This window comes from Streptomyces sp. D2-8 (assembly GCF_023184515.1).
Classification (GTDB): domain Bacteria; phylum Actinomycetota; class Actinomycetes; order Streptomycetales; family Streptomycetaceae; genus Streptomyces.
Map to the genome: position 1 here is coordinate 172,119 of NZ_JAAHBP010000018.1, position 53,503 is coordinate 225,621.

The following is a 53,503-nucleotide window of genomic DNA, read 5'->3' on the forward strand; positions in this document are numbered from 1 at the left end:
CACGTGCGCCGCTACACCCGCGACGAACTCCTCGCCTTGGGCTACAACGCGGGCGAACGCAACATGCGAGCCTTCGCCCGAGGGGTCCCGCCGGGCCCTATGGCACGGTCGTACCTGCGCCGTTTCCGTGCATACCGGAGCCGGGCCGCCGAGGTCCTGGCGGACTGCGGCAGACCGGGCGATGCCAGGGCTGGTTGAGCCGCCGTCGCGGACGCGATGGATCACTCACGAGTGCGGTGTGAGTGGTATCAGGCACTTGACCGGTCCGAAGTTGGTTCATGATGATGCTGCGTCAGTCCCCGAGGCGGCGGTCGGTGGGTGATGGTCGGCCGCCGACGTCGCACCGGGAGGGGCGCCGGTCGTGGTGGGACGCCGTACGACGAGGATGCTTACCTCGTACGACATCTCTGTCGTTTCCGGCTGAGGCGCGGGGTGGTAACGCCCGGCGCATACCGAGAGGTTGACAATGAGGTAGGCGTACCAGCCCCGGCCCACGCCTCGTCCGTCCGCGAAGACCCGCCTGCCGTTCAGCCACCATTCCACCGAGCGGGTGCCGAACACGGTGCGCAGGTCCACCCGTGCGTTCGGTCGGACTGCCTCGTCGTGGTGGTAACGGTTCGTGCCGCGTACGTGGTTGGTAAATTCGAGCAGGTCCGGGTTGTCCGGGTGGTACTCGAAGATGTCGATTTCCTGGTCACCGTCCCGCCAGGTCCAGATCGCAGGCCAAGCGCCGATCTCGCTCGGTAGCCGTACTCGGGCTTCCAGTACGTCCCCGGGGCGGACGGTGAATCCTTCCTGGCTTCCCTCGGTGGTGAGCAGTCCGGTGTTCCAGCGTCCGTCCTGTCGTCGCCTGGCCCGGAAGACGCCCGACCGGCTGTACTCGGCGTCGGTCACCAAGTAATCCAGTTTGTCATCGCGCGGATTGACCGGGCCCCCGCCGGGATAGGCCCACGAGCGGCCCGCGACCCATTGGGTGGTGGAGGTGAAGTCGGCAGTGAAGACAACCGGGGCGGAGAACGGACGACCGGAGCTCGGAAGCGAGCCGACCGGTAAGGGTTCGGTCATGCCGAATTTCTTTCCGGCTGGTGTCCGCCTATGCGCCCGATTTCATCCGCACGGCACTTTTGACCCTTTCAAGTGAACAACGCAGGATGGCTTGTCATGAGCCGGGACAGGGGAGGTGATCTCACTTGTTCATCACGTGTTTGCCGGAGGCGTTGTCGAATGTGTTCCCGCCTCATCCGTCACGGGGAAGCATCGGCCGTCAGTCGTCGAGGTCCCGCCAGGCGCCCTCGCCGCCGACGTGCACGCGCACACGGGTGGAACGCAGGCCGGAGGGTCGCCGCACAGATGCGCGCGGAGCCAGGCGAGGCTCTCGGCGAAGACCTCGGGCCAGCCCTGCTGCAGTGCGGAGGTATGGGTCCAGGAACCGACGAGCAGGGCGGTCTCGCTTCCGGCCCGACGCAGTCGCGCGTACTGAGCGGCATAGCCGTGGGGAGCCCGCGGTGTGCCCCGTGCTAGCTTTGACTGTTTGCAGCGTCGCCGGTTCGGTGCTCCGTTCGGTGTCCCTGGCTGGTGACCGCATCCCCGCCGCGCCTTCCTCGGTACGGTTTCTTCGGAGGAAGGCTTTCAGTGAGCGAATCAACGCGTGGCGATGCCCGGCGGCAGGACGATGTGTCCGAGGTGTCGGGCGCCACGTCGAAGCTGCCCACGGCGGCGTCCTTCGCACAGCTGGGACTGCCGGCCGAGGTGCTGCGGGCCCTCGACGAGCACGGCGTGACGGTGCCCTCTCCCATCCAGGCGGCGGCGCTGCCGAACGCCCTCGCGGGACGGGACGTCCTGGGCCGTGGCCGCACAGGATCCGGCAAGACGCTCGCCTTCGGCCTGGGGATGCTCGTTCGGACGGCAGGGCAGCGCGCGCAGCCGAAGGAGCCGCTGGCGCTCGTTCTGGTGCCCACCAGGGAGCTGGCGCAGCAGGTCGGTGAGGCGCTCACCCCGTACGCCGAGGCGCTGCGGCTGCGGCTCGCGACCGTTGTGGGTGGAGTGTCCATCGGACGGCAGACCGCCGTGCTGCGGGACGGCGCCGAGATCGTCGTCGCCACGCCCGGCCGGCTGCACGACCTCATCGAGCGCAAGGGCTGCCGACTGGGACGGGTGCGCATCGCGGTCCTGGACGAGGCCGACCAGATGTGTGACATGGGGTTCCTGCCGCAGGTCACCGAGATCCTGGACCAGGTGCGTTCGGACGGGCAGAGGATGCTCTTCTCCGCCACCCTCGACCGCGACGTCGACCAGCTGGTGCAGCGCTACCTGCGCGACCCCGCCGTCCACTCCGTGGACCCCTCGTCCAGCGCGGTATCCGCGATCGAGCACCACGTCTTCGTCGTGCACGGCCCGGACCGGTACGCCGTGACCACGGAGATCGCCGCCCGGGACGGCCGCGTCCTGCTGTTCCTGGACACCAAGCACGGCGTCGACCAGCTCACGCGGCATCTGCGGGCCAGCGGCGTGGCCGCCGCCGCCCTGCACAGCGGGAAGCCCCAGCCACAGCGCACCCGGACCCTGGCCCAGTTCAAGAACGGGCAGGTCACCGCGCTGGTGGCGACGAACGTCGCCGCGCGCGGCCTGCACGTCGACGACCTCGACCTCGTGGTCAACGTCGACCCGGCCACCGACCCGAAGGACTATCTGCACCGCGCGGGCCGCACGGCTCGGGCCGGCCGCTCCGGCACCGTCGTGACCCTCGCCCTGTCGGGACAGCGCCGCGAGACGAGCCAGGTCATGGCGGCCGCCGACGTCGCTCCCAAGGTCACCAAAGTGCGATCCGGCGAGGCGGAGCTGAGCCGGATCACCGGCGCCAAGGCCCCCTCCGGAGAGCCTCTCGACGGCGCGTCGGCCGCATCGCGCCCCAAGAACCACAACGCCCCGTTCCGTGGCCTGGGCAGCGTCAAGGACGCGAAGAGCGGCTCCGGTGGCAAGTCGTCCCGCAAGAGCAGCGAAGCCCGCAAGCTCGCGGAGGCCCGCAAGGCGGCCCGGGTGCGTCGCGGCGGCTGAGCCCCGCCTTCCCGGACACGCGGGTCAGCGGTTACGGGATCAAGAACTCCAGCTCGGGCCGGTCCCAGGCCACCGCGGGCGGGTTCGCGCGAGCGGTCCCGGTAGGCAGCGCGCCCACGCTGCGGTAAAAACCCTCGGCCGGGGGATGCGACACCACGCGGACACGGTCCAGCCCTGCCGCGCGCGCCTCGGACTTCATGTGCTCGACGAGCAACCGCCCGACACCGCGGCCCTGCGTCCCGTCCTCGACGAAAAGCAGGTCCAGCTCTGGCGGCTCGAGGACCAGCGAGTAGAAACCGAGCACCCGGCCCGCGGAATCACCGGTGTCGACGGCCGCGAAGACCCGATGCGTTTCGATGTAGTCGGACCCGACGCGGTAGTCCGCGACCATTGCCGCGTAGTGGCCCTCGTAGGCACGCGAGCCGCGCACGAGTCGCGTAAGCCGCTTGGCGTCCCGGGCGACAGCCCGTCGTATGACGGTCTCGCCAGGATAGGGCGTAATACTCGACTTCATTTGGAGCATCTTACGCAACGCCATGTCATGGTGGGTGGCCTGCGGTACCGGATGCGGCTCAGGGCGTCTTCTTCGCGGGCTGCTTGGTGTTCTTGGTCTTGCTGGTGCCTGTAGTGCTGCGTCTTGTCTTGGACGGCGCGCTCTTTCGCGGTGTGGCCTTCTCTGTGTCCGTGGCCTTCCGTGACGGTGGTGTCCGGGTCGGTGCGGTCGGCCACGTGAGCTCGATCTCCAGCTCGATCTCCCCTTCGCCGATCTCGACCTCCATCTCGCTGTGAAGGTCGTCGGGAATACGCAGGCTCAGCGTTCCGGGGCTGAGTTCCAGTTCGGTTTCACCGCCCTTTCTGAGCGCGGCTGCGAGTGCGGTGAGCTGGTCAGCCGCTTCAAGGCGTGACAGCGTGCGGTTTTGCTGGAACTTGAGATCTTTCACGGGTGTCTCCGATCCGGAGGCGGGCCCAGATCACGAAGGCGTTGATCGCGATCATGGCCACGCCGGCCAGCCCCACGCCGACGATCCTGGCTGGGGGTCGGGCTACTACCAATCACGTCCTGTGGGGTGGGCCGCGCACCTCGGTGTGCCTGACCGGCCGCTCTCGATGAGTTGTCCCGAGGTATCAGTGCAGGCCGGGGCTGTGTCGGCACGGTTGGGGGGCGAGGGGCGCAGGGGATCACCCACCCCGTCGTTTCGTATGCCGGTCCCGGCGCCGGCGCACACTCAAGGCGCAGGCGAGCATGCCGAGGCCCCAGGCGATCAGAAGGGCACCCCATAGCGGCATGGTCACCTTGGGGATGAGAAGGCGGATCTCGGTACTCGCGCGGTTCTCGAAGATGAAGACCAGCGCGATCGCGGTGATCAGAACGAACGGTATGAGGCGGCGGACACCGGGGCGGGACAGAAAGGGCGTGTGCCGCTTATGGTCTGGGTGGTCTGTGCTGGTTCGAGGCATGAGATGTCGCTCCATCACGTTGCCCCCTTCATCCAGCGTCCTCTTTCAGTCGGCGACTCGCTACCGAGGGGAGCCGCGGCCCCGAGTACGTCCGGGGCCGGCGGCGGTGCTCTGAAGAACTCACGGGATGTCGCACTGAGGCGCTTGAGTCTCCAGCGGCTGGAGGGTCCAGGATCTCGCCCATGGACGACGAACGCCCCGACGTGCTCACCATCGGCCAGCTCGCGCACCGCACCGGACTTCCGGTGCGTACCCTGCGCTTCTGGTCGGACGAGGGGGCCGTGCCGCCTGTGACCCGCTCCGCCGGCGGCTACCGGCTGTACGACGCCGAGTCCGTGGCCCGCGTCGAACTGGTCCGCACCCTGCGGGAGCTGGGCCTCGGGCTCGACGACGTGTGCCGCGTCCTGAGCGGCCGCACCACGGTCGCCGAGGTCGCCGACGCTCATGTGGCCGCGCTTGACGCGCAGATCCGCTCACTCAAGGTGAGCCGGGCCGTCCTGTACACCGTGGCGAGACGGGGTTCGACCGCTGAGGAGACAGCACTGATGAACCGGTTGGCGCGGCTTTCCGCCGCCGAACGCGAGCAGATCATCGACGAGTTCAAGGAGGAGGTGTTCGGCGGTCTCGACGTCGACCCGCACCTGCGCGACCGCCTACGCACCTTCAGCGTCGAACTGCCCGACGATCCCACACCCGAGCAGGTCGACGCCTGGATCGAACTGGCCGAACTGGTGCGGGACGCCGGCTTTCGCGCCCGGTTGCGCACTTGGATGGAGCTCAACACGCCCGTACCGGGGCAGGGCCGTCCCCCCGGGGCGTCCCTCTGGTGGGCCAGGCAGGTCGTGCGGACCGTCGCGGAGGTCAGAAAGCGCGGGGTCGCTCCCGAGGGACCGGCTGCGGCCGAGGTGCTGTCCGAGCTGCTCGGTGACGCCGATCGGGTTGCCGTGCTGCGCAGCCTCGAGGCCGGCATCGAGGCAGAGGCTGAGCGCTACCGCAGACTCGTCGCCCGTGTGCGCGGGCAGGAGTCGTCGCCCGACGCGACCGAGGAGCTGGAGTGGTTGGCGCGGGCCCTGCGCGCCGCAGATCAGGCCGGACCGGCCGCATTGTGATCGCTCGACACCCACGAGGTGCTGCTGTCCGTCGAGCACGTCCACCGTTCAACAGGCTCCAGCCTGCGGACTCCCCGCCGTATCGGAGGGTGCGTGCGGGGGAGCAGGCCCGAACTGTCGGGCTCGGCACGAGAGGTGAGCCGCGCCCGGATCGGAACACAACCGGCACATGGCTTCCGGCCTGTCCGTGAGATACGGAGGACCGCACCCCGTTTGTTCGGGGTGCGGTCCTCGAGGGGCGCTGCGGGGCAGGTGTCCGCTAGCTCCCGGACGGGGCGCCGGAGGTGCGGGAGCCGGAGCTGCCCGGCTTCGGCGGGGCCCAAGTGGGTTTGGCCGTGGCCTCGGCCGGGTCGGGCTCGGCGAGGGTGAGTCCCCAGGAGTCGTCCTCGTCGATGCGGGCCTCGATCTCCTTGATCTGGCCGCTCTTGGCGAAGTAGAGGACCACGACCTGCCGCACGGAACCCTCGTCGTAGAAGTCCGCCGTCACGTCTGCCTTGGCGGCGGCGCCGAAGGCCTTCACCCAGTTGCGGGCCGTGGCATCGGCGTGCGTGTCGTCGACGGCGAGCGCGGCCAGCCCGTCGGTGTCACCGTCGGCGAGCCGCCACACGGCCTTCTGCACCGTCTCAAGGCTTCCCATGGAGGGGTAGCCGACGACCTTCAGGGGCCGGTGATTGCTGTAGTCCGTCTGATAGGTCAGGGACCCGTCGTCCGAGGTGCAGCCCGTCAGCAGTCCCCCCGCGACGACGGCGGCCAGGGCGAAGCGGGTGGGCCTTGTCTTGCGTGCCATGGTCAGGACCTCGCCTTCGGGCGGAGGATGGTGACCCGCTCGATGTAGTTGGGCTTGCCGCGGTACCGCAGGATGGCAGCCGCGAGGCTGGTCCTGTTGGAGCTGCCGTGCTGGATCAGCTGGAGCCCGTGCCGCTTGCGCTCGACGATGGCCACGTGGTTGTAGCCTCGTTCCCGCTTCCACTTGAACAGCACGAGATCTCCCGGCTTGGCGGAGTGGGCCGTGACGTACTTGGCCCCGCGGTAGCGGATCATGTGCCGGCGGAAGTTCTCGGCGGCGGCCCACGTGTAGCTCTTGTTCTTGATCTTGCCGAAGAGGCAGTACTGCTGCCACCAGGCGCGGTCGTGCTTGCGCCCGCCGTGGCGGGTCTTCATCCTGCCACCGTGGTACAGCGCCTTCGACACGAAGTTGGTGCAGTCCTGGCCGTATTCCCAGCGGGTGTTGACATTCCGGGAGGCCCACTTGACCGTTCCGGAGCCGGACACCTGTGCGGCGGTGCGCTTGACGCGCAGTGCCGACTGCTGTGCGGCCGGAGCGGCTTCCTCGGCCGGCAGGCCGTCCGCGTCGAGCGCGATCGGCTCGTCGGGCACCTCGCTGATGGGACCCAGCGAGTCGTCGGTGGTCTCCAGGCCGTTGGCGGCCGAGGCCGACGCCGAGAGCACGGTTTCCACCGCAGGGGCGTCCGCCTCGACGTGGAGGATCGGGGCGCCACTGTTGGTGCTGAAGGTGAAGCGCTGCTCCCGCTGTCCTTCCTCCGGTTCACCGCCCGAGTCGCCGGGGTCCGCCGGGTTACCGCCCGTCAGTACGGCCGAGTCCTCGAGGACCGATCGCAGGAACACCGTGCCGTTGTCGTCGACACCGACCAGGACGTCGGACAACTTCGTCGTCATCTCGGTGTAGTGCTGACCGCGCCGGGCCAGTACGTCCCTGGCCTCCGCGAGATCCGCGGCCTGGGCGCCGAGCAGGTCCTGGAACGCGGCCCCGCGCGAGCTCCCGGCGAGGGCCGCCGCGGCGGTCGGATGCTTGCCGCCGAGGATGGCGCTACGGGCATCGACGTACTGCTGCACGATCTCCCGGTAGGCGGCCACGCCATCCGGAACGGCCACGGGGGTGAGTGCTTCCGACGCCGTGCCGGGACCGGTGCCGTGCGGGGTACGCGCCGTCACGGTCACCCGATGGGCGGTGCCGTTCTTCAGCCCGTCCACGACGAGGTGCGCGTCGCGGGTGGTGGCCCTGGCGGCCTCGCCGCCGTCGGGCTTCGTGACGACGACGGTGTACTCCGCGCCGTCCGTCGACGAACCGAGGTCCAGCGGCGGGTTCCAGGTCGCCAGGAGCCCGCCGTCACCGGCGGTCACGCGCAGTTCCTGCGGGGCTCCGGGCGCGGTCGGTGCCACGTAGGTGATGACGAGCCGCGGCCGCTTCGCCGGGTCCGTGCTGCGGCTTGAGTGATAGGCGACGGTCGACGCGGTGTCGGTGGCGGGGAGCCGCACCGCGACCCCCTCGCCCGCCTGTTCGTCGATCCAGGACTGCACCAGTGTCGCGAGGTCCTGGGTGTCGGCGAGCGCGGTCTCGGTGAACGGGGCGTCGTCCAGCACGTCCAGCAGGCCGGTTCCGGTGCGCGGGGTGGCCCAGGGTTCGTGCAGCTGGTACATCTCGACCGGCCGCTGCGCGCAGGTGCCGGTGCCGCATTCGGCCGGAGTCAGCACGAGCCGGGCCCGGGTCACCCTGGCGCCTTCCGGCACCTTGCCGAGGTCCGGCTTGAGCCAGGCGGCCCGCTCACCGTCGGTGCCACCGCCCAGCGTCAGCCGGCCATCGGTGACGGCGGGGCAGCCACCGTCCCCACAGGCCTCGGTGCCGACCGGCACCGTGGCGTCATCGAGGGAGGGGCCGGTGAGGGTGACGGACGTGGTGTCGGGTGCCTTCGGGTCGCCTGCGTCGGTAGCGGTGAACTCCTGCTCGTAGGACCAGGCCGAGCAGCCCCGGTCGGTGCAGGCACGGATCGCCCAGAGGTACGTCGTGCCCGCGCGCAGTACGCCATCGGGGACGCGTGCCGCAGCGCGCTGGCCGCTGTCCACCCAGGCCTGAGGGACGCTCACCCCGGGGAACTGCTTTCCGTCGGCGTCGCGCAGGACGAACTCCGCTCGTACGCGGCCCTGTTCGGGGCTGGACACCAGCCCGGACAGCAGGGGGGTGAGGGACTGCGTGGCTCCGGACTCCAGTGCCTGCGGCATGTCCGGCAGACCGCCGGGACGGCGCCCGGTGCCGACCGTGAAGGTGGCCCAGTCGGACCAGGCGAGATTGTAGTGCGTGCCGTCATAGGGGCTGGTGCGGAACCGGTAGGTCGCACCGTCCTTGAGTGTGCCGTCCGGGACGGTCACGGCCGCCGCGCGTCCGGAGTCGACTCGCGGCGAGACGAGGTAGTCTCCCACCCGCTTGCCGGTCGCAGCATCGACGATCTCGAAGGTGCCGGTGACGCGGTCGCCGTCCTTGTCGGAGAACGTGTCCCGCAGCGTCGGCGTCGTGGTGTTGACCTGCCAGGTGGCCGAGGCGTCCTGAGTGAAGGGCGGGCCGGCCTGGCGGTTGTTGCCCGACCGCGGACGGAAGTTGTAGGTGACCGTCAGCTTGGGCGGATTGCTGGTGGCGTTGGCGGAGTTGACCCGCTTCCACTGCCCGACGACGGACTCGTCGGCGGCCCGCAGGCCCATGCTGGACTGCGGCGCCTTGGAGGACGCCCACGTCTGTACGAGTGAGGTCACATCGGCGTTGATCCCAGCCGCCCGGGCCGCACTTCGGATTGCCCTTGGTCTCGGTAGACGTCGCGTGCTGGGTGTGCAGGGTGGGCTGGGACGTCCAGCGGCTCGAGACCGAGGCCTTGTCGGCCGACCAGACCGCCCAGGACTGGGCCTTGCAGTCGGTGTGGCCCGATCGGTGTCGACGGTGACCCAGCTGCCGTTCCGGTCGAACCGTACGGGGCCGGCGGTGAGTTCGGTCGTCAGGGAGCTGTCCTGGTTGACCCAGGTGGTGGATGTCTCGGTGCGCTCGGACAGCGCCTTCACCCGCTTGCCGGAACGTTTCGCCTCGGCGAGGGCGGACGGCACGTCGGGAGCGGAGAGCTTCCCGGCCGGCCCGTCCACGGCGGGTGTCGCCGCGACGGCCGGCCGGGGCGTCGTCAGGACCGCCCCACTCGGCAGAGTCAGGGAGAGGGTGAGCAAGACAGTGGTGCGGGGCAGGCGTCTGAGCACGCGCAAAGTGCCTCGTTCCCCCGGAACGGGCGGTGGTATGTGCATGGTGTGCATTCGACCCTTGGTCAGATGGTCAGAGAGCGATGAAGAAGTCGAAAAGCTAATGCCTGGCTGGTGTGCACACATCGCCGAGCGGGCTTTTTGCCCCATGATGACCATGGATGGGGTGCGGTGGGCTTTGTCACGGAGAGGTGAGGGAACCTCAGGCCCCCTTTGCCGTCCGGCCGTGCTCTCGTCGCCCTCGGGGTCGTCGTCGACGGCTGTCTCCGTCAATGCGCATGGCCTGCACGGGCGCTGCCTGCGACGACTCCGGCGTAGCCGCCCGCCTCTTCCAAATCCTGCGGGGATCCGAGGAAGACCTTGCGGGACGTACAGAGGACGAGCGCGCTGTCGCAGCAGGCGTGCACGTCCTCCATGAGGTGGGTGGCCAGGACCACGGTCGTGGTGGCGCTCAACTGCCGGAGCAGGGCGTGGAAGCGGTCCCGCTCGGCCGGGTCGAGGCCGGTGGTGGGTTCGTCGAGCAGAAGCAGCTGAGGGTTGTTCACCAGGGCTTGGGCGATGCCGACGCGGCGCCGCATTCCGCCGGAGAGGGTGCGGTACTTCGCGTCCAGCCGTGTGGTCAGGCCGACTTGGTCCACGGCGCGTTCCACCGCGTCGAGGGCACCACGGTTCGGCATGTCCTTCAGCCAGGCGGCATAGCTGACGCACTCCCGTACCGTGAAGCCTCGGAACATGCCGAATGTCTGTGGTAGGTAGCCGAGTCGGCGGCGGATCTCCAGGCGTTCGGCGGGACGCCGCGGATCGCGCCCCAGCAGCTTCAGTTCTCCTTCCACCGCTGCCGCGGCCGTGGCCAGGACGCGCAACAGGGAGCTCTTACCGGCTCCGTTGGGGCCGAGCAGGGCGTGGACACCGTGCCCCAGGTCCAGATCGAGGCTGTCCACAGCGGTGGTGCGGCGGTGTCGAACGGTCAATCGGGTGGCGCTGATCACCAGGACCTCAGATCGTTGAAGGAGTGCCGCCGAAGGACGAGAAGGGCACCCAGCACGCCGGACGCGACTCCCCAGACGAACTGGGCGCCGCCGTCCAGCAGGTTCTTGAGCACATTGAGCAGGACGGTCCCGTGGGAGCTGACTTTGCCGTCCTGGCGCATGGAGAGGCGGGCGATGGCGGCGATCACCAGCAGCCATGTGCCGCCTGTCACGACCGCGCCGAGCGTGCAGCCGATGTAGGAACCGAGGATCAGCGTGACGAGCGTCAGCGTCAGGCTGGGCACCAGCCAGGCGGCCGCCCATGGCGACACGCCGACGCCCGTCACCGCGGCGACAAGGAGCAGGGGAAGGCAGATGGCGAGTACGACACCTGTGCGCAGCATCAGCAGACGCAGTCCGCCGGCCGGAGTGCTGCGGATCACGGGTGCGAAAGGATCGGCTCTGCCTCCGTAGCTGGCCGCCACCCAGATGAGAGGCAGCAGCGGTGCGAGCAGCAGCAGGAAAGGGAGGGAGTCCTCCTCGCCGGCTGTCGCGGCGAGCCAGGCGGCCGCCGAGCAGACCCCGGTGACGGCGAGCAGCCAAGGCCAGCGCAGTCCGGGCACGGCTCGCAGCCACGGTGGTGGCTGGGGAAGGGGCATCATCGCGCTCTTTCTCCGTCGGGGTCAGGGATGCGGGGCGGGCGGTTGCCGTGTTCGACGGCTGTCAGATACCGGCCGATCCATTTCGCGCGATCCGGGGCGGCGAGACGGGCCAACCGGTCGGCGGTGGACGGCGCGTGGGCCGGGGAGCCGTGCGAGGACGTTTCCTGCGTGAGCCATCGATACAGTGCGCGGGCCTCGGCCGACGCGGGCTCCTGGGAGGAGAATGCGGTGAGGCAACCGGCGAGGTCTTGCAGACTGATTTCCCATCGAGCCGAGACGCCGACCGTCCACGCGTGGTCGGCCCCGTCGCTGTCCCGGCACGTGCGCGCACTGTCCTCGGTCAGGAGGTAGTGGGTGGGGCCGGCACCCTCCATCCGTCGGGACAGGCGTACGGCGACGTGTTCCAGACGCTGTCGTCGTGGCTCGTACGCGGACGAGACGCAGACAGCGGGATCGTGTCCCCTGCAGCGCAGTTCTCTCGTGTTGAGCACCGATCCTGAGGCATGGACCTGGGGAGTGAGGGCCAGGAGCGGGAGGGCCGCCGTCAACATGACGATCAGGGCACCCGATGCCCTCCACCGGCGGGCGCACAACAGGACGGCGGTCGCCGCCACCGCGGCGAGCAAGGCGGCTTGGCACCAGGGCAGCCAGACGGCCGGACCGGGCGGCGCCCCGAGCTCGGCTCCTCCTGGGACCGGGTCCCCGCGGTAGGTGAACCGGAGATCGGTGAGGGGACCCAACAGCGGCTTGCTCCATGGGGAGACGGACAGCACCACGGCGGCCGCAGCGAGCAGAACGAATACTCCTCGCAGCGGTACGGTCCGGCCCACCAGGTAGGCCACACAGGAGAAGGCTGTGAGCATCACCGCGTCGACCGCCATCATGTCGAGTGGCGCACGGCCCACCGGCTCCTGCGGGTAGGGCGACACCACCATGACGGTCATGGCCAGCACATAGCCGGCCAGCGGCCACACGACTCCTGAGGCCAGACCCATCAACTGGTAGGTCACTCCGCCTCGGGCCGATGTCGTCACGACCCAATCGGCCTCATCGCGTGCCTCCGCCCCGCCCTGCCACCCGGCGAGCAGCACCGCGAAGCCCACTCCGACGGTTCGCGCCGCCAGTCCGCACATTTCACCGATGTAGACCCAGCCGGTGTCTCCCCACATGCCCCGGGCGTACAGCCCGTCCCAGACCACGGCCACGAGCACGCCGGCCATCACGAACGCGACCAGCGGGCCGGCCTGCCGCCGCAGGTTCGCCCAGAGCACGATGACGAACGGCGTCCGCCGCCTCAGGAACATGCCTATAGGAAGGCGTGTGCCGGCTTACGGTTCCTGATGCCCTGGGGCGTGAAGGGGCGGCGGGGAGCGTATGGGGCGCACGGAGGTTGTACCGCGCGCGTGACTGGTGCGCATGTCGTGACGAGGGCTGCCGGTCGCACCCGGCCCGACCGGTACGCGAGGCACCGGCGGTCGCAAGCGTGGCCGGCGCAGCCGACACATCGAAGCCGGGCAAGGGCAGGACTCACTTCTGGCAGCCAGGGCCGTGACCCGCCGGGAGAACCGTGCTTGGCCCGCCGGCGTCGGCAGCCGCCGGCCTCGGCCCTCGCGCGGCCCTGCGCCGTTCCTGGTCGCTGACCTGGACGCGCTCCGGATTCGCCCGCATCCTCGCCCTCGCGCTGCCGCTGGCCGCGCTCACCGCCGGGATGGTTTGGCTGGTGACACAGCTCGCTCTGCCGCTGCGCCCCCTCGTACGCGCTCTTCTCGAACAGGCCACGGGCAACTTCTTCGCCGCGTACTACGCCGGCATCCTCGCGCCCGTCCTCGTCGGCATGCTGGCCACCGCGGCCGTGACCCTCCCCTTCACGTTCTCGGCCTTCGCGGCTCTCCACGGCCACCTGCGGTCGTCCCGTACCCCTCCCGGGTGCGCTGAGGACGCAGTGGACTCCACCGTCCGAGGCACATGAAGAAGGACAGGCCGCGGGCTCGCTCGACCGGCCAACGCAAACGCCTGGTCACACGCCGATGTGCGAACCTGCAGCACACAGCCCGTACGCGCCGTCGCCGCCCGGCCCCTGACCCGCAACGCCCCCCGGGGGGGCGAGAGCTGGTCGGAGAAGCTCAAGCCCTACCACTGCGCTCGCAGTGGGGACCCCGGGCCCTGGCACGGAGCCTGGACGGCGACGCGCTGTGTTCCGCTCACCTCACCCTGACTACCCGCCCACACAGGCGGCTTGGGGTCAGAGAGTGCCGCAGTCGGCGATGGTGATGGTGGCGGAGGTACGGCCGGACCGCGAGCCGTAGCCCTCGATCTTCCGCACGAGCTCCATGCTGCTCTCGTCGGCGACCTCACCGAACACGACGTGCTTGCCGTCAAGCCACGACGTCACGATCGTGGTGATGAAGAACTGCGAGCCATTGGTGTTCGGGCCGGCGTTGGCCATGGAGAGCTGGCCGGGCTTGGTGTGCTTGAGTGTGAAGTTCTCGTCGGCGAACTTCTCGCCGTAGATGCTCTTGCCGCCGGTGCCGTCGCCGCGGGTGAAGTCACCGCCCTGGAGCATGAACTCCGGGATGACGCGGTGGAAGGACGAGCCCTTGTAGCCGAAGCCCTTCTCGCCGGTCGCCAGGGCGCGGAAATTCTCCACGGTCTTGGGGGCGACGTCGTCGAACAGGTTCATGTTGATCCGGCCGGCGGGAACGTCGTCGATCGTGATGTCGAAGAATACCTTGATAGTCATGCCCCCATCTTGACATCTTGCGCCCTCCGGACCGGCCCCGGCACCGTTGTGCGAGCAGTCGGCGTTGACGGTGTTCGAGCCGGAGCTGCCGTCTGCCGGGGCGGGCACCGTCCACGACCGTGCGGTGGCGCGGCCACGTGGATCGCCAAGGGCTCGTCGGGGCGGGGGTGGACTGGCCGGTGTCCGCGTTCTCGGCAAGGGATTCGTGTGGCACATGGGAGTGAACCCGGCCGCCGTAGCCTGCGTGCCGCCGCGATGGACGGCGTACGCGGCCGCGCCTTCGACGGCCTTCCAGCTCAGCTCAGGGAGACAGTGGTGTCCGTGGTCCCGGTGACCGTCAGCCGGGTGGGCGCTGCGGGGCGCCGGTGTCCTCGTTGCCGCGAGCCCCCGGAAGCGGGCGGTGTGGTAGCCGGAGCAGATGGTGTCGAGGTAGTAGGTGCCTGCGCTGCCGCACTGTTCGGCGCCGCTGCCCGGGTCGACCGCCAGCCCGTGCCCCATGCCGGAGACGGTGTAGACCTCGACGGCGGAGCGGCCGGAGGCGTCGTCGTACGCGCTCAGCGCGGTGCCCCCGCCGAGGTTCTCCGTACGGGAGGGCGTCTGGCCGATGCCCCACACGTTCGTCCACTGGTCGCGCAGCTCCGTGGCGTTGGCGGGCCTCACGGTGGTGTCGGCGGTGCCCTGCCAGATCGCCACACGCGGCCAGGAGCTCGTGCCGGCCGGAGCGGTGGAACGCACCAACTCCCCCCACTGGGCAGGGCTCTTGTCCGGCGGGATGTACATACAGGTGTAGGCCGTGGCCACGCTGCTCGCGCAGCGGGCGGGCAAGCCGGAGTCGACGGCCCCGCCCGCGGACAGGCCGGTGATGTAGACGCGCCGCGTGTCGCCGCCGTACAGCGCGACGGCCTTGTCCACCATCTGCTTGATCGACAGTGCCTCGCCCTGACCGCGTCCGTTGTCGCCCGGCTGGAACCAGTTGAAGCAGGAGCTGGCGTTGTTGGCGCTGCTCGTCTGGGGGAGGACCAGGGTGAAACGGTAGGCGTCGGCGAACTTGGGCCAGCCGGAGTGCGTGTAGTAGTCGTTCGCGCTCTGTGTGCAGCCGTGCAGGGCGACGACCATCGGGGCGCCGGCGGGCAGTGCGTCGGGGGCGTAGGTGTACATCGACAGGTTGCCGGGGTTGGTGCCGAACCCGGTGACTTGGGTCAGGCCCGCGGCGGATGTCTGGGGGCTGATGGTGAGCAGACCGCCGGTCAGCGTCAGAGCCGCGGCGGCGGTGACCCATCGGCGAATGCCTCTGCCGAGGGTCTGGGAGAAGCGGAACGCGGGATGCGACTGTCCCATCACGACTGCCTCCTGATGTGGGGGGGCTTGCCTGCACCGGGGGAGCGGTGACCAGCGTGGCGTGCATCATCGGGGTTCGCGTGCCGGCGTCGGCATGGGTGGGACAGCCACGAGTGGCGAGAACCTGTGTGACGGCGGGACATTTCCCGTCTCACGCAGGCGCGCGTACCAGGGGCAGAGCATCAGCGGGTCGCCTGCCTGGACGAGTTGACCACGGCCGGCACGGCCACATCGGGCCACACCGACCCGGCCGACTGGGCAGGTCTGACGCCCAAGGACCTGGCCGTTTCCAGCGGGGTCCCCGGCATCCAGATCGACGGCTACTTCCCGGACACGTCCACCACCAACACCAACAACGGATGGCACCACGACGCCCAGTTCGTCATCCGCCTGCCCGACCGGTGGAACGGCGGTCTGGTGGTCGCCGGCACCCCCGGAAACCGGGAGCAGTACGCCAACGACCGGGCCATCGCCGACTGGTGCTGTCCCGCGGCTCTGCCTACGCCGCCACCGACAAGGGCAACACCGGCCTGGCCTTCTACCGGGACGGCGAGAAGCCGGGCGACGCCATCGCCGAATGGAACGACCGGCTCACCCAGCTGACCCGAGCCGCCCGCGCCACGGTCGCCCGGCACTATCGCCGTCCACCGTCACGCACACTGGTGACCGGCATGTCCAACGGCGGATACCTCGTGCGCTGGCAGTTGGAGAACCATCCCGGCCTCTACGACGGGGGAGTGGACTGGGAGGGCACCATGTGGCGCTCCGACGGACCCACCTTGCTGAACTCCCTGCCCGAGGCGCTGCGCCACTACCCGGCGTACGCCGCAGGGGGCGAGGAAGCCGGCGCGGCGCGCAGAGCTCTGCACGCCGCCGGCTTCCCGGCCGGTTCCGAATTCCTTTGGCCCTACCACCACAAGGTCTACTGGGACTTGACCCAGCGCATCTACCGCGAGGAACTGGACCCCGGTTTCGACGGCCCGACCGAGGCGGGCGCGCCCTTCTGCGCGCCGGGCACGGCGGCCTGTGACGCCGACTACGACTATGCCGCACGGCCCCGCGAGGTCCGCAGAGCCGTGGAGAAGATCGCTCTGACCGGCCGGATCGGCAAACCGCTGATCACCCTGCACGGCACCATGGACGTCCTGCTGCCGATCACCCAGGACTCCGACGTCTACGCCCTCATGGTGCGCCAGGCCGGCCGCGGCCAACTGCATCGCTACTACCGCATCGAGGGCGGCACCCACACAGACGCGCTCGCCGACACCTACCCGGAGCGCGCCTGCACCCTCTCACGCCGTGCCACCGCACGGCCTTCACGGCCCTGGAGAACTGGCTCATGCCGGGACACCACCCGCCCGCCTCCCACACCGTCCCCATGCCCGTACAAGCAGACGCCGCCACACTCCTGAACAGCTGTCCCCTCAAGACCGAGAGAACGCCCCGCATCCGTCCATCACGCCCTGAACGGCCCTTCACGGCCCACTGTGTAGAGCCCGGAAGCCCTCCTGGAGCGGCAGCGGTTCCTAGCGGCAGGCCCCGGCTCCGGGACGGTTCCGGGGGCGGACGGTCATCCGCAGGGTGCGCGGCCGTACGGTGAGCCGGGCGACCTGGCGGATGACCTGGCCCTCGGCGAGTTCCAGCCGCACCGAACGCAGCATCGTCGCGATCGCCGTGACCATCTCGGTGAGGGCGAGACGGTCCCCCATGCACTTGTGCTTACCGTCCCCGAAGGGCAGGAAGCCGCCCGGCGGAGGCTCCTGCGCGGGGTCGGTCCACCGGTCCGGGTCGAAGGTGAGCGGGTCGGGGAAGCGCTCCGGGTCGCGGTGCAGGGCGTGCTGGCAGTAGGCCAGTTCAGTGCCGGCGGGCAGCGTCCACTCGCCGAGCCGGGTCTCCTGGGTGGTGCGGCGGGTGACCAGCCAGCCGGGGTGGTGCAGTCGCAGGGTCTCGGTGATCACCCGGTTCAGGTACGGGAGCCGGGTCACGTGGTCGAGGGTGACCGGCCGTTCGCCGAGGACCTCGTCCAGCTCGGCCAGGACCCGGGCCTCGATGCCGGGGTGACGGGCGAGTTCGTACAGGGTCCAGGACAGCACCGACGCGGTGGTCTCGGTGCCCGCCACGGCCAGGGTGAGGATCTCGGAGCAGATCTGATGCCCGGTCAGCGGCTCGCCGGTCTCCTCGTCGACGGCGCGCAGCAGCATGGAGAGCATGTCCCCGGTGTCGTGCCCGGAGGCCTGCAGTTCGGCGACGGCGGCGTTGATGGTGGCGCGTACGCCGGCCTGGGCCCGGTCGAAGCGGCGGTTGAAGGGCAGCGGCAGGCGCTCGGCCCAGTCGGGCAGCATGATGCGCACACCGACGTCGTTCAACACCACCGACAGGTCGCTGCGCAGTCGGCGGAAGACGGCGTCGTCGAGGCTGCCGGCGAACACCGTCTTGGCCAGCATGTCGAGGCTGAGCCCGACCATCGCCTCGCGTACGTCGAGGGTCCGCCCGGGCTCCCAGCCGGCGACCGTGGCCGTCACCTCGGCGCGCATGATGTCGACGTACCGGCTGATCTCGGTGTGGGCGAACGCCGGTTGCAGCTGGCGGCGTTTGCGTACGTGGTTCCGGCCGATGGCGGTGACGACACTGTCGCCCAGCAGCTGGCCCAGCTTGTCGTAGAGCCGGCCCTTGTCGAGGGTGGGCCCCAGGGCCTTGAGCATCTGGTGGATCAGGGCCGGGTCCTGGACCACGATGGTGCGCGTCCCTGGTTGCAGGACGATCTCGACGAGTGGTTCTCGTGTCTCGCGCAGCGAGTCGATGAAGCCGAGGTTGTCGCGCATTTTCAGAGCGTGGCCGATGAACGGAAACGATCCTGCGGCTCGGGGTATCGGGGGAGGCGCAGTGGGCGTCACGGGTCATCCCTTCACGGCAGTCATGGGCGCCCCTATGACTTCCCTGGACTTTCCCCAGCGCAATCCTGCCAAAAAGGTGTCCTGCGCCACGTGGGAGGAAGCCGCCGCGGCCCGGGGCACCGCACGCCAAGCCAGCGACGAGCAGGACCTGGTCCTCCTCCTGGACGCCATCGGCGTGGTCGGCGGCGACGACACCCTCACCGTTCCCCTTCCCCTCCTTTTCAGCGCCTCCTGGGTGATCCGGTAGGCGGACAGCTCCCACGCGGCAGGCAGCGACACCCGCTCCCCGGCGACCCTCAGCTCAGCTTCGCCGCCCACCGCCCGGTGCTGCTCGACCAGTTCGGCGAGATGGTCGAGGGTCGGCTGCGGGGCGGTGAGGGCCGTGTTCTCCTGGCCCTGGGGGGTGCGCAGGACACCGAGGAGGCGGCGCAGTTCGGCCATCGAGGAGCGGGCGGTGCCGGCGATCTGCTGGAAGCCATCGCGGGCCTCGGGGGTGAGTCCGGGGGTGGTGTACGTGGCGCTCTCGGCCTGCACGGCGATCATGGACACCGAATGCGAGACGATGTCGTGCAGCTCACGGGCGATGGCGGCCCGCTCGGCCGCGGCAGCCTGCTGCCGCTCCATGGCGATCAACTGGGCCTGAGCCAGGTCCCGTTCCTTGCGGGTCTCCTCCCGGGAACGTACCGCGTCGCCCATCATCACGGCCCCGAAGATGACCACGGTCAGCAGGAACGACTCGGCGAACAGACTGAGCGAGCCCTTCTCCCAGAGCGCGGGCACCGGCAGGTCCATCCGTGACCAGGTGTTGATGTGCACCAGGTTCACGCACAAGGCCCCGAGTGCCGCGCCCGCGACGGTCACCGCGGGGTGCAGCACCCGGTTAACCGCGACGTCGACCATCGGCAGCCAGCTACTGCAGCCCGGGGTCGCGGAAGTTCCGCCGATGAGTTTCCGGCGGTTGTGCGGTCTACCCGTCGACGAAGGGAGCGCATCATGCGCGAGATCATCGTTTGCACGTTCCTGACGCTGGACGGCGTCATGCAGGCGCCGGGCGGTCCGGACGAGGACGCTGAGAGCGGGTTCGTGCACGGCGGCTGGCAGAAGCCGGTGTCCGATGACGAGGTCGGCGCGTCCATCGCTGATTGGTACGAACGCTCAGACGCGATGCTGCTCGGCCGTAAGACGTACGAGATCTTTGCGTCGTACTGGCCGACCGCCGATCCCGACAACCCGTTCACCCATCGGATGAACAGCATGCACAAGTACGTGGCGTCTCGGACCCTGACATCGGTGGAGTGGCAGAACTCCACGCTGCTGGAGGGCGACATCGTCGATGCCGTACGCAAGCTGAAGGCGTCGGACGGCGGCGACATCAATGTCGTCGGCAGCGGCGGCCTCGCCCAGACCCTCATGCGGCACGGGCTCGTCGACGAGTACCGGATGACCATCCATCCGGTGATCATCGGTAGCGGCAAGCGGCTGTTCGCCGACGGAGCGATCCCTGCTGCGCTGGAGCCGGTCACCGTCTCGACGGCGAAGGGCGGCACCATCGTCGGTGTCTACCGGCCGAACGGTAAGCCCAGCTACGACAGCTACTAAGCGCTGCGTGGCCGGCTGGGCACGCACCGCGTCATGTTCGCCGTCGACGACATCAAGGACACCGTTGCCCGCCTGCGCCTTGGCGGCGCCGAACTCGTCGGCGAGATCGCCCGGTTCGAGAACAGCTATCTGCTCTGCTACCTCCGCGGCCCGGAGGGCATCATCGTCGGACTGGCCGAGCAACTGCGCTGAGAAGGAGGAGCCGAACCATGCTGCCGAACGAGATTCCACCGGTGTCCGGCCGGCCGCGACCTGCACCATGCTCCAGGCGAACACGCGTCCGTGTCGGGGGCTGTCACGCGTGAGTGGTCGACCATTCCGGACGGATGCGAGCCGCCGTCACTCTGCGTCTTACTCGGATCCATGCTCACCAGTCCCGCCCGCTCCAGGAACAGCGCCTGTAGGTGCCGGTGGTGGTGAGGTCCTGGCCGCGCTCGCCGGTGAACCTTCCCGCTCGGCGTGGGTGTTGCGGGTTGTCTGGCGGCGGTGTTCGGGGCGCCAGGTGGCGACCAGGGCGGCGGCCAGCAGCAGTTCGGCGATGTCGCCGCCGTAGTACATGATCTCCGCGCCTGCCTGGACCTGGTGGATCGGTGCGTGGATGTCGATCCAGAAGCCGCCGTACATCAGCTGGGAGATCACCGCGTGCGCCGCGATCGCGACGCCGAGGTACACCAGCCGGGCTCGCACTCCGGGGCGGGAGGGGGCGGGGTCGGGGCCGGCGATGATGTAGGCGAACAGGCATCCGGACAGCAGGAAGTGCGCGTGCAGCAGCCAGTGGGCTGCCGGGTTGCCCGTGGTCGCGTTGTACAGGGGGGTGAAGTAGAGGACTGCGAGGCTGCCCGTGGACAGTGCCAGCGCGACTGACGGGTGGGCGATCACGCGGGCGGGCGGGGTGTGCAGCACAGCGGTCAGCTGCCGTCCCCGGACCGCGGGCAGGGTGCGCAACAGGAGGGTGACGGGTGCCGCGAGGACGAGCGCGAGCGGCGCGTACATGCCGATGAGCATGTGCTGGACCATGTGGCCGCGGAAGTCCTCGTGCGCGAAGCCGGCCACAGGCGGCAGCAGCGCGACGGCGAGCAGGACGGTTCCGGTCAGGAAGCCGGTGGTCCGCCACCGGCTCCAGCCCAGGGCCGGGTTGCGCAGGCGTGCCCGGCGGGCGAGCAGCAGATAGGCGCCGGCAGCGGCCAGCAGGACGAGCGCGGGCAGCAGCGTCTCCGGGAGGCCGCTGCCCGCGTCGTGCCCGTGTGCGGGCATGTCGTGGTCCATCAGGCTTGCCGGTTCTCACTCCGCCCGGCCGGGGCGTTCGGGTCGAAGGGCTGGCCGCTGCGCTGGAGCAGGTAGCCGCCCGCGACCAGCAGAGCGCCCAGCACGAGGAAGCCGATGTCCCACCAGGCTTGGCCGTCTCCGGCGTAGACGTGGTGGATACCCAGGATGTGGTGGTCCAGCACGCCTTCGACGAGGTTGAACAGGCCCCAGCCGACGAGCATCCATCCCCACAGCACCCGGGAGGTCCACACCCGCAGGCGGTCGTGGGTGACCCGCGAGTACAGGATGGCGAGCCCGAGGAGGACCGAGAGCCAGCACACGGTGTGGAAGATGCCGTCCCACAGAGTGTTCATCTCCAGGCCGGAGACGGTGTGGGGGTCGTAGTACTTCACCCCGATGTGGTCCTGGTTGGTGCTGGAGAGCATGTGGTGCCACTGCAGCAGCTGGTGCAGGAGAATGCCGTCGGCGAACCCGCCCATCCCCACCCCGAGCACGATGCCCGGCAGCTGGATACTCCTCGGCTGTGGGAGGCCGACCCGCGCGTCGCCCTTCGTCGTGGCCATCGCTAGTCTCCGCTCCTGCTTCTGGACACTGCTGGAAGTTGCCTCAGCCGCAGGTTGCCCTCTACGCGGCACCTGACGCGTGCGGATCGTCCGACCGGCCCAGTCGGCGTGCAATACCGGACAGTCAGCGTGTGGCCGAGACTCGTGAACTTTGCGAAGAGCTCCTCGGAGCCAGGTGCCTCCCGAACGGGTGAGGCGGTGTGCCGACCAGCCTCGTGAACAATGCCAATCAGGGGACGGCCCGCGGGCCGATCCGGTCCACCAGCGACCAGTCCGGTCTGGGTGGCGCTGCCGGTCGTGACGAGGACGAACCAGGGCAGTGCTACAACGGAGACGCGAGTGCCGGTCAGTGACACGGCCATGGTCGCCGGCACCCCGCCCAGCGGCCGTAAGGATCTCTTGCCGGGTATGACGCCGGCTTCCGAGGCGTCGTCGGTCATGACATCCGGCTTCCTTCTCCGGCGCGTCCCGCCGGCGGCGCGCGATGACTTCCGTCAACTCCCGGCCCCCCGTGAGTCCAGGCAGACTGAAGAGTCCTCGGTGTGAACCCAGGGGCCCGCTGTCGTGCTCGACTTCCTTTCCCGAGGCACCGGCGCCGGGTCGCGTTCCGCTGGTTGCTTCGGTGTCTTCCTGACACCTGTCAGGAAGACACCGAAGGGCAGGCCGAGTACGTTCCCCCACATGTCGCAGTGCACCGGCATGTGAGCCCACCGCTTACCGGCGGGCTCGCACGCCAGGTCACCACCGGTGTGCACCATGTCCGTTGCTTCCTACGTCTTGAGTCAGCCTCAGGAACCACGGGGCAGCGGAATCCACCCGAAAGGGAGGAGGAGGTGCAGGAGGTGCTTCATCAGGAAAGGAATGGCATGTCCATCTTGAAGCGCTATGCAGCCCTCGCAGCTGCAGTCGTGGCCGTGTTGTCTGTGGGGTTGGCGGGACCGGCATCCGCGGAGACGACGCAAACCCAGGCGGCCTTCGACGAACAGGCCCGCGCGGCCGGCCTCAGCCGAGACAATGCCGACGCTCTCCAGGAGAAGGTGGACCGCTACCTCGCCCGCCAGGACGGACGACAGGTCTCGGCGAACGAGATTGTCCTGGGCGACGGTGCCACGCTGACGGTCACCGTTCCCGGCGAGAAGTACGTGCGTGAGTTGGGCACAACGGCCGGAAGCCGTGCCGCGGCACAGTGGGAGTGCGACTACGAGTACTTCTGCATGTACCGTCAGCAACTTGGCATGGGGGACCGACTCGCCCTGTACCACTGCCAGGACTACGCGCTACAGGGCTGGACCGGCGACGGCTCCTACTACAACCACCAGACCCCCGGCACCCGTGCACTGTTCAAGAACCAGAACCGCAACGTCATTTACACCACGCCTGCCGCCACCTACAGCGAGCCGAGCTACAACTGGACCCCCGTCTGGTACGTCAGACCCTGCTAGGGAGCGTATTTGATTGTGATCAAGGGATGGCTCGCTTGAGGTCCTTGATCCAGATCATTGAGGCGCGAAGGTAGAGGCCAGCGAGGTAGCTCCCCGGGGTCTTGTCGTAGCGGGTTGCGATGCCTCGCCATGCCTTCATCCTGTTGATCGCGCGTTCGACGGTGTTCCGTTCCTTGTAGAGCTCGGTGTCGTGGCTGACGGGCCTGCCGCCCCTGCTGCCCTTCTTCTTCCGGTTGGCGGTCTGGTCCTTCTTCTCCGGGATCACCGCCTTGATGCGGCGTTTACGCAGGTAGGCGCGGTTACCGCGGGACGAGTAAGCCTTGTCTCCGGCAACCGCCTCGGGCCGGCTGCGGGGACGGCCGACAGGCCCGCGCACCCGCACCTTCTTCAGGACGGGGATGAACTGCGGGCTGTCCGCCGCCTGGCCCGCGGTCAGGATGAGCGCCAGGGGGCGGCACTTGCGATCGGCGGCGAGGTGCACCTTGCTGGTCTGCCCGCCCCTGGACCGGCCCAGGAGGGCGGCCTTCAGCCGGAGTTTGCGCCGGCGCCGGATGCGTCGTCGCTCCTCCCGCTCGGAATCGATTTCGGCGTCCTGTCCGTCTTGTTCTTCGAGGCTGCCCCTTTTGACCTGGCCTTCTCCGCCTCGGTGGCTGCCTTCTCCAGGGCGGTGAGGACGTCCTCGCCCAGGTGCATCCCGGCAGCGTCGTGGTGAGCGCGAGCGGTGGTGGAGTCGATGCTGACCAGGGACAGGTCCACCTCACCCCGTTTCGCGGCTTCCGCGATCAGGTCCTCCAGCAGGGCCTCGAAGACACCCGCGTCACGCCACTGCCGGAAGCGGTTGTGGACGGTCGACCAGGCGCCGAACTCCTGTGGCATCTCTCGCCATTGTCCGCCGGTCTTGAACCGCCAGATCACACCCTCGAACTGCTGCCGCAGCCGCTCGGGGTACGGACCGTACTCGCCGATCGGCAGGTACGGCCCGATGAACTCCCACTCGGCGTCCGTCAGTTGCACTCGCGTCACGCAAGAAGGTCTACCGGTCCAGGCCCTGCCGCGAGGGCGAATCCCGCAGATTGATCACAACTGGATACGCGCCCTAGTAAGCCAACTTCGGGGCTGTCAAACGACCAGCGGCGGAGCGGCCGCCACCGAAGGTGATGGTGAAGACGTTCACTGCGATCTTCCAGCGAGACCAACTCGGTGCGTCGTTATTGACCACGCACCACCGACTCCATCACGGGGGGATCACCTTGAAAACATCCACGCGCAAGCTCTCGGCCGTCGTCACAGGCGTGGCACTCACCGCGCTGGGCACCGTCTCCTCCGGCACTGCCGAGGCGGCCAACCCGTGCTGGTGGGGCGATGGCGGCATGCGCATGTACTGCAACAACGTCTCGGGGGCCACGGTCTACGCCACCCCCGACACCAGCCGTCCGGTCGGCAAGATGTACTCGAACCCGAGCTGGTTCGAGTGCCGCAGGGACACCGGCGCCTACATCGGCGGCCCGCACCCGAACCGGTGGCTCTGGACGCAGGCCGACAACGGCAAGTGGGGCTGGATGAAGGACACGGACATCTACAGCGAGACCGACCCGGTGCCCACTCACATCGGCAACGGCATTCCCCAGCCCTGCTGACGCCCGCACGTCGACCGCCCCGGCCGTCCCCGAGAGTCTCAACGACACTCGGAGGCGGCCGAGACGCGTTGCGGGCCTTCACTGTCATCGTGGCACCTTCTCCTCCGACAACCCCCGGTGGGTGCCGAAGGCCGAGGCCGATCTCCAGGGGCCGCCGTCGACGGTGGTCTGTTCGAGGAGAGCCATCATGCGAGAATGTCGCCCGTGACCGGATCGTCATCGTCGCCTGTCGCTGAGAGTAGACCCGGCCGTGCCGGTCTGGGCCCCCGTGCCGCCGCCATGCTGGTGTTCGGGTCCTCGGCAGCGGTTCTGGTGGTCGAGATCGTCGCCTTGCGGCTGCTCGCTCCCTACCTCGGCCTGACCCTCGAGACCAGCACCATGGTGATCGGCATCGCGCTCACCGCTATCGCCTTCGGCTCCTGGTTGGGCGGGCACATCGCGGATCAGGTCGACCCACGCCGGCTCATCGGTCCTTCGCTCGGAGTGTCCGGAGCGGTGGTGGCGCTCACCCCGTCCGTATTGCGCAGCACTGCGGAGTGGGCACCAGCGGTGCTGTTGGTGATCGCATCGCTGACCATCCTGGTGCCGGGCGCGCTGCTCTCCGCGGTGACCCCGTTCGTGACGAAGCTGCGCCTCACCAACCTGGCGGAAACCGGTACGGTGGTCGGCCGACTTTCAGGAGTCGGCACCGTCGGCGCCATCGTCGGCACCGTGCTCACCGGCTTCGTCCTCGTGTCGCGGCTACCCGTCAGCGGCATACTGCTCGGCCTCGGAGCACTGCTGGTGGCGGGCTCGGCGTGGGTCGAGTGGCGAACACGCGGGTGGAGCGGAGCCCCGGCCCTGACACTCATGGTCGTGGCGGGCGGTCTCGCCGTCGCAGTCGCGCCCGGGGGCTGCGACGTGGAGACCAAGTACCACTGCGCACGAGTCGTCGCGGACCCCGACGGGGGCAACGGCCGCACGCTCCTACTGGACGGTCTGCGGCACTCGTACGTCGACATCGACGACCCGACACACCTGAAGTTCGAGTATGTACGCGCCATCGCGTCGGTGGTCGACGCCGTCTTTCCGCAAGGTGAACCACTTGTCGCCCACCACCTGGGCGGCGGCGGACTCACCCTTCCCCGTTACCTTGCCGCCACGCGGCCCGGAACGCACAGCCTCGTCTCCGAGATCGACGGCGGGGTCGTGGGCATCAACCGCGAGCAACTCGGTCTGCGGTCGCAGGCCGGTATCGACGTACGCGTCGAGGACGGCAGGCTGGGCCTGCGGCGCCTGGACACCGGCAGTCGTGACCTCGTCGTCGGCGATGCCTTCGGGGGCGTCAGTGTGCCGTGGCACCTCACCACGGTGGAAGCGATGACCGATGTACGGCGTGTGCTCAACGAGGAAGGCCTGTACGTTGCCAACCTCATCGATCACGGTGGTATGGACTTCGCACGCGCCGAAGTAGCCACCCTCGGCGACACCTTCGAGCACCTGGCCCTCCTGGGCGAACCCGCCGACATCGGCCAGGGCCCGACGGCCGACTCCGGGGGCGGCAACGTGGTGGTGCTCGCCTCCGACCAGCCGGTCGACCTCCGCGCGATCCAAAGAGCGCTCGACGCCCGGCAAACCGGCTGGAAGATCACCACAGGCGAGGACCTCACCTCCTGGACCGGCGCTGCCCCACTCCTCACCGACGATCACGCACCCGTGGACCAGCTCCTGCAGCCCTACAGTCCGCAGAGCAGCCGGTGACACGGATGCTCCTTCCAGGGCACCCCTGACCTGCTCCTGCCGCGACTGATCAGTCTTCTGCCACAACCGTCCTCGTTCGGCTCGCCCCCGGTGGCCCGTCTGCCCGTGCCGAGGGTTTCTCCGAACAGCCCACGTACGACTTCCCTCCCCTCATGCCGCAGTACTGGTCGCGCCACCGCGCGGTACGCCTCGGCGGTGCCGGGCTCGTTGCCAGGTGCGGCTTCGGAGGGTGGACCACAGGGCCCAAGCCCGATCGGGTCGGGGGCGTTACGACGCCCGCGTCAGCCGCACGATCGCAGCGATCGACTGGTCGACGTCGGCCTCGGCCGTGGCGTGCCCGGACACCGAGATGCGCATCAGCCGTCGGCCGCGCCAGGTGGTGGCGCCCATCCAGCAGGTGCCGTCATCCTGCAGAGCCTGCACGACGCGGTCGGTGCGGGCGTCGTCGCCGAAGCTGACGAGGACTTGGTTGAGCGTCACGTCGTTGACCACCTCGAAGCCCGCCGCGGTCAGGCCGTCGGCGAAACGACGGGCGAGGGAGCAGCAGCGGTCCACGAGTTCGGCGACGCCGTCACGGCCGAGTTCGCGCAGCGCTGCCCAGGTGGCGAAGCCGCGTGCGTGGCGGGAGGACTCGGCGGTGTAGTCGGCGCCGCCGGGCGGAGTGCCGTCGGCGCGGGTGAGGTAGGAGGCGGTGTACGACAGAGCGTCGGCGTGTACGGCGGGGCGGGAGCAGAAGGCGTAGCCGCAGTCATAGGGGACGTTCAACCACTTGTGGCCGTCGCAGGCCCAGGAGTCGGCCAGCTCGACGCCGTCGACGAGAGGGCGGGTCGCCGGACTCGCGGCCGCCCACATGCCGAACGCGCCGTCGACGTGCACCCACCCGCCGTGGGCGTGGGTGAGGGCGCAGGCGGTACGGAGGTCGTCGCAGGCGCCGGTGTTCACGTTGCCCGCCTGAGTGCAGACGATCGCCGGCGTACCCGGGTCGGACGCCAGCACGCGGCGCAGGTCTTCGGCGTCGAGGGCGCCGCGTCCATCCGTACGGACCGTCTCCAGGCAGTCGGTGCCCAGGCCGAGCAACCGCAGCGAGCGGTCGATGGTGGCGTGACGCTCCTCGCTGGCGACCACCCGCAGGCGCGGGGCGCCGCGCAGCCCCTTGTGCCCGACGTCCCAGCAGGCCTGGAAGAGCAGGTGCTGCCGGGCTGCCGCGAGTCCTGCGGTATTGGCCGCCTGTCCGCCGGTGACGAATCCGGTCGACGCTGTGTCCGGGATGCCGAGCAGGTCTTTCAGCCAGCCGCCCGCCGCCTCCTCCGCGGCGAGGGCGGCGGGCGAGAGCGCGGCGTTGAAGGCGTTCTGATCCCAACCGGCGGCGAGGATCTCCGCGGCGGTGGCCGCAGGCAGAGCCCCGCCGACGACGAACCCGAAGAAGCGGGGCCCCGCGGTGGCGACGAGTCCCGTCTCGGCGGCGGCCACCAACTCGTCGACCACCATGAGCGGGTCGGCGGGTGAACGGTTCAAGGGGCGGGAGAACGCGGCGCGCAGGGCTGCGGGATCGACGGGGCGCGCCACCGGCCGTTCGGGCAGCGAGCGACGGTAGGCGGCGGCGTGTTCCGCGGCGTGATGGAGGATCTTTGCCAACTCGTCCATGCCGGGACCGTAACCGTCGGTCTGGGCGGCCGGGAACGGCCAATGGGGGGAGATTGGCCTGCCTGACAACTCATCTCAATCGGTGATCTGAGGAGGGGAGAGGTGCCACTCACGGCCGGTGCCGGATGGAAGTCGGATCCGCCGTGGCGCTGAGACATGCAGGTCGCGCCTGTACGTCCTTCGCGTTGAAACGCCGAAACCTGGAGGGCCGAGCGGCCGCGCCGGGAACAACCGGTCTGGTTGGCACGGTTGCATCGACCGAGGGACAGGCACCGCACGGGCGCGGAACACGGAGACCACAAGGCCGTCCGCCCTATCGGGGTCCGCGCCCCAGGGTCGCGGTACGCCCGCCGCGCACTCGGACCACGACGTAATTCAGCTGGAGGACTCTTTCATGACTGACCGGCCCTTGACGCTCATGGCAGTACACGCCCACCCCGACGACGAGGCCACCGGAACCGGAGGGGTCCTCGCGCGGTACGCGGCGGAAGGCATCCGCACGGTTCTCGTGACGTGTACCGACGGCGGTTGCGGTGACGGACCCGGGGGTGTCAAACCGGGTGATCCCGGGCACGATACGGCGGCGATCGCCATGATGCGCCGTCAAGAACTTGAGGCGAGCTGCGGCGTCCTGAAGGTCAGCGATCTGGAGATGCTGGGCTATGCCGACTCCGGCATGACGGGCTGGCCGAGCAATGACGCCCCCGGATCCTTCTGGCAGACCCCCGTGCAGGAAGGCGCGGCCCGACTCGCGGAACTCATGCGGCACTACCGGCCTGATGTGGTCGTCACCTACGACGAGAACGGCTTCTACGGCCACCCCGACCACATCCAGGCCCACCGCATCACGATGGCGGCGCTGGAGATGACCGCGCTGACACCGAAGGTGTACTGGACGACGATGCCCCGCTCGATGATGCAGCGATTCGGCGAGATCATGCGCGAGTTCGATGAGGACATGCCGGAGCCGGATCCTGCCGAGGCCGCCGCGATGGCCGAGATCGGCCTCCCCGACGATGAGATCACCACGTGGGTGGACACCACCGCGTTCAGCGGTCAAAAGTTCGACGCGTTGGCCGCGCACGCCAGTCAGGGCGAAAACATCTTCTTCCTCAAGATGGGCAAGGAGAGGTTCGGCGAGTTGATGGGCATGGAGACCTTCCTACGGGTCCAGGACGCCACCGGCGCGGCCGTACCCGAGAACGATCTCTTCGCCGGACTGCGCTGATCCGCCCGTCCGACCGGCCCGGGAATGCTCATCGACCGCACGACGCGATCGAGTGGGTCACACACCCGGAGGCTTGTCCAAGCGAGCTTCCGCTCCGGCAGCCGCGCCCAGGCCCTCGCCGACGACGTCGACGCGGGCCCGCACGGCCGAGCCGACACCGCGCTCCGCCCCTAACCACCTGACAACCGCACAGGTGGAGACCTGCGGGGGTGCTGAAGTCGTCACGGCCTGGGGCCTGGCGGGAGCCTGGGCCAGGGCGCCAGGCGCCGCCTTGTGAGAGCCGGGGCCGTACGTGACAGTCGCGAAGCGGGCTGGCAGCAGCTCCGGCAGGAGGCGCCGCACCGGCGCGTCCAGCGACCCGGCCCTCCGCCACCAGCTGCAGCACCACCGTGGCGACGAAGACCTTGGTGATGCTGCCGATCCGGACCTTGTGATGTGCCGTCACCGGGCGCTGTGTGCTGATGTCGACCACGCCCGAGGTGCCGCACCAATGACCGGCAGTGCCGTCGACTCGCAGCTGCGCCGCGGTCGACGGCGGGTGTTCCAGGTCGTCGACCGCCGCCCGCAGGGCAATGGGATCCAGCCGCGGGAGCAGTGCGGACGAGGCGTCAGCGCGGTGCGCGGGCAGCGCTGCGGCGGTGGCCGGCGCGGGCGTCCCGAAGAGGGCGGCGCCCGCAAAAGCCCTCCGTGACACTGGCACAGAGGCCGTCTCGCTGGTGTGGGCCGGCCCGGGGAGAGGGCCAGGCAGCCTGGATCGCCGACGGCGTCGTCGCCCCTCCGGTGGCCGTGCCGCAGGGAGCGCCCGCGGCGGCACGGTCTCAGTCGTGGTCGGGCACCATCGAGACCACGACCTTGCCGGCTTTGGTGCGGCCCTGCTCGACGTGCGCCATCGCCTCGAGGGTCTTGTCGAACGGGAAGGCGCTGTCGATCACCGGGCGGAGCTTCCCGCTGTCGTAGAGGGCGCTGAACTCGCGCAGCTGGGAGCCGTTGGCCTGCATGAAGAAGAACTGGTAGCGCACGCCCAGCTTCTTGGCCTGCTTGCGCATCTTGCGGCTGAGCGCGTTCATGACCAGATCCAGGAAGGAGGGGGTGCCGAGCTGCTTGGCGAAGCCGGAGTCCGGCGGTCCGACGGCACTGATGGCCAGGCCGCCGGGCTTCAGCGGCGGTTGGGGGGCTGCGCCGACTCGGAAGGGCCCGGCCGTACTGGCGTGACACCGGCGGCGCGCGTGTCGGCGCCGGATCCGCTGCGAACGGGGTCACGTCGTACAGGCGGAAGGCATCGAGAATGCCCCGGGCCTGCAGTTCGGATGAGGCCCGCCGAATGGGCTCTGACAGGGAGTGCGTCCCTGTGGGTGCACGGAAGCCGATCCCCGAAGGGCGTAACAACCCCTCGACTGCCCGGCGTTGATCCACAGTCGCAGCGCCCGTGTTCAGGATTCCGGTCCGGGTGCGTGTGGTGCGGTCACGGCTCTGTGGGTCGACTCGAGGATCCTCTCCGACAGCTCTGTGCCCGCTGTGGCCCGGGCAAGCAGGATCGCGCCCACCAGAGTGGCCACCATGGGAAGGCCGTCGTCGGCGTCGGTGGACAGCCACGCGGCGAATTCCTCGACTCCGGCCGCGTACGTTTCGCGCACCTCCCCAGCTGTGGGCTGGCGAGCCATGTCCCCTGCGAATCCCGCGGTGGGGCAGCCGGTGCCGGGCTGGTCACGGTGTTCGGCCGAACCGCGCGAACTGTCCACCGAAGAGGCCGCCGCGACGGTCGGCGACTTCAGGCGCGCCGCCGCGGCCGCCATCGCGGCAGGCGCCGACGGCGTCGAGATCCACGGCGCCAACGGCTACCTCGTGCACCAGTTCCTTGCCACCAACACCAACCAGCGCACCGACCGGTACGGCGGCTCCATCGACAACCGCATCCGCTTCGCCGTCGAGGTCGCCACCGCCGTGGCCGAGGAGATCGGCGCCGGCCGCACCGGCTTCCGGATCTCTCCCGGAAACCCGTTCAACGACATCCCGGAGGGCGACACCCACGAGCTGTACCCGGCACTCGTGCGCGCCCTCGCCCCGCTCGACCTCGCCTACCTGCACATCGGCCACGGCGGCGACGACGAACTCCTGCACATGAGCCTCGTCGGCGAAGGCTTCCGGCTCCGGGTCCGTACCCGCCCTCACTGATGAAAGCCCGACGCTCGTCCGTCGACCTTGCCCGCAGTGGGCAGGCGGCGACGTGACGGCCGCCCACCACCACTGTCGACCTCCTTTGGATTACGTTCGCAATATCATAGGCTGGGGTGAAGTCGGTGAAGGGCGACCGGTCCTTGCGGCCGGCGAAGGAGCGTGTGCTGTGGTGCGGTACGGAAAAGAGCACAAGTCGGAGACGAGGCGGCGGATCATCGAGACGGCGGGCCGCCGGTTCAAGCAAGACGGTATCGACGGCTCCGGGGTCTCGACGCTCATGAAGGACGCGGGGCTGACCAATGGGGCCTTCTACGCTCACTTCGAATCCAAGAATGACCTCGTCGCCACGGCGATCGCCGACCAGCTGAGCGTGCAGGCCGAAAATGTTGTCGCTCGGGCTGCGCCTGGCCGTGCCGGACTCGAGCAGATCGTGCGCGGGTACCTGTCGCCCCAGCACCGCGACACCCCTGGCGAGGGCTGCCCGAACGCCGCTCTGCTCGACGAGATCGGGCGCTGCACCGACACGACCAGGCAGGCGTACACCGACGGCGTGCTGGTGCTCATCGACGGCATTGCCGCCCGCATGGCGCCCGAGGCCCCGTCCTCCGCTCGCGTGAAGGCCCTCAGTCTCCTCGGCCTGATGGCCGGGACACTGCAGCTGTCCCGTGCCCTGACCGACAGCCGACTCTCCAATGAGCTCCTCGACCAGGGGGTGAACAACGCCCTTGCCCTGCTGGACGCCGGGCAGCACGTCTGACGCACCACCTCCCGATTCCCCAGGCTGTGGCTGTTGTGGAGCAGCCCGACGCCGACGCGTCCTGTCCGGCCGATCACTCGGCCGACGCGACCGGGACGCCCTCCTGCGGATCCCGCATGGCGGTTCTTCACCACGTCCAAGCCCTTGATCACTGACGGGCTGGGCTGCCTCCCGCTGTCGACGGCCACGCCTGCCCCGGTATCGAGGGCCCGCTCCGTGGGGAGGGGTGGACCTCCGGCCGCATCGACTCGCTGTTGCGACCTCACCGTCATCGTGTGCGGCGCATCTCTTGCGGCCGCATTAGATTACGATCATACTTTAATGGTCGGTGTGACGCTGAAGGACTCGACCGGAGCAGGGTTCCGACTTCCATGGACCTTCCGCCGCCGACCGCACTGACCGCAGGCGCGGTCCGGAAACCCCACGCAGAAGGGCACGGCCGTGGACGACGCACAAGGAGTACGAGGCGACGTGGTGACGTCGTACAGGAAGGCGCCCACCCGCACCCTCACCGCCGGGGGAGTGACCTTCGCCTACCGCGACCTCGGCCCGAAGACCGGCGTCCCGGTGGTCTTCCTCACCCACCTTGCCGCGGTCCTCGACAACTGGGACCCCCGGGTCGTCGACGGCATCGCCGCCAGGCATCGCGTCATCGCCTTCGACAACAGGGGTGTCGGCGCGTCCAGCGGCTCGACATCGAAGACCATCGAGGAGATAGCGAAGGACGCCGTCACCTTCATCCGGGGACTCGGGCTCGAGCATGTCGACCTTCACGGCTTCTCGATGGGCGGCATGGTCGCCCAGGTGATCGCGCAGAACGAACCGCGGCTCGTCCGCAAGCTGATCCTCACGGGCACCGGCCCCGCGGGCGGCGAGGGCATCAAGGATGTGACTCGGTTGTCCCATCTCGACACCCTCCGCGCTCTGTTCACCCTCCAGGACCCGAAGCAGTTCCTCTTCTTCACCCGCACCGCGGGCGGGCGCCGAGCCGGAAAGCAGTTCCTCGCCCGTCTCAAGGAGCGCAGCCACGACCGGGACAAGGTGATCTCCCTCGCGTCGTACTTCGCTCAGCTCAAGGCGATCCACCGCTGGGGGCTCGCGCAGCCCCAGGACCTCTCGGTCATCCATCAGCCCGTGCTCGTCGCCAACGGCGAGAGCGACAGGATGGTGCCGACGAAGAACTCGTTCGACCTGGCCCGGCGACTGCCGAACGCCGACCTGGTCGTCTACCCCGACGCCGGCCACGGAGGCATCTTCCGGTTCCACGAGCAGTTCGTGGCGGAAGCCCTCGACTTCCTTGAGCGGTAGCGGGCGTCAGGGGCGGACGGTTCGTGCGCTGGGAATGGTGGAGACTCTCGCGTTCGGGCTTGGCCTCATGCCCTCGTGTGCGTGAACGAGTGGGTATTCTCGATTTCCCGCTCGAGTGCCTCGTCGGCGAACCTACGGTCGGCGAGGGCGCGGGATGGTTGCAGGGTCCCCGCCGGCATGGTGAACAGTCCGATGGCCCTGCCGCGCCCGGGCTGCGGAAAGTCCGGCGTCCGCCATCAGCGTCGAGATGCCCGAACCGTCTATCCCGTCCTGCTTGAATCGGTGCCCGGCCATGGGCGCAGCCGGGGCGAGTGACCGATGGTGGCACCGGCACCGGCAGCTGAGTATCTGATAATGAACTCAAGCTCCGCTAGAATCGCTCCATGGATGCGTCGACCGAAGTGCTTCAAGATGCCGGCATCGACCACCGACTCGACCGGGACACGTCCAACTGCTCGATCGGGCGGACCCTCGAGATCGTGGGCGAGAAGTGGACGATCCTGATTCTGCGTGAGGTGTTGTACGGCTCGTCCCGGTTCGGTGACTTCGAACGTGTCCTGGGCTGTCCTCGGAACCTTCTGGCCGCGCGGCTTCGGATGCTGGTGGCGGAAGGGATCCTGGCGACCGAGACGTACAAGGAACCCGGTTCGCGGAGTCGGCCGAAGTACGTGATCACTTCCAAGGGCATGGATCTGGTGCCCGCCGTCCTGGGGCTGCTGCGGTGGGGCGACCGTTACCGCGCCGACCCGGAGGGGCCGGCGGTACTGGCGCGACACCGCGAGTGCGGCGGGCACGTCGACGTCCAGATCCGCTGCGAACGAGGCCACCCGGTGCAAGCCAAGGACATCGAGAGCGTCCCGGGCCCGGCCTTCCGTACGAGGCCGCCCGAGTGAGCTGAGGACGCCTCGTTCGGACGAGGCCGTCGGAGCTTCGGCCCGCCGTCGATGATGACTGCGCGGGCGCAGGCCAGGAGCCGGCGTGCTGAAGCGGATGTCCGGGGAGCCGCTGCCGAGTTGATGAACAGGTTGTTCGATCAAGAGTGAGTCGGCCCCTCGCGGGAGCCGGCCGCCCAGTGGAGAGGAAGCCGTCCATGGACGAGCAAGGTGAGCGCTTCGACGTCGTCGTACTCGGCGCGGGCCCCGGCGGATACGTCGCCGCCATCCGGGCCGCCCAACTGGGCAAGAGTGTCGCTGTCGTCGAGGAGAAGTACTGGGGCGGCGTCTGCCTGAACGTGGGCTGTATCCCCACCAAGGCCCTGCTGCGCAACGCCGAGCTTGCGCACATCTTCACGCGTGAGGCGAAGACCTTCGGCATCAAGGTCGAGGGAGAGGTCTCCTTCGACTACGGGGAGGCCTTCCGCCGCAGCCGGAAGGTCGCGGACGGCCGGGTCAAGGGCGTCCACTACCTGATGAAGAAGAACAAGATCACGGAAATCAGCGGTCGCGGCACGTTCCTCGACTCGCACACGCTCCAGGTGGCCGACTACGACGGCAACACCCGCAACATCGGCTTCGAGCACTGCATCATCGCCACCGGGGCCAGCCCCAGGCTGCTGCCCGGTACCCGCCGTACGTCCCGCGTGGTGACGTACGAGGAGCAGATCCTCGCCGAGGACCTGCCGCAGACGATCGTGATCGCCGGTGCCGGGGCCATCGGTGTCGAGTTCGCCTACGTGCTGCACAACTACGGCGTGAAGGTGACCGTCGTCGAGTTCCTGGACCGGATCGCCCCGCTGGAGGACGCCGAGGTGTCCGCGGAACTGGCCAAGCAGTACCGGAGGTTGGGCATCGACGTGCTCACCTCGACCCGCGTCGAGTCGATCGACGAGTCCGGCCCTCAGGTCCGCGTCACGGTCACGGGCAAGGACGGCGCCCAGCAGGTCCTCGAGGCCGACAAAGTCCTGCAGGCGATCGGTTTCGCGCCCAACGTCAGCGGCTACGGCCTGGAGAAGACGGGGGTACAGGTCACCGAGCGCGGCGCGATCGACGTAGACGGCCGTTGCCGCACCTCGGTCCCGCACATCTACGCCATCGGCGACGTCACCGCGAAGCTGATGCTCGCGCATGCCGCCGAGGCGATGGGCGTGGTCGCCGCCGAGACGATCGCGGACGCCGAGACCATGGAGCTGGACTACGTGATGATCCCGCGCGCCACCTTCTGCCAGCCACAGATCGCCAGTTTCGGCTATACCGAGGCGCAGGCGAGGGAGGAGGGCTTCGACGTCCAGGTCGCCAAGTTCCCCTTCACCGCGAACGCCAAGGCCCACGGTCTGGGCGACGCGACCGGCCTCGTGAAGCTCGTCAGCGACGGGAAGTACGGCGAGCTCCTCGGAGCTCATCTCGTCGGCCCCGACGTCACCGAACTGCTCCCCGAACTGACCCTGGCCCAACAGTGGGACCTCACGGTCCACGAGGTGGCCCGCAACGTCCACGCTCACCCCACCCTTGGAGAGGCGGTCAAGGAAGCCGTTCATGGCCTCGCAGGCCACATGATCAACATGTAGCGGGCGTGCCACGAGGCGGTGACGGGTTCGCCGAGGTGGAGGTGAAGCACTGCCTTGTCGAGGCCGGCACCCTCGGAAACGCAACACGGGGCGGGCACGCCATCCGGGTACACCTCGGCGTAGGTGAGGTCTTCCGGCCCGATCGAGGCTCGGTCGTGCGCATTCGGGTGGAGGCACCGGGCGGGGAGCCGGGTCAGCCGGCCATGCGGTTGTTCTTGCGGATCTGCTTGTCGAACACTCCGGCGGGAACGAGGCGGCGCGCCGTGGTGACGCGTGAGGCCAGCGGACCGGCGGTGTAGCGCAGCCTCGGCTTCTTGTCGGTGGCCGCGGTGACGATCACTTTGGCTACGACGGCGGGGTCGTCGCCGCCCTTCATCGCATCCGCGAGCACCTCGTCGAAGACGCGCCGTCGCTCCGCGTACAGAGGCAGCGGGGTGTCGGGCTGTGCGGCGTTGGTGTCGAAGCTGGTCTTGGTATAGGCGGGCTGGACGAGGAGAACTCGGATGCCGTGCTCGCGTACCTCGTGGTCCAGCGACTCGGAGTAGCCCTCGATGGCGTGCTTCGACGCGACGTACAGAGCCATGAAGGGCTGGGGAGCGACCCCGAGGACGGACGAGATGTTGATGACGCGTCCACCACCCTGAGCGCGCATGTGCGGCAGGACGGCCTTCGTCATACGGATGACACCGAGGACGTTGACGTTCAGCACACTCTGGGCCTGGGCGACGGAGTTCTCCTCGACGGCACCCGCCGAGCCGACGCCTGCGTTGTTGACCAGGACGTCGATACGTCCGAACCGGTCGATCACCTCTGCGACCGCGGCGGTGGCGGAGTCGTCACCGGTCACGTCGAGATCGACGTACGTCACACCCGCGGGCGGGGTGAGCCCGGAGGTCTTGCGGCCGGTTCCGACCACCTCGAAGCCCGCCGCGCCCAAGGCGCGGGCCGTCTCCTTGCCGATTCCGGATGAGGCACCTGTCACGAGCGCCACCGGCCGAGTTGTCGTCATCACGAACTCCCCAGTTTACATTATGAGCGTATGACTTACGGTCGTACGACCGTATGCCGAGTGCTGTTCGATGGCAAGTGGTCACGTCCGGCGATCTGTGTCCGGTGATCAGGGAAGGTCCGGGTGCCGCTGAGGTCATCCCCGGGGCGTCGCGGCCCTGTGGACGAGCACCGGCCCCAACCCAAACCTCCCGACGAAGAGGGATCTGCTCAAGAGGCGCTGAAGGTCACCGCGACCCCCGGGCGCCCAGTCGACCACGCATCCTGGTGGGAGGCAGGCGCGAGCGAAGGCTCTTCGAGTGGCTGCAGCGCCAGTCCCTCGTCTTGTGGGAGCAGCTCGTCCTCGTGCGGAAGCATTTCGTCGTCCGCGGCTGACCGAAGCCAAGACCTTCGATGGCCGCCCGTATGCCCTGTCCTGTGGGCTCCCTTGGCCCGCTGACGGCGCGTCGCGCCTGTCGGCAACGCCCGGACGGGGCCCGCCTGCCGTCGCGGGCCCCGTCCGGATCGTGCCGTCGGTCAGGCGGGTGTCGGCTGTGTCCGGTCGAGGGCGGGTTCGAGGCGGACGACGATGCCCTTCGATGTGGGCTGGTTGCTGATGTCGGCGACGCTGTCCAGTGGCACCAGGACGTTCGTCTCCGGGTAGTAGGCGGCGGCCGAGCCCTTGGCGGTGGGGTAGGGCACGACCTCGAAGTTCTCGGCCCGGCGCTCGGAGCCGTCCGCCCAGACGCTCACCAGGTCGACGTGATCTCCCTGGGCGAGTTCGAGTTCGATCAGGTCCGCCGGGTTGACGAGCACGACGTGGCGGCTGCCGTGGATGCCGCGGTAGCGGTCGTCGTTGGTGTAGGGGACGGTGTTCCACTGGTCGTGCGAGCGCAGCGTCTGCAGCAGCAGGTGACCCTCGGGTGCCCGGGGCACCACGCGCTCGTTGCAGCTGAACAGGGCTTTGCCGGCTTTGTTGTTGAAGACGCCCTCGTTGACCGGGTTGGGCAGTTGGATGCCGCCGGGGCGGGTCACCCGTGCGTTGAAGTCATGGAAGCCCGGCACGATGCGGGAGATACGGTCGCGGATGATGCCGTAGTCACCCTCGAACGTGTCCCAGGGGATCCCCGCCTCGCCGTCCAGGGTGCGGCGGGCGAGCCGGCACAGGATGGCGACTTCACTGAGCAGCAGTGGGGAGGCCGGTTGGAGGCGGCCCTGGGAGGTGTGCACCTGGCTCATGGAGTTCTCGACGGTGACGAACTGCTCGCCGTCGGCCTGGACGTCACGCTCGGTGCGCCCCAGGGTCGGCAGGATCAGCGCGGTGTCGCCGCAGACGGTGTGCGACCGGTTGAGCTTGGTGGAGATGTGGGCGGTCAGCCGGCACGAGCGCATGGCCTCCTCGGTGACCGCGCTGTCGGGAGCGGCGCGGACGAAGTTGCCGGCCAGGGCGAGGAAGACCTTGACGCTGCCCTCGCGCATCGCCTTGATCGAGTTCACCGAGTCCAGGCCGTGCGGTCGCGGCGGGTCGAAGCCGAACTCCTTCTGCAGGGCGTCGAGGAAGGTGTCCGGCATCTGCTCCCAGATGCCCATGGTGCGGTCGCCCTGGACGTTGCTGTGGCCGCGCACCGGGCAGGCACCGGTACCGGCGCGCCCCAGGTTGCCCCGCAGCATCAGGAAGTTGACGATCTCCCTTACGGTGGCCACGCCGTGCTTGTGCTGGGTGATGCCCATCGCCCAGCAGACGATGACGCGGTCGCTCTTCAGGACCTCGTCGCGGACCTTCTCGATCTCCTCACGGGTCAGTCCGGTCGCGGTGCGCACGTCGTCCCAGTCGACGGTGCGGGCGTGCTCGGCGAACTCCTCGAAGCCGGTGGTGTGGGCGTCGATGAAGTCGTGGTCCAGGACGGTGCCGGGCCGGGCGTCCTCAGCCTCCAGCAGCAGGCGGTTGAGGGCCTGGAACAGGGCGAGGTCGCCGCCGGGCTTGATGTGCAGGAAACGGTCGGCGATCTGGGTGCCGCGTCCCACGACTCCGCTCGGTTTCTGCGGGTTCTTGAAGCGCCGCAGCCCGGCCTCCGGCAGCGGGTTGACCGCGACGATCCGGCCGCCGTTGCGTTTGGCCTCCTCCAGGGCGGTGAGCTGGCGCGGGTGGTTGCTGCCCGGGTTCTGCCCGACGAGGAAGATCAGGTCGGCGTGGTGAAGGTCGTCGAGGCTGACGGTGCCCTTGCCGGTGCCCAGGGTCTCGCTCAGGGCGAAGCCACTGGACTCGTGGCACATGTTGCTGCAGTCGGGCAGGTTGTTGGTGCCGAAGGCGCGGGCGAAGAGCTGCAGGACGAAGGCGGCCTCGTTGCTGGCGCGGCCGGAGGTGTAGAAGACGGCCTCGTCCGGGGAGGCCAGCGCCTTCAGTTCCTGCGCGAGGACACCCAGGGCGTCGTTCCAGCTGATGGGCTCGTAGTGCTCGGAGCCGGACCGCTTGATCATCGGCTCGGTGAGCCGGCCCTGCTGGTTGAGCCACATGTCCGAGCGGGCGGCGAGGTCGGAGACCCTGTGCTCACGGAAGAAGTCGGCGGTGATCCGGCGCGTGGTGGCCTCGTCGTTGATGTGCTTGGCGCCGTTCTCGCAGTACTCGTTGCGATGACGCCGGCCCGGGGCCGGGTCCGCCCACGCGCAGCCGGGGCAGTCGACCCCGCCCACCTGGTTCATGGTCAACAAGTCCACCCCGGTCTTGCGCGGGGAGGTCTGCTCCAGGGAGTACCCCAGCGCGTGCACGACCGCGGGGACTCCGGCCGCCCACTTCTTCGGCGGTGTCACGGAGAGGGTGGTCTCCGGCTCCTCGCCGGGCGGGTTCTGCATCGGTTCGCCTCTCTCTTGTCCGGTGCGCAGGTCAGCCGACGGGCCACTGGGCCACGCGGCTCCTGGGCGGTTCCGGGTGATCGTGCTGCACACGGCCGTTGCGGATGATGCCGCGCCAGGCCCCGCCCTCCTGCCCCAGTCCCTCGATGAACCGTTTGAAGTTCATGAGTTCCCCGCGCACCAGCCGGGCGGTCAGCCGGGCGGACCTGGACGAGCGGGTGAGGATCCTCGCGGCTCCCTGCGGTTCCAGGAGCATCCGGACGGTGATCGCGGTGCCGCCGGACTCCGTCGGCCTGAATTCGACCTCGCCCTGGTGGGAGGGGGTCTGCTCCAGAGCGCGCCAGGCCAGGTAGGCGTCGGGGTCCTGCTCCACGATCTCGACCGCGAAGCGGTGGCGCAGGGGTCCGTAGCCGATGGTCCAGGTGGTCACGGTGGGCCTGACCTGCTCGACGCCGTGCACCAGGGTCGAGAACCGTGGGAAGGTCTTGAACTGCGTCCACTGGTTGTACGCCGTGCGCACCGGCACCGCGACCTCGACCGTCTCCTGGACGTGCCGCTCCCGCAGTGGGCGGCGGCGCGTGACGCCGTCGCCGTCCGGGCGCATTCCCGGGGTGTTCGGCACGGCCTGCTGGGCGTCGTCTTCGTGCGCCATCGTCGTCTCTCTTCCGGTGACGGAGCCGGGCGGCCGGGAACCCGGCCTCCCCTCGTGCGTCAGGGCTTCTCTTCCGGTTCCCCCATCGTGTACGTCGAGTCGCCCCGGTGCGTCGGTGTCCCGTGCGAGCCCGGCCCCGAGAGGGGCGGGTCTGTCACAGGCGCTCACCTGCGGCGGCCGAGACTGCGGTCAGCGCCGGCCTTGCGGACGGGCGGTGCGGGGAGTCGTCGCGCACGCCGGCGACGATCGTGTCGCCGGGCTCGGCCTCGCCGCCCGGCGAGAGGTCGGCGATGTGGTTGTCGAGCTGGGTCTGGATGGTGCGGTGCAGCAGTGGCCGGGCGCCGAATCCCGGCTGGTCGGTCCCCTCCAGCTTCACCCCCTGCGCGTCCGACCGCCACTCACCGTGATCCGGCAGATCGAGGATCCGGCCGACGCGGACGACGACGCAGGCGCAGCGAATGGTCGCCCTCGGTCATGATCGCACCGCGCGACAGTCGCCGTCGGTGACGCCGTGCATCCTTCGTGCCCGGTGGCTTGCGCGCGTCGTGGCGGTAAGACCGGCCCGTTGCAGCCGGTCAGCGATGGCCTTGCCCGTTGGGCCAAGGAGTTCACCGTGGGCTGCCGGCCCGCTCATCCCAGCACGACGACCACCGCCAACGCCCCCACGAGTGAGTCGATGCGGTCCAGCAGCCCTCCGGCTCCCGCCAGCCACTGGCCCGAGTCCTTGACCCCGGTGCCGCGCTTGACGAGGGACTCCACCAAGTCGCCTGCCGGTCCGCCCACGGCCACCGCGGCCGCCGCCGGCCAGCTCCACGACGACAGCAGCGCGAGCACGGCCAGGCCCGCAGCCGCGCCGCACAGCGTTCCGCTCCATCGCTTGGCCGGGGACAGGGGTGACAACCGGGGCCCGCCCAGTCGCGGGCCGGCGAAGTACGCCACTACGTCGGCGACCGACACCGCCGCGAAAAGGGCCAGGCCGAGCGTCCCCAGCGGCGCCAGCGCGGCCAGCACGCCCAGCCAGACCAACCCGAGCAGGCCGGTGCCGAGCCGGCGCAGTCCGTCTTCGGCATCGCCGGCCGCCAGCGGTACGGCGACCAGGGCGAGGGCCCCGATGGCGCCCACCCGCCAGACCTGGTCCGGTGCCGTCGCGGCGGCGATGATCAGCCCTGCCACGGCGGCGGCGAGTATCACTCTGTCGGTGCGAGGCAGCCGGGTCAGCGCGCCGAACTCCAGCACCGCGATCACCGCGACGATTCCGGCGAGCAGGGCGATCCCGGGCCGCCCCCACCAGAACGCGGCGGTCGCCACCGGCACGCCCACCGCCCATGCACACCACCGGATCATCAACTCCCGCCGCCGTGAAGCCCCCACCACCACGCCGCTCAACAGCAGCGCACCGCCCAGCCACGGCGCCAGCACGGCGACCGAGGTCACTGTGCCGCCCCGAGGCCCGACGCAGCGAAGGAGTCCGCGCGCAGTTCACCGAGGGCAGCCCGGTAGGCGTCCACGATGCGCGCGTTCTCGCCGGTGTCACGGACCGCGACGCGCACCGTTCGGCCCTCGTACGACGACGACAGCGGCGACAGGTCCCGCAGGTACACACCGCGGTGCCGGCACTGCGCGACCAGCGACGCTGCGCTCGGCCCGCCCAGCGGCAGGGTGAGCGTCAGGAAGTTGGCCACCGACTCCCCGACGGTGACCGACGCGTCCACCGCGGCCAGGTCAGCGGCAAGGCTGCGGCGCAGCTCGTGCGTGCGCCGCAGCACGCCGGTGTAGTACGCCGGGTCGCGCAGTGCCGCCACCGCCGCGAGCTGGGCCGGCAGCCCGAGGGCCCACGGCGGTGTCCACCGGCGCAGCTCCTCCGCCGTTCCCGGCTCGGCCACCAGGTATGCGGCCCGCACGCCGGAGAGGGCGTACGTCTTCGACATCGAGGTGCAGACCACCACGCGCGGGTCCCGTGCGGCGAACGGGGCGAGCGACTCGGCGGGATCGACGTAGCCGAGGTACGCCTCGTCGATCCACCACCGGGTGCGGTCCGGGGCGGCGGTGATCACCTTGCGCAGCTCGGCGGCCGGTGCGTGGCGGCCGGTCGGGTTGTTCGGGTTGACCACGACCACGAGGTCGTACGACCCGCCGGCGACGACCGCCGACAACCGGACCGGATCGATGCGCCAGCCCTCCTCGCGCCGCAGCCGGAACCGGTCCACGCGGCAGCCGATCACCCGCTCCGCGACATGGGCGTACTCGCCGTACCCAGGGTCCATCAGCAGGACCCGGCTCGCCGACGTCAGCCAGCGGCCGAAGGCCCGGAAGATCAGGTCGGAGGAGCCGGCGCCGACCGCGAGCGCATCCGGGGGGAGGTCGCGGACCGTGGCGAGCTCCGCGAGCAAGCCTTCCGCACCGGTCGGCGGCGAGGTGCGGGCGATCCACCCGGCATCCTCGGCGAGCACCGCCCGAGCCCCGGGGGCGGGCGGGAACCAGGCGTCGAGCACGTCGGCCGCGACCACCTCGTGACGCCGTTCCAGCGTGCGGAAGTCCGCGCCGACCGCGGTGAACGACGCCCCACCGTGCTCGCAGCCGTCCGGCCGGGGCGCGAACGGCGCGTCCAGCCGCCAGTCCACGCAGGCCGCCAAGCGGGCGAGGGCCGCCGCATGCTGCCCCGACGCAACCCGCGACAGCTCAGACACCTCCCCGGTGAGCACCTCGAAATCGACCGCCCCGCTGCGGACGCCGAGGCCGACGGGACGCAGCCCCGCCGCCCGGTACATGCCGACCAGGTCGGCGCGGCCCATCGCCACCACCCGTCGCCCGCCCCGGGACGCGACCCAGCGCAGCGCCGCGTACATCAACAGCGCGCCCGCCGCGCCGGCCCGGGCCTCGGGCTCGACGGTGAGCAGCCGCACCTCGAAGACGTCGGCCTCGTCCAGGAGCGGAAGCTCCGCCCGGGTCAGGTACTTGTCCAGCCCGTACCGGCCCACCCACGGAGGCGTCACGCTCACGAACCCGACACGGTCCGCACCCCGCGCCGCGACCAGGTAGACGTTGTCGCCGTCCAACCCGTCGACCAGCCGCCCTTCGGCATGGGGCACATGCTGGCCCAGCTCCTCGGCGTAGACGCTGTGCCGCAGTTCATGAATCCAGGACATGTCGCAGGAGGCGGCGGAACGCAGGCTGAGCAGACGGCTCATCAAGACCTCTTCGTACGGGGACAAGGCGGCCCAGTGTGGCTGCGACCGGCATGCGGGGAGCAGGGGCGAACAGCTCGGGCGGTTTGAGTACGCGTACTCAGGCGCTTCCGATAGCCGATGTCCAGACCGCCGTGGTCCCGTGTCCTGGTGGCCCCGGCCCCGACCGTCACGATGCTGTACGTCCGCTCAGCAGTCGACGAGTCATGTCCAGCCGGAGCCGAAGGGGCCACGAGGTCCTGACAAGGGCGTTGGACGGAATCCGCGTGACCTTGTGAAGGGCGGGGCCGGGACAGACCGGGCCCCGCACAAGAGGGTCTTCACAGTCCCTCGTGGATCGTGCTTATGGCTTGTCGAGCACCGTCCCCGTCAGAACCGGCCCGTCGGGCAGCGGCTCGGCCTCGTCGTCGGTCGGTGCGAGGCGCGTCGACTCGGTCGGCTCGGTCACCTGGTCCCGCACGATCGGCACGGCGAAGTCCACGCCGGAGCTCCCGGGCGGGATGTTCAGCCACACCCACAGGTGCGCGTCGGACAGTGGCCGCTCGGGATCGGGCACGTCACCGGACGAGTCCTTGAGCCACTGCGGGTCCACGTTCTAGGTGGACACCTCGGCGCCCTCGGTGACCGGAAGGACCCGCACCGGCTGCCAGATGTCCACCGCCGTGGGCGTGTCCACGGACAACCGCCAGGTCAGTGTCTCGCCCCCGGTCACCAGGTCCGAGACCGGCGACAGGGTGATCACCGGCTCGGGGTCGTCGTTCTCGACGGTGAGCCCGCCCCGGTACGTGCCGACGACGGCGTTGCGGACGGCCTTGACGGCGATGTCGTGCTCCACGTCATCGCCGTAGACCGTGTCGCCCTTCACCTCGACCGGCACGTCGATCGCGGCGCTGCCGGGCCGTACGGTTACGAGGCGGTTCTCGGCCCGGCCGCTGTCCGGGTCGAGGACGTACACGCGGACCTGCCCGCTGCCGTGCCCGGAGATCCCGACCGGGATCCGGTAGGTGCGGGTGCCCGAGTCGCCCTCCTTGACGATCGTGCGGCCCACGTCGACACGCGGCAGTGCGGCCGCCTTCACCGCCGAAGTGCCGGGCGCCCAGCCCCAGGCATCCATCAGCCAGGCCCGCCCGGACGGCGAACGGGGCGTCAGCTCAAGGGACGTGCCGGAGATCGAGCCCGGCCGTCATGGCGGTGGGGGAGAGGCGTCGGCCTCCGCCGCAGGTCCACCTCGTCAATGACTCGCACGTGCGTTTGATCTCAAAGGGGAGGGGTTACCCGCACTCAAAGGCTGCGTCGCAGCGGCAGACAGCGCCGGTGAAACCACGCACACACGGACAGACGACAAGGGGTGGCCGCGATGACCATCGCGACGCAGCAGGGTGGCGGAGGCGGTTCCAGCGGCCTCTACGACGTTCTGGAACTGATCCTCGACCGAGGGCTGGTGATCGACGCGTTCGTGCGGGTCTCCCTTGTCGGCATCGAGATCCTCAAGATCGACATACGGATCGTGGTCGCCAGCGTGGACACCTACCTGCGTTTTGCCGAGGCGTGCAACCGTCTGGATCTGGAGGCGGGGCCGCGCAAGCCGGCCGGGCTCACAGAGCTCACGGGGAAGGTCACCGAGTCCGGCGCCCGCGGCAAGACCCAGGGAGCTCTTTCCGGTGCCGCGGAGGCGATCTCCGACGCCTTCCAGCAAGCCCGAGACGAGGGCCGGCAACGCCAGGGCGCACGGCGCCGCGCATAGGAGACAGAGCCTCTACGTCGATGGCATGCAGGTCGGTGACGTTCCTGATGAGCGTCAGTCAACAGCGCCGGGGACGCTGGGAACAAAGGCTCGCCCGCCTCGATGCGGAGGCGCAGAACTGAGGGCGCGTGAAGGCGAACGGTACGCTCCTGACGCTGTGGGGACACGGGCGCATGGACGACTTCGGCCGGGCCGCGCACGGTCGGCGGGGGCACGCCGATTCGCCACGTGCGCGACGGCTCCCTTGCCGGGCGGCGGGACCCACCGCAACACGGCAGGACGCGGTAGCGCCGCCGACGAGACCGGGCGGGGCGTACCGCGCACTCGCGCAGCATCGTGCCTTCGCCATGGATCCGGCCGGCCATCTGGACGGCCGGTGCGGCAGCCGCGTGCTGAAGTCCACGCTGCTGCCGGCCCTGCTACCGCCAAGAAGGCGTCGAACCCGGTGAGCAAGCCCGTGGCACACGCTTCCGCCACACGCGGCCCCGGTCTGGCGCGAGCGGCTTGGACGCGCTGCTGATCGACGCCTGCCTGGACCCGGAGGGTATGACCGAGCGTGCACCTGACAGGGCCGCCCGACCCGCCGATGGCGGTGCGCCAGCGGCACTGTCGGGCGCGGGCGCCCTGAAGACCGCCATGCTGCGCACGGTGCCGCACTGCTGTGCGGCTCGGCGGTGGATGACAACGACGCTCCCGCTGCCGCCGGGCCGGAACGCATCACCATCGGCACGTGTGAGCTCGAGTGCCGCATCCGGCTCCTCCACATCGGCTCCGGACGGCCCGCTGACCGGAAAGCGCGGGTCCACGTGATGCGCCTCCCTGCGATGCCCCGTGTGGTCGCAGGTTGACGGGCCGTCAAGTGCCGACGGTGGGCTGGAGGACATGTGGACGCTCGGGACGCGCGAGCCGGGGCCGCGGCGTCGGAGAAGGCGCACGACGCCGCACCGAACCCGGCGCACCAGCTCAGAGCCACCGCGATCGGCGCCGGGGCTGTACTGCTGTGGGCGTCGCTGGCCCTGTTCACCACGCTCACCAGGCGGATTCCGCCGTTCCAGCTCACCGCGATGGCGTTCGCGGTGGGCGGCGTCCTCGGACTGCCCCGGGCGCTGCGCGGCGGCGGGGAGCTCGTCCGCGCGGTGCCCCGCGGCGCCTGGGTGCTCGGCGTCGGGGGCCTGTTCGGCTACCACTTCTTCTACTTCGTGGCCCTGCGCAACGCCCCGGCGGTCGACGCCGGCCTCATCGCCTATCTGTGGCCGCTGCTGATCGTCGTGTTCTCGGCACTGCTGCCGGGTGAACGGCTGCGCTGGTGGCACGCGGCGGGCGCGGTGCTCGGACTCGGCGGCACCTTCCTGCTGGTCACGGGCGGGCAGGGCGTCCAGTTCCGTGGGGAGTACCTGCCCGGGTACGCGGCAGCCGCCGTCTGCGCCGTGGTGTGGTCGGCGTACTCGGTGGCCAACCGGCGGTATCCGAAGGTCCCGACGGACACGGTGGCGTTCTTCTGCCTGGCCACCGCGGTGCTCGCGGCCGTCTGCCACCTGCTGTTCGAGGACACGGTCCGGCCCGACGGCGGCCAGTGGCTCGCGGTGCTCGCGCTGGGCCTCGGGCCGGTCGGCGGCGCGTTCTACGTCTGGGACCACGGCACCAAGCACGGCGACATCCGGCTCCTGGGCACCCTGTCGTACTTCGCCCCGCTGCTGTCCACCGCGCTGCTGATCGCGACGGGACGGGCCGACGCGAGCTGGCCCGTCGCCGCCGCCTGCGTGCTGATCACCGGTGGCGCCATGCTCGCCTCGGCGGACGCGCTGCGTGCGGCGCGCCGCCGGGGCTGAGCCGGTCGTGACCGCGTCGCGCACCCGTCAGGCGTCCACGGGCCAGGTCCCGCGGCGGACCATTTCGGTCACCTTGTCGGCGCCGTTGGCCCGCACCAGCAGCTCCAGCCGCATGCGTTCGATGTCCTCCGCGCTCCACCTCTCGGTCGCCATGGTCGCCTTCTCGTGCGACCAGCCGTTGTCGTAGTGGCGTACGACGTAGTCCTTCTGGAAGTCCCACATCTTGGTGCCCGGCAGCGGGGTGACGATGAAGGGGTTGGCGTACGCCATCCCGTGGCGCATGAGCGTGACCGCGTAGTCGATGGTCTTCTCGATCTGCTCCAGCGACTCGATGTACGGTTCGGCGCCGGGCTGCTCAGGCGGGTTGACGAAGCCGAGCATGAATCCGCCGGTGACCTGGATGCCGTACTCGGTGAACATTTCCACGATCTCGCCGGTGGCCTTCTGGAAGGCGTTGAGACGGGGCTTGCCGGACTGTTCGAGGCTGTCCTCGTTGGCGCTCTCCACGGCGAGGTAGACGCTGTAGCAGCCGCCGTCGGCCATCGCCCTGACGAGGTCGCGGCAGGTCAGTCCGGAACGCATCGCGGAGAGGACGTTGCGGAAGTTGGGGTTGCGTCGCTCGGCGTCGTCCATGCCGTTCGCGAACTCCTCGCCCAGGTGCAGCAGGACGAGGTTGAACAGGCTCAGGCCGCCCTCCTCCACCCACGGCAGGTCGTGCTTGCGCAGGAGTTCGAAGACGCGCATCGCGTACAGCGGGTCGTGCAGCAGATGGTCGTCCTCGATGAGGACCTCGGTCACACCCTGCTTGGTGATCTCGGCGAGGTGCAGGTCGAACCAGTCGATGCCGAGCGCCCGCCAAGGGCCGTTCACCATCGGGATGTAGCAGAAGTCGCAGCCCACGTTGCAGCCGATGGTGGAGAAGATCTGCGCCCAGGAACCGTGCTCGCGCACCCGCTTGCCCGATGAGTGGTACGCCTGCTCGTACTGGCGCATGTCCAGCATCAAGCCCCTGCCGCTTCGGCAGGATGCGCATGTACGGCGACTTGGCGGTGGTTCGCACCACGGCGAGATCGGCCCGCCGGTAGGCGACGCCGGGCACCGCGTCGATGTCGCCGCGCTCCTCGGTCAGCGCCTGCAGCAACGCGGTGAAGGTCTGGTCGGCTTCGTTGATGACGACGTGGTCGAAGGGGGAGTCCGGTACGGCGTACTGCCAGTCCCCGCTGGGATGGGCGCCGCCCGTGACCGTCACGATCGCCGGGGCGATGTCCTTGACCAGGTCGGCCAAGGCGCGCGCGTTGCCCCATTGGACCGTGTAGATGCACTGGACGCCGACGACATCCGGCTCGAACTCCTCGATGATCGCGCGCAGTTGTGAGTCGTCGAGGCCGTAGCGGACCAGGCTGCTGCCGGCGCCGAGGTCGACGAGCCGGCGTTCCTGCTCCCAGCCGGCGAAGGGCGAGTCGACGATGCGGACGTCGAAACCGGCGAGGCGGGCGTTGGCCGCGATGCGCAGAAGCCCGATCGGGGTGCCGGCCCGTTTCATGACCTCGACGGTGTCCAGCCCGAGCGCCCGGAAGCTGCTGCGGTCGGGGGAGGGCTCCACGACCCGTGTGTAGGAGGGCACGACGAGCAGAACGCGGGGCGCCTCACCGCGGGCGCGCCGCCGGGCGCAGCGCCTCCTGGGCGGCCGGGCCGGCCGCACGACCGCCGACCGCGCGACCGCCGACCGCGCCCGCGGCATCGACCCCCCGCCCGGTCGTCCCCCGCAGCCTGCCCGCCTCCGCCACCGTCCGCTCCGTCTTTCCCCGGCACACCCTGGACGGCGCCGAAGTCCGCGCCACGCTCCTGGATGCCGTGGCGGCTCGCGTTGTTGCTGCGCCGGCGCCACCAGGCGGCCCGCGCGGTGACCCTGACGCTGATGTTCGCCGACGGCGCCACGCGGGCGAAGACCCGCCGCCTGGCCGAGCCCTCGGCGCACGATGATGACCTGCGCACCGCGGCCTACGAACTGATGGACGCCGCCGGTCTGCAGCGAGGCGGCCTTGGCGGCCTGACGTTGAAGGCTGAGGATCTGGTCGACGCCGACCAGGTCGCCGAGCACATCAGCCTCGACACTGCCGGCGAGGCGCGGCTGGTGGCCGAAGCCGCCGTCGACCACGTCCGCGACATGTACGGGCCCGACATCATCGGCCCGGCCACCGCGCTGCGCCGCGCCTCATGAACCGCCGCCGTCCCGCCGCCCAGGAGTGAGGCCCGTGCTGCTTGATCCGTCCGGCTGGCACGGGCTCTGGCAGTGCGACGCACTGGGGCACTGGCCCTACGTACAAGCGTCGACCAGGCCCTCATCGGGCGGGGCATAACGCCCGGTATCGTCCGGGCCGACGTCGCGGGCCACCACCCATTGTTGTGCAAGCGACGGATGGATGGGTACCTGCGTTCGACGGCCCGTCGACGACGGGCGTCCGAGCGGTGCGAGTGTGCGGAGTGGGGAGATCGAGGTGGGATTGCGCGAGGTGTGGGGCGCCCGGGACTTTCAAGGCTGCACCCGGGTTCTGGCGGGCCGCTACCGTCTGGATGCGCTGATCGGTTCGGGTGGCTCCGCTGACGTACACCGCGGATTCGACCTGCGGCTGCGGCGGCCGGTTGCTGTGAAGGTCTTCCGCGCCGGTACCGGCTTCGACACCGAGGATGCTTTCCGCGGCGAGGCTGTGATTCTGGCCCGCCTGCAGCATCCGGGACTGGTGACCGCCTTCGACGCCGGACAGCATGACGGCGATGCCTTCCTGGTCATGCAGCTGATCGACGGGCCCACCCTGAAATCTCGCATCGCCGAGGCTCCCCTGTCGTGCGAGGCGGCTGCAGCGCTCGGCGCGGCATTGGCCGATGCCCTGGCTCACGCCCACGAGGCGGGGATCGTCCACCGGGATGTCAAACCGTCCAACATCATCCTGGACTCCTCCGGCCACCCCCATCTGACGGACTTCGGCATCTCCCGGCTGCTGGACGCCACCACCCGCACCGCCACAGGCACCCTGACCGGCACGGCGGCCTATCTCTCTCCTGAACAGGTCTTGGGCCGCCCCGTCGGCCGGCCCGCAGACATCTATGCCCTCGGCTTGGTCCTCCTCGAGAGCCTCACCGGCCGACTCGAGTACGACGGCGGTCCCCTCGAGGCCGCCATAGCGCGCCTGCACCGCCGGCCCGACCTCCCGGACTTCCTGCCCGACGGTTTTGCCACCCTCCTGCGGGACATGACCAGTCTGGAAGAACAAGATCGCCCCATGGCGCGCCACTGCGCTCAAGCCCTGACCCGTCTCGCCGGAACGAGCACGACAACCCATGCCGCGCCCGGTGCCCGTCCCGCGCTCAGCGTCACACCGCCCGCAGCCGAGCACCACGCCGACACCACACACCAAAGCTCGTCACCCGCCGCGAAAGAGCCCTGGACCTCGAGCGCCTCAGCAGGTATCCATGAGGAAAACCATCGGTCCGGGTCCGTCCGCGGCCGCCTCCGAACGCGTGGGGCGGCAGCTGCACTCGCCGCGCTCGCCGCCGCAGGCCTGATCGTCACCGACGGCTTCTCACACCCCGACGCCGCAGACACGGCAGGGCCAGAAGCGGCCCCATCCGCCCCTGATCAGGCCGCCCCACCCATCCCTTCAAATACCCCGGCTCACAACGATGACACGCCCTCCGCATCGGCCGCCCCGCCCTCGCACGGCCCCTCCACGCCCGCTCAGCCGCTGAGCGAGCCACTCCCAACACGCACACGGCCCGCCATCCACCCCGCCTCGACACCCAACACTTCTGAGCAGGCAACGCCCATCGCAGCAGGGAAGGGCAGGGCAAAGACTCCGCCCCGACCTCCGGGTGAAGAGCGGACAAACCAGATGGGCAAGAAGGCGGCACATGCCAAGTGAGGAAGCAGGAAGCGCCGAGACGGCGGTCGTACCAGCATGGTCGGCTCTGCGGGGAAGTCTGCCGGGCGGCCGACCGCGGTTCATCGACACTGCCCTACGTTGATCTCGCGAGGCGATCGTTGCGGCGGCTGCGCTCGACGCGCTGGTCGTCTAAGGAAAGACGTCCCGCTTCCTGCGGGGAAATGCAGGTGCAAGGCATGCCCGGCGCTCCACACGCGCCCCGATGCGCCTTCGGCGCGGCGGAGGCTGCTAGCGGGGCTTGGGTGAGGTGTTCATTCACGCACGCGGTGCTGAATCAGCGGTGGTGGCGGCCACCCGGCTGGCTGGAGAGCCAAAACGTAGGTGCACAGGCGACGTTGCGGAAAGAATGGCCGCCATGACGGACGAAGGCTCCTCCATCGACCCGGCCAAGCCCAGCATCGCCCGCGTCTACGACTACCTGCTCGGCGGCAAGGACAACTACGCCGTGGACCGTGAGATCGGCGACGTGTTCAAGCGCGACCTGCCCGGTTCGGTGGCCATCGCCTTCGCCAACCGCGCGGCCCTGACCCGGGCGGTCAGGGAGATCACGAAGACCACCGGCATTCGGCAGTTCATCGACCTGGGCAGTGGCCTGCCGACCGCGGACAACGTCCACCAGGTCGCCCAACGGCACGCTCCCGAGTCCCGAGTCGTCTACGTCGACATCGACGACCAAGTATTGGTCCACGGCCGCGCACTGCTGGAGGACAACGACCGGACCCGCGTCGTCGCGGTCGATGTGCGCAACCCCGAAGGCATCCGCTCTCACCCCGCCACGCTCGAAATCGTCGACTTCGCTCGTCCCGTCGCCGTCATCCTCAGCGCCATCCTTCACCACGTCAACGATGACGAGGACCCGGCCGGCATCGTCCGTTACTGGCGCGACCAGGTCCCGTCCGGAAGCTACTTCTTCATCAGCCATTTCCGCTCCGGCAACAACCCGGAGACCATGGAGGCCGAGAAGATCCTCCAGCAGACGTTCGGCCGCGGCCGGTGGCGCACGGACGCGGAGATCGCCTCCCTGCTGGACGGCCTGCAGATCCTCGGCCCCGGGATCGTCCCCGCGTCCCTGTGGCGTCCCGACAAGCCCGACACCCCGTGGAACAGCGGCGAAAGACGAGAGCTCACGGTCTGGGAACACCTCATCGCCGCCGGGCTGGCCCGGAAAGCCTAAAGGGTGTTGCAGAGGCCGTGATCAGGGCATTTCCGTTGTATGCGTGGGGGGCGAGGACTGAGCCGTGCAGGTCATCATCGATGCCGACACCCGCCTGCTCGTGGCCACCGCCCGGCAGCAGGCAACAAGGCCGATGCCCATGTGTGGCGCAACTCTGGCCTGCCGGAACAGTGTCAGGGTCCCGCAGTGCTCGGCGACGGCGCCTATATCAACACCGGCCTGGTCGTTCCTCAACGCAACGACCCGACCGACCACCGCTGGGCCGGAGAAGAAGCCGACGACGCGGAGCACCGGAGGGTCAGTGCGCGGGTCGAGCATGCGATCGGCCGGTTGAAGAACTACAAGATCCTCCGCGGCTACCGACAGCACGGCGACGGCCTCCACCGCGCGGTCCAAGCCGTCTGCAACACGCTTCAAGGGCTGTCCCGCAACCGCGAGTCGTCCCCTCAAAGACGGGTCGCTCCGTGCTCCTGGAGCTTGCCGAGGATGAGCTCAACGTCCTTGTCCGCGCAGATGCGCAGGACGGCGACCAACTCGCTGACCTCTTCGATGCGCCGTCGGAGGACGAGGTCACTGTCGTCGGGCTCATGTTGGTTGAGAATTGCCTCCAGCCGCGGCAACACCGCCGCGCATTGAGCAGGCGTGAGAAGCCGTTGCCATATCGGCCATCTCGGCGGCCTCCAACACCTCAGCCAACCGGGCGACTTCCTCCCGCAGCCTTCCACCCGCACACGGGCCGCTATCTCCCGCTCCTCCAGCATTCCCAGCACCGACGCCATCGCGCACCCTTCGCTCACGGGGCGGAAACAAGACGCCGGAGGCCTCTCTCATTCCGAGCTACACCATGCCTGACCAGCAGAAATCAACGGATCACGTTCGGTTGAGATACGGCTTCTGAACCTTGGCGTTTAACATCGCAGGTCACTCGTCCTGCTGACCTGCGGTTCTTCCCGGGACAGCGTGGGCGGCCGTTCTCCACGCTTCGAGATGTCGAGTAACGAAGTGCGAGAGAACGGCCGCTGCGCAT

The 53,503-nt window shown here is 69.5% G+C and carries 45 protein-coding genes and 11 pseudogenes (1 of these 56 running past the window's edge); 23 read left to right on the forward strand and 33 right to left on the reverse strand.

All coding sequences use genetic code 11. From position 1 onward, the window contains the following. Positions 1 to 198, forward strand: the final stretch of a protein-coding gene (locus G3I77_RS28020) for a lytic transglycosylase domain-containing protein (RefSeq protein ID WP_248508085.1). 402 nt of this gene lie to the left of the window's left edge; 198 of the gene's 600 nt are visible here — the last part of the coding sequence; its start codon lies beyond the left edge, outside the window; it ends in the stop codon at positions 196 to 198. A 78-nt stretch (positions 199 to 276) separates the two neighbouring features. On the opposite strand, the gene G3I77_RS28025 is transcribed toward G3I77_RS28020, so the two are convergent. Together G3I77_RS28025 and G3I77_RS28030 are read right to left on the reverse strand one after the other, a co-directional pair. After that, on the reverse strand, positions 277 to 1,065 hold the full coding sequence (locus G3I77_RS28025) for a family 16 glycosylhydrolase (RefSeq protein ID WP_248508086.1): 789 nt from the start codon (positions 1,063 to 1,065) through the stop codon (positions 277 to 279). Between the two features lie 205 nt (positions 1,066 to 1,270). Beyond that, positions 1,271 to 1,479: pseudogene (locus tag G3I77_RS28030) on the reverse strand (peptidase S15); the annotation flags it as partial. A 153-nt stretch (positions 1,480 to 1,632) separates the two neighbouring features. On the opposite strand from G3I77_RS28030, the gene G3I77_RS28035 reads away from it, so the two are divergent. Continuing rightward, the gene (locus G3I77_RS28035; protein WP_374387010.1) at positions 1,633 to 3,054 is read left to right on the forward strand and encodes a DEAD/DEAH box helicase; all 1,422 of its coding nucleotides are present in this window, start codon (positions 1,633 to 1,635) and stop codon (positions 3,052 to 3,054) included. A 31-nt stretch (positions 3,055 to 3,085) separates the two neighbouring features. On the opposite strand, the gene G3I77_RS28040 is transcribed toward G3I77_RS28035, so the two are convergent. The 3 genes from G3I77_RS28040 to G3I77_RS28050 all read right to left on the reverse strand — a co-directional run bounded on the left by G3I77_RS28040 (position 3,086) and on the right by G3I77_RS28050 (position 4,527). Next, positions 3,086 to 3,568, reverse strand: a complete 483-nt coding sequence (locus G3I77_RS28040; protein ID WP_248508087.1) for a GNAT family N-acetyltransferase — start codon at positions 3,566 to 3,568, stop codon at positions 3,086 to 3,088. A 58-nt stretch (positions 3,569 to 3,626) separates the two neighbouring features. After that, complete coding sequence (locus G3I77_RS28045) at positions 3,627 to 3,995, reverse strand: amphi-Trp domain-containing protein (protein WP_248508088.1); 369 nt, start codon at positions 3,993 to 3,995, stop codon at positions 3,627 to 3,629. Between the two features lie 238 nt (positions 3,996 to 4,233). After that, complete coding sequence (locus tag G3I77_RS28050; RefSeq protein WP_374387014.1) at positions 4,234 to 4,527, reverse strand: hypothetical protein; 294 nt, start codon at positions 4,525 to 4,527, stop codon at positions 4,234 to 4,236. A gap of 167 nt (positions 4,528 to 4,694) precedes the next feature. Here G3I77_RS28050 and G3I77_RS28055 point away from each other — a divergent pair, with 167 nt between their 5' ends. Continuing rightward, positions 4,695 to 5,621, forward strand: a complete 927-nt coding sequence (locus G3I77_RS28055) for a MerR family transcriptional regulator (protein ID WP_248508089.1) — start codon at positions 4,695 to 4,697, stop codon at positions 5,619 to 5,621. A 259-nt stretch (positions 5,622 to 5,880) separates the two neighbouring features. Here the strand turns inward: G3I77_RS28055 and G3I77_RS28060 are convergent, their stop codons facing one another. The 5 genes from G3I77_RS28060 to G3I77_RS28080 form a co-directional block, all read right to left on the reverse strand. Then, on the reverse strand, positions 5,881 to 6,408 hold the full coding sequence (locus G3I77_RS28060; protein WP_248508090.1) for a hypothetical protein: 528 nt from the start codon (positions 6,406 to 6,408) through the stop codon (positions 5,881 to 5,883). Positions 6,409 to 6,410: 2 nt separating this feature from the next. Beyond that, the gene (locus tag G3I77_RS28065) at positions 6,411 to 9,164 is read right to left on the reverse strand and encodes a DNRLRE domain-containing protein (RefSeq protein WP_248508091.1); all 2,754 of its coding nucleotides are present in this window, start codon (positions 9,162 to 9,164) and stop codon (positions 6,411 to 6,413) included. Between the two features lie 755 nt (positions 9,165 to 9,919). Continuing rightward, positions 9,920 to 10,621, reverse strand: coding sequence for an ATP-binding cassette domain-containing protein (locus tag G3I77_RS28070; RefSeq protein ID WP_248508092.1), 702 nt, complete (start codon positions 10,619 to 10,621; stop codon positions 9,920 to 9,922). Positions 10,622 to 10,635: 14 nt separating this feature from the next. Continuing rightward, positions 10,636 to 11,280 (reverse strand): hypothetical protein, encoded by a 645-nt coding sequence (locus tag G3I77_RS28075; RefSeq protein WP_248508093.1) that lies wholly within the window; start codon positions 11,278 to 11,280, stop codon positions 10,636 to 10,638. Then, positions 11,277 to 12,584 (reverse strand): hypothetical protein, encoded by a 1,308-nt coding sequence (locus G3I77_RS28080; protein WP_248508094.1) that lies wholly within the window; start codon positions 12,582 to 12,584, stop codon positions 11,277 to 11,279. The genes G3I77_RS28075 and G3I77_RS28080 overlap by 4 nt, the downstream gene beginning before the upstream one ends. Positions 12,585 to 12,847: 263 nt before the next feature. Here G3I77_RS28080 and G3I77_RS28085 point away from each other — a divergent pair, with 263 nt between their 5' ends. Further along, positions 12,848 to 13,249, forward strand: coding sequence for a hypothetical protein (locus G3I77_RS28085; protein ID WP_248508095.1), 402 nt, complete (start codon positions 12,848 to 12,850; stop codon positions 13,247 to 13,249). Between the two features lie 273 nt (positions 13,250 to 13,522). On the opposite strand, the gene G3I77_RS28090 is transcribed toward G3I77_RS28085, so the two are convergent. Together G3I77_RS28090 and G3I77_RS28095 are read right to left on the reverse strand one after the other, a co-directional pair. Continuing rightward, positions 13,523 to 14,020 carry a peptidylprolyl isomerase gene (locus G3I77_RS28090; RefSeq protein WP_248508140.1) on the reverse strand — a complete coding sequence of 166 codons (498 nt, stop codon included), beginning with the start codon at positions 14,018 to 14,020 and terminating at the stop codon, positions 13,523 to 13,525. A gap of 636 nt (positions 14,021 to 14,656) precedes the next feature. Continuing rightward, positions 14,657 to 15,358, reverse strand: a pseudogene (locus G3I77_RS28095) (PHB depolymerase family esterase); the annotation flags it as partial. A 156-nt stretch (positions 15,359 to 15,514) separates the two neighbouring features. Between G3I77_RS28095 and G3I77_RS28100 the strand changes: the two are divergent. Next, positions 15,515 to 16,784 (forward strand): annotated as a pseudogene (locus G3I77_RS28100) (3-hydroxybutyrate oligomer hydrolase family protein); the annotation flags it as partial. Positions 16,785 to 16,884: 100 nt separating this feature from the next. Here G3I77_RS28100 and G3I77_RS28105 read toward each other — a convergent pair. Both G3I77_RS28105 and G3I77_RS28110 read right to left on the reverse strand, forming a co-directional pair. Further along, entirely contained in the window at positions 16,885 to 18,252 is a 1,368-nt protein-coding gene (locus G3I77_RS28105) for a cytochrome P450 (protein ID WP_308311425.1), read from the reverse strand. 222 nt (positions 18,253 to 18,474) lie between these two features. Further along, positions 18,475 to 19,134: pseudogene (locus G3I77_RS28110) on the reverse strand (sensor histidine kinase); the annotation flags it as partial. Positions 19,135 to 19,245: 111 nt separating this feature from the next. On the opposite strand from G3I77_RS28110, the gene G3I77_RS28115 reads away from it, so the two are divergent. Continuing rightward, positions 19,246 to 19,851: a dihydrofolate reductase family protein gene (locus G3I77_RS28115; RefSeq protein WP_248508097.1), complete on the forward strand. Its 606-nt coding sequence runs from the start codon at positions 19,246 to 19,248 to the stop codon at positions 19,849 to 19,851. 15 nt (positions 19,852 to 19,866) lie between these two features. Continuing rightward, positions 19,867 to 20,043, forward strand: a pseudogene (locus G3I77_RS28120) (VOC family protein); the annotation flags it as partial. A 159-nt stretch (positions 20,044 to 20,202) separates the two neighbouring features. Here the strand turns inward: G3I77_RS28120 and G3I77_RS28125 are convergent. The 3 genes and pseudogenes from G3I77_RS28125 to G3I77_RS28135 form a co-directional block, all read right to left on the reverse strand. Beyond that, positions 20,203 to 21,105: a cytochrome c oxidase assembly protein gene (locus tag G3I77_RS28125; protein WP_248508098.1), complete on the reverse strand. Its 903-nt coding sequence runs from the start codon at positions 21,103 to 21,105 to the stop codon at positions 20,203 to 20,205. An 11-nt stretch (positions 21,106 to 21,116) separates the two neighbouring features. Further along, entirely contained in the window at positions 21,117 to 21,680 is a 564-nt protein-coding gene (locus G3I77_RS28130) for a DUF2243 domain-containing protein (protein WP_248508099.1), read from the reverse strand. 263 nt (positions 21,681 to 21,943) lie between these two features. Further along, positions 21,944 to 22,120 (reverse strand): annotated as a pseudogene (locus tag G3I77_RS28135) (MFS transporter); the annotation flags it as partial. 426 nt (positions 22,121 to 22,546) lie between these two features. Between G3I77_RS28135 and G3I77_RS28140 the strand changes: the two are divergent. Beyond that, a complete protein-coding gene (locus G3I77_RS28140; RefSeq protein ID WP_248508100.1) occupies positions 22,547 to 23,122 on the forward strand; it encodes a hypothetical protein in 576 nt (191 codons plus the stop codon). Positions 23,123 to 23,141: 19 nt separating this feature from the next. Here the strand turns inward: G3I77_RS28140 and G3I77_RS28145 are convergent. Further along, positions 23,142 to 24,145: pseudogene (locus tag G3I77_RS28145) on the reverse strand (IS5 family transposase). Positions 24,146 to 24,372: 227 nt separating this feature from the next. Here G3I77_RS28145 and G3I77_RS28150 point away from each other — a divergent pair. Beyond that, positions 24,373 to 24,759 carry a hypothetical protein gene (locus tag G3I77_RS28150; RefSeq protein WP_248508101.1) on the forward strand — a complete coding sequence of 129 codons (387 nt, stop codon included), beginning with the start codon at positions 24,373 to 24,375 and terminating at the stop codon, positions 24,757 to 24,759. Positions 24,760 to 24,954: 195 nt separating this feature from the next. Further along, complete coding sequence (locus tag G3I77_RS28155) at positions 24,955 to 26,499, forward strand: fused MFS/spermidine synthase (protein WP_248508102.1); 1,545 nt, start codon at positions 24,955 to 24,957, stop codon at positions 26,497 to 26,499. 267 nt (positions 26,500 to 26,766) lie between these two features. Here the strand turns inward: G3I77_RS28155 and G3I77_RS28160 are convergent, their stop codons facing one another. Then, positions 26,767 to 28,143: a pyridoxal-dependent decarboxylase gene (locus tag G3I77_RS28160; RefSeq protein ID WP_248508103.1), complete on the reverse strand. Its 1,377-nt coding sequence runs from the start codon at positions 28,141 to 28,143 to the stop codon at positions 26,767 to 26,769. 394 nt (positions 28,144 to 28,537) lie between these two features. On the opposite strand from G3I77_RS28160, the gene G3I77_RS28165 reads away from it, so the two are divergent. Next, positions 28,538 to 29,371: a PIG-L family deacetylase gene (locus G3I77_RS28165; protein ID WP_248508104.1), complete on the forward strand. Its 834-nt coding sequence runs from the start codon at positions 28,538 to 28,540 to the stop codon at positions 29,369 to 29,371. 28 nt (positions 29,372 to 29,399) lie between these two features. On the opposite strand, the gene G3I77_RS28170 is transcribed toward G3I77_RS28165, so the two are convergent. Continuing rightward, positions 29,400 to 29,843, reverse strand: a complete 444-nt coding sequence (locus G3I77_RS28170; RefSeq protein WP_308311426.1) for a serine hydrolase domain-containing protein — start codon at positions 29,841 to 29,843, stop codon at positions 29,400 to 29,402. Between the two features lie 18 nt (positions 29,844 to 29,861). Between G3I77_RS28170 and G3I77_RS28175 the strand changes: the two genes are divergently transcribed. Continuing rightward, positions 29,862 to 30,062: a hypothetical protein gene (locus G3I77_RS28175; protein ID WP_248508105.1), complete on the forward strand. Its 201-nt coding sequence runs from the start codon at positions 29,862 to 29,864 to the stop codon at positions 30,060 to 30,062. A gap of 127 nt (positions 30,063 to 30,189) precedes the next feature. On the opposite strand, the pseudogene G3I77_RS28180 reads toward G3I77_RS28175, so the two are convergent. Continuing rightward, positions 30,190 to 30,531 (reverse strand): annotated as a pseudogene (locus G3I77_RS28180) (zinc-binding dehydrogenase); the annotation flags it as partial. Between the two features lie 270 nt (positions 30,532 to 30,801). Further along, positions 30,802 to 31,005, reverse strand: a complete 204-nt coding sequence (locus G3I77_RS28185) for a hypothetical protein (RefSeq protein WP_248508107.1) — start codon at positions 31,003 to 31,005, stop codon at positions 30,802 to 30,804. An 88-nt stretch (positions 31,006 to 31,093) separates the two neighbouring features. On the opposite strand from G3I77_RS28185, the pseudogene G3I77_RS28190 reads away from it, so the two are divergent. From G3I77_RS28190 to lpdA, 5 genes and pseudogenes are all read left to right on the forward strand, one after another. Then, positions 31,094 to 31,486, forward strand: a pseudogene (locus G3I77_RS28190) (alkene reductase); the annotation flags it as partial. Positions 31,487 to 31,712: 226 nt separating this feature from the next. After that, positions 31,713 to 32,303, forward strand: a complete 591-nt coding sequence (locus tag G3I77_RS28195) for a TetR/AcrR family transcriptional regulator (RefSeq protein WP_248508108.1) — start codon at positions 31,713 to 31,715, stop codon at positions 32,301 to 32,303. A gap of 471 nt (positions 32,304 to 32,774) precedes the next feature. After that, positions 32,775 to 33,611, forward strand: a complete 837-nt coding sequence (locus G3I77_RS28200; protein WP_248508109.1) for an alpha/beta fold hydrolase — start codon at positions 32,775 to 32,777, stop codon at positions 33,609 to 33,611. 383 nt (positions 33,612 to 33,994) lie between these two features. Further along, a complete protein-coding gene (locus G3I77_RS28205; RefSeq protein WP_248508110.1) occupies positions 33,995 to 34,504 on the forward strand; it encodes a helix-turn-helix domain-containing protein in 510 nt (169 codons plus the stop codon). Between the two features lie 197 nt (positions 34,505 to 34,701). Next, the gene (lpdA, locus tag G3I77_RS28210) at positions 34,702 to 36,114 is read left to right on the forward strand and encodes a dihydrolipoyl dehydrogenase (protein WP_248508111.1); all 1,413 of its coding nucleotides are present in this window, start codon (positions 34,702 to 34,704) and stop codon (positions 36,112 to 36,114) included. Positions 36,115 to 36,307: 193 nt separating this feature from the next. Here the strand turns inward: lpdA and G3I77_RS28215 are convergent, their stop codons facing one another. The 8 genes from G3I77_RS28215 to G3I77_RS41290 form a co-directional block, all read right to left on the reverse strand. Continuing rightward, complete coding sequence (locus G3I77_RS28215; RefSeq protein ID WP_248508112.1) at positions 36,308 to 37,123, reverse strand: oxidoreductase; 816 nt, start codon at positions 37,121 to 37,123, stop codon at positions 36,308 to 36,310. A gap of 515 nt (positions 37,124 to 37,638) precedes the next feature. After that, positions 37,639 to 39,951, reverse strand: coding sequence for an FdhF/YdeP family oxidoreductase (locus G3I77_RS28220; protein ID WP_248508113.1), 2,313 nt, complete (start codon positions 39,949 to 39,951; stop codon positions 37,639 to 37,641). 31 nt (positions 39,952 to 39,982) lie between these two features. Further along, positions 39,983 to 40,603, reverse strand: coding sequence for an SRPBCC family protein (locus G3I77_RS28225; protein WP_248508114.1), 621 nt, complete (start codon positions 40,601 to 40,603; stop codon positions 39,983 to 39,985). Positions 40,604 to 40,757: 154 nt separating this feature from the next. After that, positions 40,758 to 40,979 carry a hypothetical protein gene (locus G3I77_RS28230; RefSeq protein WP_374387036.1) on the reverse strand — a complete coding sequence of 74 codons (222 nt, stop codon included), beginning with the start codon at positions 40,977 to 40,979 and terminating at the stop codon, positions 40,758 to 40,760. Positions 40,980 to 41,233: 254 nt separating this feature from the next. After that, positions 41,234 to 42,037, reverse strand: coding sequence for a phosphatidate cytidylyltransferase (locus G3I77_RS28235; protein ID WP_248508115.1), 804 nt, complete (start codon positions 42,035 to 42,037; stop codon positions 41,234 to 41,236). Continuing rightward, the gene (locus tag G3I77_RS28240) at positions 42,034 to 43,791 is read right to left on the reverse strand and encodes a histidinol-phosphate aminotransferase family protein (protein ID WP_248508116.1); all 1,758 of its coding nucleotides are present in this window, start codon (positions 43,789 to 43,791) and stop codon (positions 42,034 to 42,036) included. The genes G3I77_RS28235 and G3I77_RS28240 overlap by 4 nt, the downstream gene beginning before the upstream one ends. 340 nt (positions 43,792 to 44,131) lie before the next feature. Further along, complete coding sequence (locus G3I77_RS41285) at positions 44,132 to 44,380, reverse strand: hypothetical protein (RefSeq protein WP_374387041.1); 249 nt, start codon at positions 44,378 to 44,380, stop codon at positions 44,132 to 44,134. Positions 44,381 to 44,383: 3 nt separating this feature from the next. Then, positions 44,384 to 44,902 (reverse strand): hypothetical protein, encoded by a 519-nt coding sequence (locus G3I77_RS41290; RefSeq protein WP_374387044.1) that lies wholly within the window; start codon positions 44,900 to 44,902, stop codon positions 44,384 to 44,386. 243 nt (positions 44,903 to 45,145) lie between these two features. Here G3I77_RS41290 and G3I77_RS28250 point away from each other — a divergent pair, with 243 nt between their 5' ends. Together G3I77_RS28250 and G3I77_RS40940 are read left to right on the forward strand one after the other, a co-directional pair. Next, a complete protein-coding gene (locus G3I77_RS28250; RefSeq protein WP_248508117.1) occupies positions 45,146 to 45,532 on the forward strand; it encodes a gas vesicle structural protein GvpA in 387 nt (128 codons plus the stop codon). Between the two features lie 884 nt (positions 45,533 to 46,416). Beyond that, positions 46,417 to 47,361, forward strand: a complete 945-nt coding sequence (locus G3I77_RS40940; RefSeq protein ID WP_248508118.1) for a DMT family transporter — start codon at positions 46,417 to 46,419, stop codon at positions 47,359 to 47,361. Between the two features lie 27 nt (positions 47,362 to 47,388). Here G3I77_RS40940 and G3I77_RS28260 read toward each other — a convergent pair whose 3' ends face one another. Together G3I77_RS28260 and G3I77_RS40945 are read right to left on the reverse strand one after the other, a co-directional pair. Continuing rightward, positions 47,389 to 48,363, reverse strand: a complete 975-nt coding sequence (locus G3I77_RS28260) for a radical SAM protein (RefSeq protein WP_248508119.1) — start codon at positions 48,361 to 48,363, stop codon at positions 47,389 to 47,391. Between the two features lie 193 nt (positions 48,364 to 48,556). Beyond that, a pseudogene (locus G3I77_RS40945) lies at positions 48,557 to 49,102 on the reverse strand (cobalamin-dependent protein); the annotation flags it as partial. 108 nt (positions 49,103 to 49,210) lie between these two features. Here G3I77_RS40945 and G3I77_RS28270 point away from each other — a divergent pair. From G3I77_RS28270 to G3I77_RS28285, 4 genes and pseudogenes are all read left to right on the forward strand, one after another. Beyond that, the gene (locus G3I77_RS28270) at positions 49,211 to 49,582 is read left to right on the forward strand and encodes a hypothetical protein (RefSeq protein ID WP_248508120.1); all 372 of its coding nucleotides are present in this window, start codon (positions 49,211 to 49,213) and stop codon (positions 49,580 to 49,582) included. A gap of 277 nt (positions 49,583 to 49,859) precedes the next feature. Beyond that, positions 49,860 to 51,281, forward strand: coding sequence for a serine/threonine-protein kinase (locus G3I77_RS28275; protein ID WP_248508121.1), 1,422 nt, complete (start codon positions 49,860 to 49,862; stop codon positions 51,279 to 51,281). 376 nt (positions 51,282 to 51,657) lie between these two features. Next, positions 51,658 to 52,476 (forward strand): SAM-dependent methyltransferase, encoded by an 819-nt coding sequence (locus G3I77_RS28280; protein WP_248508122.1) that lies wholly within the window; start codon positions 51,658 to 51,660, stop codon positions 52,474 to 52,476. Positions 52,477 to 52,540: 64 nt separating this feature from the next. Next, positions 52,541 to 52,884, forward strand: a pseudogene (locus G3I77_RS28285) (transposase family protein); the annotation flags it as partial. A 38-nt stretch (positions 52,885 to 52,922) separates the two neighbouring features. Here the strand turns inward: G3I77_RS28285 and G3I77_RS28290 are convergent. Next, complete coding sequence (locus G3I77_RS28290) at positions 52,923 to 53,255, reverse strand: hypothetical protein (protein WP_248508123.1); 333 nt, start codon at positions 53,253 to 53,255, stop codon at positions 52,923 to 52,925. Positions 53,256 to 53,503: the final 248 nt, after the last annotated feature.

Excerpts from the sequence above, each read along its gene's own strand:
- G3I77_RS28025 (WP_248508086.1), bottom strand. The coding sequence starts at position 1,065 with ATGACCGAACCCTTACCGGTCGGCTCGCTTCCGAGCTCCGGTCGTCCG.
- G3I77_RS28040 (WP_248508087.1), bottom strand. The coding sequence starts at position 3,568 with ATGAAGTCGAGTATTACGCCCTATCCTGGCGAGACCGTCATACGACGG.
- G3I77_RS28050 (WP_374387014.1), bottom strand. The coding sequence starts at position 4,527 with ATGGAGCGACATCTCATGCCTCGAACCAGCACAGACCACCCAGACCAT.
- G3I77_RS28055 (WP_248508089.1), top strand. The coding sequence starts at position 4,695 with ATGGACGACGAACGCCCCGACGTGCTCACCATCGGCCAGCTCGCGCAC.
- G3I77_RS28060 (WP_248508090.1), bottom strand. The coding sequence starts at position 6,408 with ATGGCACGCAAGACAAGGCCCACCCGCTTCGCCCTGGCCGCCGTCGTC.
- G3I77_RS28075 (WP_248508093.1), bottom strand. The coding sequence starts at position 11,280 with ATGATGCCCCTTCCCCAGCCACCACCGTGGCTGCGAGCCGTGCCCGGA.
- G3I77_RS28080 (WP_248508094.1), bottom strand. The coding sequence starts at position 12,584 with ATGTTCCTGAGGCGGCGGACGCCGTTCGTCATCGTGCTCTGGGCGAAC.
- G3I77_RS28090 (WP_248508140.1), bottom strand. The coding sequence starts at position 14,020 with ATGACTATCAAGGTATTCTTCGACATCACGATCGACGACGTTCCCGCC.
- G3I77_RS28115 (WP_248508097.1), top strand. The coding sequence starts at position 19,246 with ATGCGCGAGATCATCGTTTGCACGTTCCTGACGCTGGACGGCGTCATG.
- G3I77_RS28125 (WP_248508098.1), bottom strand. The coding sequence starts at position 21,105 with ATGCCCGCACACGGGCACGACGCGGGCAGCGGCCTCCCGGAGACGCTG.
- G3I77_RS28130 (WP_248508099.1), bottom strand. The coding sequence starts at position 21,680 with ATGGCCACGACGAAGGGCGACGCGCGGGTCGGCCTCCCACAGCCGAGG.
- G3I77_RS28140 (WP_248508100.1), top strand. The coding sequence starts at position 22,547 with ATGTCCATCTTGAAGCGCTATGCAGCCCTCGCAGCTGCAGTCGTGGCC.
- G3I77_RS28155 (WP_248508102.1), top strand. The coding sequence starts at position 24,955 with ATGTCGCCCGTGACCGGATCGTCATCGTCGCCTGTCGCTGAGAGTAGA.
- G3I77_RS28160 (WP_248508103.1), bottom strand. The coding sequence starts at position 28,143 with ATGGACGAGTTGGCAAAGATCCTCCATCACGCCGCGGAACACGCCGCC.
- G3I77_RS28165 (WP_248508104.1), top strand. The coding sequence starts at position 28,538 with ATGACTGACCGGCCCTTGACGCTCATGGCAGTACACGCCCACCCCGAC.
- G3I77_RS28175 (WP_248508105.1), top strand. The coding sequence starts at position 29,862 with ATGACCGGCAGTGCCGTCGACTCGCAGCTGCGCCGCGGTCGACGGCGG.
- G3I77_RS28205 (WP_248508110.1), top strand. The coding sequence starts at position 33,995 with ATGGATGCGTCGACCGAAGTGCTTCAAGATGCCGGCATCGACCACCGA.
- lpdA (WP_248508111.1), top strand. The coding sequence starts at position 34,702 with ATGGACGAGCAAGGTGAGCGCTTCGACGTCGTCGTACTCGGCGCGGGC.
- G3I77_RS28215 (WP_248508112.1), bottom strand. The coding sequence starts at position 37,123 with ATGACGACAACTCGGCCGGTGGCGCTCGTGACAGGTGCCTCATCCGGA.
- G3I77_RS28220 (WP_248508113.1), bottom strand. The coding sequence starts at position 39,951 with ATGCAGAACCCGCCCGGCGAGGAGCCGGAGACCACCCTCTCCGTGACA.
- G3I77_RS28225 (WP_248508114.1), bottom strand. The coding sequence starts at position 40,603 with ATGGCGCACGAAGACGACGCCCAGCAGGCCGTGCCGAACACCCCGGGA.
- G3I77_RS28240 (WP_248508116.1), bottom strand. The coding sequence starts at position 43,791 with ATGAGCCGTCTGCTCAGCCTGCGTTCCGCCGCCTCCTGCGACATGTCC.
- G3I77_RS41290 (WP_374387044.1), bottom strand. The coding sequence starts at position 44,902 with ATGGATGCCTGGGGCTGGGCGCCCGGCACTTCGGCGGTGAAGGCGGCC.
- G3I77_RS28250 (WP_248508117.1), top strand. The coding sequence starts at position 45,146 with ATGACCATCGCGACGCAGCAGGGTGGCGGAGGCGGTTCCAGCGGCCTC.
- G3I77_RS28260 (WP_248508119.1), bottom strand. The coding sequence starts at position 48,363 with ATGCTGGACATGCGCCAGTACGAGCAGGCGTACCACTCATCGGGCAAG.
- G3I77_RS28270 (WP_248508120.1), top strand. The coding sequence starts at position 49,211 with ATGCCGTGGCGGCTCGCGTTGTTGCTGCGCCGGCGCCACCAGGCGGCC.
- G3I77_RS28280 (WP_248508122.1), top strand. The coding sequence starts at position 51,658 with ATGACGGACGAAGGCTCCTCCATCGACCCGGCCAAGCCCAGCATCGCC.
- G3I77_RS28290 (WP_248508123.1), bottom strand. The coding sequence starts at position 53,255 with ATGGCGTCGGTGCTGGGAATGCTGGAGGAGCGGGAGATAGCGGCCCGT.